Below are 57671 nucleotides of genomic sequence, written 5' to 3' on the forward strand. Positions count from 1 at the left end.
CGCGAAGCGACGCGACGACGAGGAACGAGGAGGAGCGCCCTTGACGGCCCGGACCGACACGGAAGGACAGTGGACTGACGGGACGCCCCCGGACGCTCTCTGATGCCGGGCGCGGGGCATCCCGAGCCCCGACGCCCCCGCCCCGCCCTCCGACGCCGCACGCGGGCTCCCGCCCCCGAAGCCCCCGCCCCGCCTTCCGATGCCGCATGGGGGCTCCCGCCCCCGAAGCCCCCGCCCCGCCTACCGCCCCCGCACGCGGGAATCCCCCCGCCTCGCGATCATGCGTCTGCGGGCGCCGGACCGTTGAGGGGCATCGTCACCGCGACGCGTACCGCCCCGGTGGTCGAGACCGCGACCTGTGCGACCGTGCGCTCTTCGGGGTGGCCGGCGACGACGGCCGGGGTGCCCTCAAGCGTCGGCACGTGGCGTACGTTCCATCCCGCGCTCCGGAAGTACTCCTGCGCACGCGCCAGGGCCCGTACCCTCTCGTCCTCGGGCAGCGGCTCGGTCGACCACGTGTGGTGGTCCGAGGCCCCGGACGCGTCCTGGACCGTGCTGAAGCCTTCCCCGGCTGCGTGGGCGCCGATCCGACCCGCAGGGCGTCGTAGATCCGGCTGAAGTGGTCGAGGGCCCGGCGCGTGGCGGGATCGTCGGCCTGCGGGGGCTTGAGCACGGCGGGGTCGGCTCCGGTCGCCGCCGCGGGCTTGCCCGGCGGGAGGAAGCACGGCGACCTCACCTTGAGGGTGGCGATGCCCTCGCCCTTGGTGCGGTCCAGGATCCCGGTGATGCCTTCCATCCAGAACCGGTGATGCCTTCCATCCAGAAGTCGTCGGGCTCCGTGCGCATGCTGACCCACGGGAAGGGGCCGGACATGTCCTTCTCGTCCGACGAGTTGTACTTGTAGCCCTGCTTCAGCCAGGCGTCCCGCGCCTGCAGCACGAGGTTCTTGGCCTCGGTCCCGGGGACCCCGGTCAGCTTGTAGAAGAGGGGTGACCTGCAGTCGGTCGTCCGGGCCGTGGTCGTCCCTGGCGATGCAGGGGCCGACGGTCTTGGGGCCCGTACTCAGGGCGCATGGGTACCCCGCTGCGGGGCGAGGTCGTACAGGGTGGAACCCCTACGGGCCCCGCCCCCTACGCCACCCGCCGCAGCAGCGCCAAGTACATCGCGTCCGTGCCGTGGAGGTGGGGCCACAGCTGGACGTCCGGGCCTTCGCCCAGGGCCGGGACACCCTCCATGTACGGGCGCGCGTCGAGGAGTTCGGCCGCCACCGGGTGGTTGCCCGCTCCGCGGCCCTTCAGGACGTCGTCCACCACGACCCGGGTCTCCGCCAGGTGCGGCGAGCACGTCGCGTAGCCCACCACACCGCCGACCCGGACCGCCGACAGCGCCTCCCGCAGCAGCGCCCGCTGCAACGGGGCGAAGCCCTCCAGGTCCTCCGGGCGGCGGCGCCAGCGTGCCTCGGGGCGGCGGCGCAGCGCGCCCAGGCCCGAGCAGGGGACGTCCATCAGCACCCGGTCGAAGGAGCCGGGCCGCCACGGCGGGCGGGTGCCGTCCGCCGCGATGACCTGGTAGGGGCCGGGGTTGCCGGCGAGGGCCCGCTCCACGAGCCTCGCGCGGTGCGGCTGCTTCTCGGAGGCCAGCAGGAACGCCCCGCGCTCCGCGGCCAGGGCCCCCAGCAGGGCCGCCTTGCCGCCCGGGCCCGCGCAGCCGTCCAGCCAGCGCTCGTCGCGGCCCTCCACCGGCACCGCCGCCAGGGCCATCGCCACCAGCTGGCTGCCCTCGTCCTGGACGCCGGCGCGCCCCTCGCGCACCGCCTCCAGGGCGCCCGGCTCGCCGCCTTCGGCCATCCGTACGGCGTACGGGGACCAGCGCCCGGGCAGCGCCGAGTCCTCGCCGACGGCCTCCAGCAGCTCCTGCGGCGTGGAGCGCCCCGGCCGCGCGACGAGCGTGACCTCGGGCCGCTCGTTGTCGGCCTCCAGCAGGTCCTCGATGCCGGCGCGGCCGCCGCCCAGGGCGTCCCACAGCGCGCTGACGACCCACCTCGGGTGCGAGTGGTACACCGCGAGGTGCTCCTCGGCATCCTCCTCGTAGGGCGGGGCCACCCGCTCCAGCCAGCCGTCCAGATCGTGCGCGGCGATCTTCCGCAGGACGGCGTTCACGAACTTCGCGCGCCCGTCGCCGAGCACCACGCGGGCCAGCTCCACGCTCGCCGACACGGCGGCATGGCTCGGGATCCGGGTGCCCAGCAGCTGGTGCGCGCCGAGCGAGAGCACGTCCAGGACCGGCGGGTCGACCTCGCGCAGCGGCCGGTCGATGCAGGCCGCAATGACCGCGTCGTACGTGCCCTGCCGGCGCAGTGTCCCGTACACCAGCTCGGTGGCCAGCGCCGCGTCCCTCGTCTGGAAGGTCTCGTCCTGGCGTGCCTTGCGCAGCAGGGGCGGCAGCACGAGGTTCGCGTACGCGTCGCGCTCGTCCACCGCCCGCAGCGCCTCGAAGGCCAGCATGCGGACGGGGTCCTTCTTGGGGCGGCGGTACGGCTTGGGCTGGTGCTTGCCGCCTGCGGCGGGTCGGCGACGGGGCTGTTCGCTCACGTGAAAGGTGCTCCGGTTTTACGAGTGACTACGGGGTACTGCAGGTTCTGGCGGCGGCGTCCGCGGAAAGGCACCGCCCACCAGCTCAGCCTACGTCCGCCCCGCCCAGCCGCTCGCCCGGAGCGATCCGCACCCCGCGCGCCCAGTCGGCGCCGGCCATCGGCTTCTTGCCCTGCGGCTGGACCCAGAGCAGCTCCACGGCGTGCGAGCCGGTGCCGACGTAGACGTTGTTCTTCGCGGGGGCCAGCACGCCCGGCTCCAGGTCCGTGCGGTCGGGCACCAGGCCGACGGAGATCAGCTTGAGGCGCTCTCCGCGGAAGACGGTCCAGGCTCCCGGCGCGGGCGTGCAGCCGCGGACCACGCGGTCGGCGCGCAGGGCCGGGGCCTTCCAGTCGATCCGGGCGTCTTCGACGGTGATCTTGGGCGCCAGCGAGATCCCGTCGCCGGGCTGCTCCACGGCGCGCAGGGAGCCGTCCTCGATGCCGTCCATGGTGGCGGCCAGCAGGCCGGCGCCGGCGAAGGCGAGGCGGGTCAGCAGGTCGCCGCTGGTGTCGGTGGGGCGGATCTCCTCGGTCAGGTGCCCGTAGACGGGACCCGAGTCGAGGCCTTCTTCGATGAGGAAGGTGGAGGCGCCGGTGACCTCGTCCCCCGCCATGATGGCGTGCTGTACGGGCGCGGCCCCGCGCCAGGCAGGCAGCAGGGAGAAGTGCAGGTTGACCCATCCGCGCCGGGGGATCTCCAGGGCGCTCTTGGGAAGCAGCGCGCCGTACGCGACGACCGGGCAGCAGTCGGGGTCGATCGCGCGCAGCCGGTCTTGGAACTCGGGGTCCCGCGGCTTGGCCGGCTTGAGCACCTCGATGCCGGCCTCCTCGGCGCGCTGGGCGACCGGGCTGGCGACGAGTCGGCGGCCCCGGCCGGCCGGGGCGTCGGGCCGGGTGACGACGGCGGCGACCTCGTGGCGCCCGGAGGCGATCAGGGCGTCCAGGGCGGGCACGGCGACCTCGGGGGTGCCTGCGAAGACGAGCTTCACGGGGGTCCTACCTCGCTATTGGGCTGTCAGCAGCATGTCAGCAGCACACCAGTCTATGGGGCGGCCCGTGCGGGCGGGCGCCGACGGGGTGCGCGGCCCGTACGGCCGGCCGCCCCAGCCGCCCCACGTGCCTCATCAGGGGGCGTACGCAGACCCATGCGCCTCTCGCATATGCCGACACGCCCTGGGTGCGTGACTTCATTGCCGTATGGCGCGTTGGTCAAGAGAGATTGACCGAAACCGGGCCGCGATGAGAACGGTGTCTGCGGCCCGATCCGCTCTTCAGCACCGGTTCGAGAGGCTTCTTCATGGCCGACCACGCCACCCACGACGCCCAAGCACGGGCCAGCCTGCATCTCCTGGTGCGGGACATCGAGCGGGTTCGCCGGCAGGTGGATGCTCTGCGTACGCTCACCGCCCAGCTCGGCAATGTGTACCGCCCGCGCCGCTCCGGGCCTTCCACGGGCTTCGTCGTCTACGGCCGGGCCCCCGCGCCCACCGTCCGCCTCGCGCAGGAGCTGCGGGACAGCGTCGAGACGCTGGTCACCGCCGCGGTGGACTTCGACCGCTCGCTCGGTTTCTCTTGGGACGCGGTGGGCTCGGCGCTCGGCGTCACGAAGCAGGCCGTGCACCGGCGCTACGGTGCCCGGCGGGCCCAGGCCGCAGAGCCGGCGGAGCCGCTGGCCGAGGGCAGCGCCACCCGGACGCTGGGGCCGCTCCCCACGGTCCCGGCGGCCCGGTCGGTTCCGCCGCAGCCGGTGCGCGAGGAGTCCCAGGCCCCGGCCGCGGCGCGCTCCGCGGCGTTCCCCGGACCGCGGGGCGGCTGACCCGTCGCCCGCCCGCCGCCGGGACGCCGACCCCCGACGGCCGGCCGGGCCGCCCGTACGAACGCCGCCCCCGGCGGAAGCGACCCCATCGGCCGCTCCCGCCGGGGGCGTTCGCCGTCCGCGGGACCGATCCGCCCCGGCGGACCGCGGGACCCGCCGGGCGCACCCGAGCTCCCTCAGCCGATGTCGGGCGGGTCGATCCGGATCCGGACCGCCTCCGCCGCCGGGACGCCCCGCGCCAGCCGGGCCGCCTGGGCGGTCTTGAGGGCGGTGGCCAGCGCGGCTCCGCTTCCCGGCGGTACCCGCACCAGCGCCCGCTCCCCCGGCGAGGGCTCCCCGCGCCGCCCCGGCAGCGGTACGGGTCCCAGGACCTCCGCGTCCGGCGGCAGTGCGGCGCCGGCGAGGAAGGCCTCCACCGCCTCCCCGCGCCCGGCGACCGCCGCCATCCGCGACACCGGGGGGAAGCCGAGCTGGGACCGCTCGGCGAGTTCGCGGACCGCGTGGCCCACGGGGTCCCACCGGACGAGCGCCTGTACGGGCCGCAGCGTCGGCTCCGCGACCACCACGACCTGCCCGTCGGCCCGCACCAGCGAGGCAGCCGCCAGCCAGCGCCGCAGCGCGTCCTCCCCGGCGCGCAGGTCGGGCCGGCTGAGCATGGCCCAGCCGTCGAGCAGCAGCGCGGCCGCGTACCCGGCGCCCGCGGCGACGGGCTCGGCGCCCGGCGTGCTCACCACCAGGGCGGGGCGGTCCGGCACCTCGTCGAGGACGTGGTCGCGCCCGGAGGTGCGCACGGGTACGGCGGGGAAGGCCCGGCCCAGCTCCTCGGCGGTCCGCCGCGCCCCCACCACCTGGGCCCGCAGCCGGAAGGAACCGCATTCCTCGCAGTGCCAGGAGGGTTCCGGCCGCCCGCACCATCCGCACTGCAGGTCCCGCTCGTCGGGGGCTTCCAGTGGCCCGGCGCAGACGGTGCAGCGGGCCGGGGTGCGGCAGCGCTCGCAGGCCAGGCGGGGTACGTAGCCGCGCCGGGGGACCTGGACGAGCACGGGCCCGGTCTTCAGCCCCTCCCGTACGGTCTCCCAGGCCAGGGTCGGCAGCCGGGCGGCGCGGGCCGCCTCGTCGCGGGCCAGCAGTTCGTCGCCGACGGTCCGGATCCGGGGGGCGGCGGCCCGTACCGTCTCGCGGTCGGCGGCCAGCGGTCGCGCCCAGCCGGACTCGACCAGCTGTGCGGCCTCCACGGTGCAGCTCGTGCTCCCGGCCAGGAAGGCGCAGCCCTCGCTGACGGCGCGCAGTTCCAGCACCTCCCGGACGTGCGGGAAGGGGGCGTTGTCGTCGCTGTGGCTGGAGTCCCCGTCGTCCCAGACGGCGACGAGCCCGAGGTCGCGCACGGGGGCGAACATGGCGGCCCGGGTGCCGATCACGGCCCGCACCGAGCCGCGGTGGACGGCGAGCCATTGGCGGTAGCGCTTCTCGGGGCCGGATTCGGCGGTCAGCAGCGCGTGCCGCCCCTCGCCGAGCAGGGCGGTGAGGGCCCTGTCCACGCGGGCGGCGGCCCGCCCATCGGGCAGGACGGCAAGGGCTCCGCGGCCGGAGGCGAGGGTGGCGGCCAGGGTGCGGGCCAGCTCGTCGGCCCAGCCGGGGCCGGGCAGCGCGGTCCAGACGGCGCGCGGCGCACCGCCGGTGGCCAGGGCCCGCAGGTAGGCGGGGCCGGCCCCGTACCGCGTCCAGCCGCCGGGGTCGGGGGCGGCGGGCGGGGGCAGCGGCTCCGGCGAGGGCTTGGCCTCGGCGCGGGCGTTGCGCGGGGGCAGGGCGAGCTGGAGCACGTCGGCCAGGCTTCCCGCGTACCGGTCGGCGACGGCGCGGGCGAGGGCCAGCAGCTGCGGGGTGAGGACCGCCTCGGGCGAGACGACGTGGGCGAGGGCCGCCAGGGCACCGTTGTAGTCGGACTCGGCGCGGCGCTCGACGATGAAACCGTCGATGAGCCCGCCGCCCTCACGGCGGCCGCCGTGCACCTGGTGGGAGCCGGCGCCGAAGCGGACGCGGACGCGGACCCCCGGCTGGGCGGCCTCGGACAGCTCCTCGGGGACGGCGTAGTCCCAGAGCTGGTCGAGGTGGAGCACCCCCTTGTTGACGAGGACCCGCGCGACCGGCAGTTCCTTGGCGAGGGCCGCGCCGCGCCAGGTGCGCGGCTTGGCCTTGGGGGCCTTGGCCTTGGCCTCGGCGACCATCTCCCGGATGAGCGCGAGCTGCTCCGGCGGGCCGCCGGGACCCCCGTCCCCGCCCCGCTGCCCGGACTCGTTCGCGCTGCTCACACCGCATTCTTACCCGATGGCACCGACAACGCCGAACGGCCCCGGACCAGAGGGTCCGGGGCCGTTCGCACGAGCGGCTGTTACAGGCCGGCGGCGGCGCGCAGGGCGTCGACGCGGTCGGTGCGCTCCCAGGTGAAGTCCGGCAGCTCGCGGCCGAAGTGGCCGTAGGCGGCGGTCTGGGCGTAGATCGGGCGCAGCAGGTCGAGGTCGCGGATGATCGCGGCCGGACGGAGGTCGAAGACCTCGCCGATCGCGTCCTCGATCTTCTGGACCTCCACCTTGGCGGTGCCGAAGGTCTCGACGAACAGGCCGACGGGCTCGGCCTTGCCGATGGCGTACGCGACCTGGACCTCGCAGCGCGAGGCGAGGCCGGCGGCGACCACGTTCTTGGCGACCCAGCGCATCGCGTAGGCGGCGGAGCGGTCGACCTTGGACGGGTCCTTGCCGGAGAAGGCGCCGCCGCCGTGGCGGGCCATGCCTCCGTACGTGTCGATGATGATCTTTCGGCCGGTCAGGCCGGCGTCGCCCATCGGGCCGCCGATCTCGAAGCGGCCGGTCGGGTTGACCAGCAGCCGGTAGCCGTCGGTGTCCAGCTTGATGCCGTCCTCGACGAGCTGACCGAGCACGTGCTCGACGACGAACTCGCGGATGTCGGGGGCGAGCAGCGAGTCCAGGTCGATGTCGGACGCGTGCTGGGTGGAGACGACGACCGTGTCGAGGCGGACGGCCTTGTCGCCGTCGTACTCGATGGTGACCTGCGTCTTGCCGTCGGGGCGCAGGTACGGGATGGTCCCGTTCTTGCGGACCTCGGACAGGCGGCGGGAGAGCCGGTGCGCGAGGTGGATCGGGAGCGGCATGAGCTCGGGCGTCTCGTCGCAGGCGTAGCCGAACATCAGGCCCTGGTCACCGGCGCCCTGCTTGTCGAGCTCGTCCTCGTCGCCCTCGACCCGCTTCTCGTACGCGGTGTCGACGCCCTGCGCGATGTCCGGGGACTGCGCACCGATGGACACCGACACGCCGCAGGAGGCGCCGTCGAAGCCCTTCTTCGAGGAGTCGTAGCCGATCTCAAGGATCTTGTCGCGCACGAGCTGCGCGATCGGGGCGTAGGCCTTCGTCGTCACCTCGCCCGCGATGTGCACGAGACCGGTGGTGATGAGGGTCTCCACGGCCACACGCGAGGTCGGGTCCTCGGTGAGGAGCGCGTCGAGGATCGTGTCGCTGATCTGGTCAGCGATCTTGTCGGGGTGGCCCTCGGTCACGGACTCCGAGGTGAACAGGCGGCGGGACACATCGCTCCCTGGGGTTGCAGCGGCTGCTGGCTGATCATTTGGCGGAACCACACCGGGGGCTGCGCCCGATCACGTTCCGAATGCAGTTTATCGGTCGCCACCGGGCGCCGGACCACCCGTCTCGCCCTATGGGAGGCGCGTGACCTGCGACACTCCATTCTGGCGTATGGAATTCGTTCCGAGAAGGGTCGCGACTCAGGCGCGTCGCGGGGCGAGCCGGGCGGCGACCTGGTCCCAAATGACGTCGGCCAGCGCTTCCTTCGGACCATAGGGAACGGGCGTCTCGGATCCGTCAGAGGACAGAATCACCGCTTCGTTCTCCTCGGAACCAAAGGTCTTGGAGGTGCCGACCTCGTTGACGACGAGAAGATCACACCGCTTGCGGGCGAGCTTGGCCCGTCCGTTGGCGAGGACGTCGTCCGTTTCCGCGGCGAACCCGACGACCACCTGCCCGTCCCGGGCTCGGTCGGCCGAGATCTCCGCGAGGACGTCGGGGTTGCGGACGAGGGTCAGCGGAGCGGGCTCCTGCCCGTCCTTCTTCTTGATCTTGCCGTCGGCGTACTGGGCCGGCCGGAAGTCGGCGACGGCGGCCGCCATCACCACGGCGTCGGCGTCGGCGGCGGCCTTGAGCACGGCCTCGCGCAGCTGGACGGCCGTCCCGACCCGTACGACGTCCGTCCCGGCCGGGTCGGCCAGCGCGGTGTTGGCCGCGACGAGGGTGACCCGGGCCCCGCGTGCGACGGCGGTACGGGCGAGCGCGTAGCCCTGCTTGCCGGAGGAGCGGTTGCCGAGGAAGCGGACCGGGTCCAGCGGCTCCCGGGTGCCGCCGGCGCTGATCACCACGTGCCGTCCGGCGAGATCGGGCTCGGCCGTGCCGCGGGCCAGGCTGTGCCTTCTCAAAACGTTGCGGCACACCTCGTAGATCTCCTCGGGGTCCGGGAGGCGGCCCTTGCCGGTGTCCTTGCCGGTGAGCCGGCCGACGGCGGGCTCGATGACGACGGCGCCGCGCCGGCGCAGCGTGGCCACGTTCTCCTGGGTGGCGGGGTGCTCCCACATCTCGGTGTGCATGGCGGGCGCGAAGACCACCGGGCAGCGGGCGGTGAGGAGCGTGTTGGTGAGGAGGTCGTCGGCCAGCCCGTGGGCGGCCTTGGCCAGCATGTCGGCGGTGGCCGGGGCGACGACGACGAGGTCGGCGCCCTGCCCGATCCGCACGTGGGGCACCTCGTCGACGCTCTCCCACACCTCGGTCCCGGCCGGGTTCCCGGACAGGGCGGCCCAGGTCGCCTCGCCCACGAAGTGCAGGGCCGCCGCCGTGGGCACCACCCGTACCTCGTGCCCGGACTCGGTCAGCCGGCGCAGCAGCTCGCACGCCTTGTAGGCGGCGATCCCGCCGCTGACTCCGAGCACGACCTTCGGCTTACCCACCACACACGCCCCTTCGGCTGTCGTCGTACGTGTCTATGACACACCACAGGCCCGGCAGATGTTCTGCCGGGCCTGTGGTGAAAGGAATCTCGGTGCCTTACTGGGCCGGGGCCTCGATGGCCTCGGAGGTCAGCAGACCCGCGTTGATCTCGCGCAGCGCGATCGAAAGCGGCTTCTCGTGGACGTGGGTGTCCACCAGCGGGCCGACGTACTCAAGCAGGCCCTCACCGAGCTGCGAGTAGTACGCGTTGATCTGACGCGCGCGCTTGGCCGCGTAGATCACGAGGCTGTACTTCGAGTCCGTGGCCTCAAGCAGCTCGTCGATCGGCGGGTTGATGATGCCCTCGGGCGCAGTGATGGAAGAGGACACGCTCTACCTTCCGAAGATGGGTGAAAGATCAGGCATTGACCGAGGGAACGACGGTCAACGATCAGACAACTTCCATCAAGGCTAGCAGCTCACGCGCCACGTCCTCGACGGAGGTGTTGACCAGGGTGGTGTCGAACTCGGACTCGGCCGCGAGCTCGACCTTGGCGGTTTCCAGGCGGCGCTCGATGACCTCGGCCGATTCGGTGCCCCGGCCGGTGAGCCGGCGGACCAGCTCCTCCCAGCTGGGCGGCGCGAGAAAGACCAGCTGCGCCTCGGGCATGGACTCACGGACGAGCCGCGCGCCCTGGAGGTCGATCTCCAGGAGGACGGGCTCGCCGTTCTCCAGGCGCTCGGCCACCGCGCCGCGCGGTGTGCCGTAGCGGTTGCCCGCGAACTCGGCCCACTCCAGCAGCTCGCCGTTGGCGATCAGCTTGTCGAACTCGTCGTCGCTGACGAAGAAGTACTGGACTCCGTGTCGCTCACCGGGCCGCGGCTTGCGGGTGGTGGCCGACACCGAGAGCCAGACCTCGGGGTGGACCTTGCGCATATGCGCGACGACCGTGCTCTTGCCGACACCCGAGGGGCCGGAGAGCACGGTCAGCCGCGGACGAACCTCTGCTGCCATAGAGCGATTATCCAGGTTCCAGGGACTGCCTGAGAACGCCGGGAGAACTTCAGGCGAAGCGTCAGCCGGCTGGGGTGCCGAACTCACGTTCCAGAGAGGCGATCTGGTTGGAGCCGAGACCTCGGACACGCCGGGACTCGGAGATGCCGAGGCGCTCCATGATCTGCTTGGCGCGCACCTTGCCCACGCCAGGCAGGGACTCCAGCAGGGCGGAGACCTTCATCTTGCCGATGACGTCGTTCTCCTGGCCCGTCTTGATGACCTCTTGGAGGGAGGCGCCGGAGTGCTTGAGTCGATTCTTCACCTCGGCCCGCTCCCGGCGAGCCGCGGCGGCCTTTTCGAGCGCGGCTGCGCGCTGTTCAGGGGTAAGGGGCGGAAGAGCCACGCCTACGTCACCTCGGATGTCGAACTGTCGGATACGGACCGGTGGGGAACCCTAGGGCGCCACACCAGGCGAATGCCCGAACAGCGGTGGAACTCGTTCGCTGCTCGTTCACTCTGCTCGGAGACTAGCGGCCATGGCCGCTCCAGTCAGCGAGAACGGACGAAAAGTCCTGGTCAGCCTCCACTGAAACGTACATCACGGACAAACTACCCCGGTTTTGTCCGGTGAAGGACGTCAGCGGGAGACCGCCTGGCGGATTTCGTCCGCGAACCGGGCCGCCGACGCGCGGAGCGCCGCCGCGTCCGGGCCGTGCTTCAGGACACCGCGGGACACGTTCGGCAGGACGTTGCGCACGGCGGCGCCGAAGACGGCCGGCAGATCCGCCGCCGTGGCGCCCTGGGCGCCGATGCCGGGGGCCAGCAGCGGGCCGTTGATGTCCAGGTCGAAGGAGGAGAGGTCGCCCAGGGTGGCGCCGACGACCGCGCCGAAGGAGCCGAGCGGTGCGGCGCCGGCGTTCTCGGCGGCGAGGTGGGCCAGCATCGTGGCGCCGATGGTCCTGCCGTCCTCGCGGACCGCGCGCTGGACCTCGGCGCCCTCCGGGTTCGAGGTGAGGGCGAGCACGAACAGGCCGGCGCCCGATGCACGGGCGAGGTCGAAGGCCGGGCGCAGGGAGCCGTAGCCCAGGTACGGCGAGACCGTCAGCGCGTCGGAGAACAGCGGCGAGTCCTTGCGCAGGAAGGTCTCGGCGTACGCGGCCATCGTCGAGCCGATGTCCCCGCGCTTGGCGTCCATCAGGACCAGGGTGCCGGCCGCGCGCGCGTCCGCCACGGTCTGCTCCAGCACGGCGATGCCGCGCGAGCCGAAGCGCTCGAAGAAGGCCGCCTGCGGCTTGAAGACCGCCACCTGGTCGGCCAGGGCCTCCACCACGGTCCGGGAGAAGCGCTCCAGGCCCGCGATGTCGTCGCCCAGGCCCCAGGAGGACAGCAGGGCGGCGTGCGGGTCGATGCCGACGCACAGGGGGCCGCGGGAGTCCATCACCTCGCGCAGGCGGGTGCCGAAGGGGGTTCCCAGGGTCTCGGTCGTCACAGGGCGGCCTTTCGGGTCTCGGCGCCCACCGCTTCGGCGAGGGTCGCGTACGGGCTGGCGGCCAGGCGCGCGGCCAGGCCCTTGTGGATCGAGCGGGCGTAGAACGGGCCCTCGTAGATGAAGGCGCTGTAGCCCTGGATCAGCGTGGCGCCGGCCAGGATCCGCTGCCAGGCGTCCTCGGCGTTCTCGATGCCGCCGACGCCCACCAGGACCAGCCGGTCGCCCACGCGTGCGTACAGGCGGCGCAGGACCTCCAGGGAGCGCTCCTTGACCGGGGCGCCGGAGAGCCCGCCCGTCTCCTTGACCAGCGACGGGGCGGACTTCAGGCCGAGGCCCTCGCGGGCGATGGTGGTGTTGGTGGCGATGATGCCGTCCAGGCCGAGCTCCAGCGCCAGGTCGGCCACCGCGTCCACGTCCTCGTCGGCGAGGTCGGGGGCGATCTTGACCAGCAGCGGGACGCGGCGGTCGGTCACCGTGCGGTCGGCCGCCTCGCGGACGGCCGTGAGCAGGGGGCGCAGCGACTCCGTCGCCTGGAGGTTGCGCAGGCCCGGGGTGTTCGGGGAGGAGACGTTCACGACGAGGTAGTCGGCGTGGCGGGCCAAGCGCTCGGTGGAGGCGACGTAGTCCCCCACCGCCTCCTCCTCGGGTACGACCTTGGTCTTGCCGATGTTGACGCCGACGACGGTGTTGAAGACCGGCCTGCGGGCCTCCAGGCGCGCCGCCACGGCCGCCGAGCCCTCGTTGTTGAAGCCCATGCGGTTGATCAGCGCGCGGTCCGCCACCAGCCGGAAGAGGCGCTTCTTGGGGTTGCCGGGCTGGGCCTGCGCCGTGACGGTGCCGATCTCGACGTGGTCGAAGCCGAGCATCGACATGCCGTCGATCGCGACGGCGTTCTTGTCGAAGCCCGCGGCGAGGCCGAAGGGGCCGTGCATGCGCAGGCCGAGGGCCTGCGTGCGCAGCTCCTTGTGGCGGGGGGCGAGGACGGCCGCGACGAAGGTGCGCAGCACGGGAGTGCGGGCCGCGAGGCGGATCCAGCGGAAGGCCAGGTAGTGGGCCTGCTCCGGGTCCATCCGCTTGAAGACCAGGTGGAAGAAGAGCTTGTACATCTCAGTCGGTTCCTCGTGCGCTCATGAGGAGGGGGACACCCGTCGTGAAACCGGTGTCCCCCTCTCCTGGTCTGGCTGCTAGTCGCGGGCCGCGGTCAGGTGCTCCGCGTGCTCCTGGAGCGAGCGGACGCCCACGTCGCCGTGGCCGAGCGCCTCGATGCCCTGGACGGCCGCGGCGAGCGCCTGGACCGTGGTCAGGCACGGGACGCCACGGGCCACGGCGGCGGTGCGGATCTCGTAGCCGTCGAGGCGGCCGCCGGTGCCGTAGGGGGTGTTGACGATCAGGTCGACCTGGCCGTCGTGGATCAGCTGGACGATCGTCTTCTCGCCGCCGGGGCCCTCGCCCTCGCTGAGCTTGCGCACGATGGTGGCGTTGATGCCGTTGCGGCGCAGGACCTCGGCGGTGCCGGAGGTGGCGAGCAGCTCGAAGCCGTGCGCGACGAGCTCGCGCGCCGGGAAGATCATCGAGCGCTTGTCGCGGTTGGCGACCGAGATGAAGGCGCGGCCCTTGGTGGGCAGCGGGCCGTAGGCGCCCGCCTGCGACTTGGCGTACGCCGTGCCGAAGACCGAGTCGATGCCCATGACCTCGCCGGTGGAGCGCATCTCCGGGCCGAGGACGGTGTCCACGCCGCGGCCGTGGATGTCGCGGAAGCGCGACCACGGCATGACGGCCTCCTTGACGGAGATCGGCGCGTCGAGCGGCAGGGTTCCGCCGTCGCCGGTCTTCGGGAGCATGCCCTCGGCGCGCAGCTCGGCGATGGTGGCGCCAAGCGAGATGCGGGCGGCGGCCTTGGCGAGCGGGACCGCGGTCGCCTTCGAGGTGAAGGGGACCGTGCGGGAGGCGCGCGGGTTGGCCTCCAGGACGTAGAGGATGTCACCCGCCATCGCGAACTGGATGTTGATCAGGCCGCGTACGCCGACGCCCTTGGCGATGGCCTCGGTGGAGACGCGCAGGCGCTTGATGTCGAAGCCGCCGAGGGTGATCGGGGGCAGGGCGCAGGCCGAGTCGCCGGAGTGGATGCCGGCCTCCTCGATGTGCTCCATGACGCCGCCGAGGTAGAGCTCGGTGCCGTCGTAGAGGGCGTCGACGTCGATCTCGATCGCGTCGTCGAGGAAGCGGTCGACCAGCACGGGGCGGGTCGGGGAGATCTCGGTGGACTCGGCGATGTACGCCTGGAGGCGGGCCTCGTCGTAGACGATCTCCATGCCGCGGCCGCCGAGCACGTACGACGGGCGCACCAGGACCGGGTAGCCGATCTCGTCCGCGATCGCCTTCGCACCCGCGAAGGTGGTGGCGGTGCCGTGTTTGGGGGCGGGCAGGCCGGCCTCGGCGAGGACCTGGCCGAAGGCGCCGCGGTCCTCGGCGGCGTGGATGGCCTCCGGGGAGGTGCCGACGACCGGCACGCCGTTGTCCTTGAGCGCCTGGGCGAGGCCGAGGGGGGTCTGGCCGCCGAGCTGGACGACGACGCCGGCGATGGGCCCGGCGAGGGACTCGGCGTGGACGATCTCCAGTACGTCTTCGAGGGTCAGCGGCTCGAAGTACAGGCGGTCGGAGGTGTCGTAGTCGGTGGAGACGGTCTCCGGGTTGCAGTTGACCATCACGGTCTCGTAGCCCGCGTCGCTGAGCGCGAAGGAGGCGTGGACGCAGGAGTAGTCGAACTCGATGCCCTGGCCGATGCGGTTCGGGCCGGAGCCCAGGATGATCACCGCGGGCTTCTCGCGGGGCGCGACCTCGGACTCCTCGTCGTAGGACGAGTAGAAGTACGGCGTCTTGGCGGCGAACTCGGCGGCGCAGGTGTCGACCGTCTTGTAGACCGGGCGGACGCCCAGCGCGTGGCGGACCTCGCGGACGACGTCCTCGCGCAGGCCGCGGATCTCGGCGATCTGGGAGTCGGAGAAGCCGTGGCGCTTGGCCTCGGCGAGCAGCTCGGGGTGGAGCTTCTCGGCGGCGGCCAGCTCGTCCGCGATCTCCTTGATCAGGAAGAGCTGGTCGACGAACCAGGGGTCGATCTTCGTGGACTCGAAGACCTCTTCCTGGGTGGCGCCGGCCCGGATGGCCTGCATGACGGTGTTGATGCGGCCGTCGGTCGGACGGACCGCGGTGCGCAGCAGCTCGTCCTTGTCGCCGGGCTCGCCGACGAAGGTGAACTGCGAGCCCTTCTTCTCCAGGGAACGCAGGGCCTTCTGCAGCGCCTCGGTGAAGTTGCGGCCGATGGCCATGGCCTCGCCCACCGACTTCATGGTGGTGGTGAGGGTGGCGTCGGCGGCCGGGAACTTCTCGAAAGCGAAGCGGGGGGCCTTGACGACGACGTAGTCGAGGGTCGGCTCGAAGGAGGCCGGCGTCTTCTCGGTGATGTCGTTGGGGACCTCGTCGAGCGTGTAGCCGATGGCCAGCTTGGCGGCGATCTTGGCGATCGGGAAGCCGGTGGCCTTCGAGGCGAGCGCCGAGGAGCGCGAGACGCGCGGGTTCATCTCGATGACGATGACGCGGCCGTCGTCGGGGTTGATCGCGAACTGGATGTTGCAGCCGCCGGTGTCGACGCCGACCTCGCGGATGATCGCGATGCCGATGTCGCGCAGGCGCTGGTACTCGCGGTCGGTCAGCGTCATCGCGGGGGCGACGGTGATCGAGTCGCCGGTGTGGACGCCCATCGGGTCGAAGTTCTCGATGGAGCAGACGACGACCACGTTGTCCTTGGTGTCGCGCATCAGCTCCAGCTCGTACTCCTTCCAGCCGAGGATGGACTCCTCCAGGAGCACCTCGGTGGTCGGGGACAGCGTGAGGCCCTGGCCGGCGATGCGGCGCAGCTCGTCCTCGTCGTGGGCGAAGCCGGAACCGGCGCCGCCCATGGTGAAGGAGGGGCGCACGACGACGGGGTAGCCGCCGAGGGTGTCGACGCCCTTGAGGACGTCGTCCATCGAGTGGCAGATGACCGAGCGGGCGGACTCGCCGTAGCCGATCTTGCCCTTGACGGCCTCGACGACGCCCTTGAAGAGGTCGCGGTCCTCGCCCTTGTTGATGGCCTCGACGTTGGCGCCGATGAGCTCGACGCCGTACTTCTCCAGCACACCCTGCTCGTGCATGGAGATGGCGGTGTTGAGCGCGGTCTGGCCGCCGAGGGTGGGCAGGAGCGCGTCGGGGCGCTCCTTGGCGATGATCTTCTCGACGAACTCGGGGGTGATCGGCTCGACGTACGTGGCGTCGGCGATCTCCGGGTCGGTCATGATCGTCGCGGGGTTGGAGTTCACCAGGATGACCCGCAGGCCCTCGGCCTTGAGGATGCGGCAGGCCTGGGTGCCGGAGTAGTCGAACTCGGCGGCCTGGCCGATGACGATCGGGCCGGAGCCGATGACCAGGACGGACTGGATATCGGTGCGCTTAGGCACGCTCGGCCTCCATCTGGGTGGTGCTCATCAAAGACGTGAAGCGGTCGAAGAGGTACGCGGCGTCGTGCGGGCCGGCGGCCGCTTCGGGGTGGTACTGGACGGAGAAGGCCGGCTGGTCGAGCAGCTGGAGGCCTTCCACGACGTTGTCGTTCAGGCAGACGTGGGAGACCTCGGCGCGGCCGTAGGGGGTCTCGGAGACCTGGTCGAGGGGCGCGTCGACGGCGAAGCCGTGGTTGTGCGCGGTGATCTCGACCTTGCCGGTGGTGCGGTCCTGCACGGGCTGGTTGATGCCTCGGTGGCCGTACTTCAGCTTGTAGGTGCCGAAGCCGAGGGCGCGGCCGAGGATCTGGTTGCCGAAGCAAATGCCGAAGAGCGGCGTCTTGCGCGCGAGGACGCCCTGCATGACGGAGACCGCGTGGTCGGCCGTGGCCGGGTCGCCGGGGCCGTTGGAGAAGAAGACGCCGTCCGGGGAGACCGCGTAGATGTCCTCGACGGTGGCGGTGGCGGGCAGCACGTGCACCTCGATGCCGCGCTCGGCCATCCGGTGCGGGGTCATGCCCTTGATGCCGAGGTCGACGGCGGCCACGGTGAAGCGCTTCTCGCCGATGGCGGGGACGACGTACGTCTCCTGGGTGGCGACCTCCGCGGAGAGGTTCGCGCCCTTCATCTGCGGGGACGCCTGGACCTTGGCGAGCAGGACCGCGTCCTGGTCGACGGCCTCGCCCGAGAAGATGCCGACGCGCATGGCGCCGCGCTCGCGCAGGTGGCGGGTCAGGGCGCGGGTGTCGATGCCGCTGATGCCGACGACGCCCTGCGCGACGAGCTCCTCGTCCAGCGAGCGCCGGGAGCGCCAGTTGGACGGGACGCGCGCGGGGTCGCGTACGACGTACCCGGACACCCAGATGCGGGAGGACTCGGGGTCCTCGTCGTTCACGCCCGTGTTGCCCACGTGGGGGGCGGTCATCACGACGACCTGCCGGTGGTAGGACGGGTCGGTCAGGGTCTCCTGGTAGCCGGTCATGCCGGTGGAGAACACGGCCTCGCCGAAGGTCTCCCCCACAGCGCCGTAGGCGCGGCCGCGGAAGATCCGGCCGTCCTCCAGGACGAGTACGGCGGGAGTTTTGGCTCCCCTGGTGGAGGTCGTCATCGTTCGGCGCCTTCCGTCGTGATGGATTGGTTCTGTGTGACGAGCGTGCTGATGCCCTCGACCCAGGCGGCGTGCTCGGCCGCGCGGTCGGAGCGGAATCCGGAGTCGATCAGCTTGTCGCCGTGCGCCCAGGTGACGACGAGCAGACCGCCCTCGGTGAGTACCTTGCCCGCGATTCCCTTGTCGAGGCGGGCGCCGCGCAGCTGCGCGGCCGGTACGAAGAAATCGGTGGCCCCCGGACGGACCACGTCGAGGCCCGAGTCGGTGAGCGTGAGCTCGACCCGGCTGCGGACGCCCAGACCGTGGGCGACGATCCGGTCGAGCCACTGTCCGGCGGTGGTGGAGCCGTGGTACCGGCCGGTGAGCGCCAGCCGGTGGGCGGGCAGACCGGCCGGGGCGGCGGGCAGCTCCGGCAGGTCGTTCTGCAGGGTTCCGCGCCATTTCCAGCCCTGCCGCATCAGCCAGTACACGAACGCGATGAAGACGACGAGACCGATCACCCACGCGATGCGGGCGCCCCAGTCCGTCACCTCCGCCGACTGTCGTTCGGCGGCCTCGGCGGCCAGTTGGATCACTGCAGGTGTCACGCCAGTTTCCCGTCCACGACCGTTGCGCGGCCCCGCAGGAAGGTGTGGGTGACGCGACCCGGCAGCTCACGGCCCTCGTAAGGCGTGTTGCGGCTGCGGGAGGCGAAGTGTGCGGGGTCCACGACACCACGGTACGAGGTATCGACCAAGGTCAGGTTCGCGGGTTCACCTGCCGAGACGGGGCGGCCGTGGCCCGCCAGGCTGCCGATGCGCGCCGGGGCGAAGGACATCCGCTCGGCGACGCCCGCCCAGTCGAGCAGGCCGGTCTCCACCATCGTCTGCTGGACGACGGACAGGGCGGTCTCCAGGCCGACCATGCCCATGGCGGCGGCGGCCCACTCGCAGTCCTTGTCCTCGTGCGGGTGCGGGGCGTGGTCGGTGGCGACGATGTCGATCGTGCCGTCGGCAAGCGCCTCGCGCAGGGCCGTGACGTCGCGCTCGGTGCGCAGCGGCGGGTTGACCTTGTAGACCGCGTTGTACGAGCGGACGAGCTCGTCGGTGAGGAGCAGGTGGTGCGGGGTGACCTCGGCGGTGACGTCGATGCCGCGGGACTTGGCCCAGCGGACGATCTCGACGGAGCCCGCCGTGGACAGGTGGCAGATGTGCACGCGGGAGCCGACGTGCTCGGCGAGGAGGACGTCGCGGGCGATGATCGACTCCTCGGCGACGGCGGGCCAGCCGCCCAGGCCGAGCTCGGCGGAGACGACGCCCTCGTTCATCTGGGCGCCCTCGGTGAGGCGGGGCTCCTGCGCGTGCTGGGCGACGACGCCGCCGAAGGCCTTCACGTACTCCAGGGCGCGGCGCATGATCACGGCGTCGTCGACGCACTTGCCGTCGTCGGAGAAGACGGTGACGCGGGCGGCGGAGTCGTGCATGGCGCCGAGCTCGGAGAGCTGCTTGCCCTCCAGTCCGACGGTGACGGCGCCGATGGGCTGCACGTCGCAGTAGCCGGACTCCTTGCCCAGGCGCCAGACCTGTTCGACGACGCCGGCGGTGTCGGCGACGGGGAAGGTGTTCGCCATGGCGAAGACGGCGGTGTAGCCGCCGGAGGCGGCGGCGCGGGTGCCGGTCAGGACCGTTTCGGAGTCCTCGCGGCCGGGCTCGCGCAGGTGGGTGTGCAGGTCGACGAGGCCCGGGAGGAGGACCTGGCCGGCGGCCTCGATGACGGTCGCGCCCTCGGCGGACAGGTTCTGACCCACCTCCGCGATGGTCTCGCCGTCGATCAGGACGTCCTGCGCCTCGCCGCCGAGGACCTTCGCGCCACGGATAAGGATCTTGCTCATGGTTACTTGCTCTCCTCGGTGCGCGCGGCGGGGGTGGTGGTGACGGCGGGCTCGGAGCCTCCGAGCAGCAGGTACAGGACGGCCATCCGGGTGGAGACGCCGTTGGCGACCTGCTCGACGGCCGTGCAGCGTTCGGAGTCGGCGACCTCGGCGGTGATCTCCATGCCGCGGTTCATCGGGCCGGGGTGCATCACGATGGCGTGCTCGGGCATCTTGGCCATGCGGTCGCCGTCGAGTCCGTACCGGCGGGAGTACTCGCGCTCGGTCGGGAAGAAGGCGGCGTTCATGCGTTCGCGCTGCACACGCAGCATCATGACCGCGTCCGACTTCGGCAGCACCTCGTCGAGGTTGTACGAGACCTCGCAGGGCCAGGTCTCGACGCCGATCGGGACCAGGGTGGGCGGGGCCACGAGCGTGACCTCGGCGCCGAGCGTGTGCAGCAGGTGGACGTTGGAGCGGGCGACCCGGCTGTGCAGGACGTCGCCGACGATGGTGATCCGGCGGCCGTTCAGGTCCTTGCCGAGACCGGCGTCGCGGCCGACCAGGCGGCGGCGCATGGTGAAGGCGTCCAGCAGGGCCTGGGTGGGGTGCTCGTGGGTGCCGTCGCCGGCGTTGACGACGGCCGAGTCGATCCAGCCGGAGGTGGCGAGCCGGTAGGGGGCGCCGGAGGCGTGGTGGCGGATGACGACGGCGTCCGCGCCCATGGCCTCCAGGGTCAGCGCGGTGTCCTTCAGGGACTCGCCCTTGGAGACCGAGGAGCCCTTGGCGGAGAAGTTGATGACGTCGGCGGAGAGCCGCTTGGCGGCCGCCTCGAAGGAGATCCGGGTGCGGGTCGAGTCCTCGAAGAAGAGGTTGACGACCGTCAGACCGCGCAGGGTGGGCAGCTTCTTGATCGGCCGGTCCGCGACGCGGGCCATCTCCTCGGCGGTGTCGAGGATGAGGACGGCGTCGTCGCGGGTGAGGTCGGCGGCCGAGATGAGGTGGCGCTTCATCTGGGTGGCTCCGTAAGTCGGGAGGGAGGGCAGGCAGGGTCGGGCAGGGCAGGCGTGGGCGCGGGCCCGCACGGGGACCCTCACTCGTACGGGCGTACGGGCTACTGCGCGGCTGCCTGGGCGGTCCGCTGGCCGAGCAGCACGGCGTCTCGGCCGTCCTCCTCCTGGAGCTGGACCTTGACGGCCTCCCGCAGCGACGTGGGGAGGTTCTTGCCGACGTAGTCGGCGCGGATGGGCAGCTCGCGGTGGCCGCGGTCGACGAGGACGGCGAGCTGGACGGCGCGGGGGCGGCCGAGGTCGCCGAGCGCGTCGAGGGCGGCCCGGATGGTGCGCCCGGAGAACAGCACGTCGTCGACGAGGACGACGAGGCGGCCGTCGATGTCGTCGCCGGGGATCTCGGTCCGGCCGATCGCCCGGGCGGGCTTCATCCGCAGGTCGTCGCGGTACATGGTGATGTCGAGAGAGCCGACCGGGATCTTCGCGCCGGTGATCTCTTCGAGTTTGGCGGCCAGCCGGCGGGCGAGGTACACACCGCGGGTGGGAATGCCGAGGAGCACCACGTCGTCGGCGCCCTTGGCGCGTTCGACGATCTCGTGGGCGATGCGGGTCAGGACCCGCGCGATGTCCTGCGCCTCCAGCACGGGGCGCACATCGCTCTGCTGAGCGTCCATGGAAAGGACCTCCTTCTCCGCCTCACGGGACGGTTCTTAAAGGACGTCTGATGTACGGCCTCCACGGTACCAGGGGCGGGGCCGTGCACTCGCACGGGGCGCGGCGGGCGCCCCTCGAAGGAGGGCGGGGAAGACCATTCGGCTTGACGCATCCAAGTAACGCTGCGTAACCTCACAGTGAGTTACCAGCCGCGCGGCGGAGCCGCACGTGGTCATGTCGTCACAGCATCCATGTCGTCACAGCGTCACAGCGTCCGGGAGCGTTATGTCCAGCGAATACGCCAAACAGCTCGGGGCCAAGCTCCGCGCCATCCGCACCCAGCAGGGCCTCTCCCTCCACGGTGTCGAGGAGAAGTCGCAGGGCCGGTGGAAGGCCGTGGTGGTCGGTTCCTACGAGCGCGGGGACCGCGCCGTGACCGTCCAGCGCCTGGCCGAGCTGGCGGACTTCTACGGGGTGCCGGTGCAGGAACTGCTGCCGGGCACCACTCCCGGCGGGGCGGCCGAGCCGCCGCCGAAGCTGCGCCTCGACCTGGAGCGCCTCGCGGGCGTGCCCGCCGAGAAGGCCGGCCCGCTCCAGCGCTACGCGGCGACCATCCAGAGCCAGCGCGGCGACTACAACGGCAAGGTGCTGTCGATCCGCCAGGACGACCTGCGCACGCTCGCCGTCATCTACGACCAGTCCCCCTCGGTGCTGACCGAGCAGCTGATCAGCTGGGGAGTGCTGGACGCGGACGCGCGCCGTGCGGTGGCCCACGAGGACATCTAGTCCTCGGCCCCACGACCAGCAGAAACGTTACCGGCGGGTGCCGGGAGCCTGAAGAGGCCCCGGCACCCGCCGGTTTTTTGCTCGACAAGGATCCGGAAGGACTCCGGAAAGGCCCCGGGAAGGTTCCGGGAGAGTTCCGGGAAGGACGGAGGGCCCGCAGCGCGCGTGTGCGCTGCGGGCCCTCCGTAGGGCCGAGGCGGCCGGGGCCGAGGCGGCCGAAGCGCCGGGGGCTACTCGCCCCGGCGCAGGCTCGGCTTGAGGTCCTTGAAGCGGGCCAGCAGCCCGTTCACGAACGAGGGCGACTCGTCCGTCGAGAACTCCTTGGCGAGCTGCACGGCCTCGTCGATGGCCACGGCGTCCGGGGTGTCGTCCACCCAGATCAGCTCGTACGCACCGAGCCGCACGATGTTCCGGTCCACGACCGGCATGCGGTCGAGCTCCCAGTCCACGGCGTAGGTGACGATCAGGTCGTCGATGCGGTTCACCTTGTCGGCGTACCCCTCGACGAGGTCCATCGTGAAGGCGCTGACCGGAGGCTGCCGGTCGTCCGACCTCGCGTGGCGGATCCAGTCCGCGAGGACCTCGCGCACGGGCACCCCGCGCTGGTCGGCCTCGAACAGGATCTGGAAGGCGCGCTTGCGCGCGTTGCTGCGGGCAGCCACGGTTAGCTGCTCACCCGGCCGAGGTAGTCGCTGGTACGGGTGTCGACCTTGACCTTCTCGCCCGTGGTGACGAACAGCGGGACCTGGATCTCGTAGCCGGTCTCCAGGCGGGCCGGCTTGGTGCCGCCGGTGGAGCGGTCGCCCTGGACGCCCGGGTCGGTGTGCTCGATGACGAGCTCGACGGCGGCCGGGAGCTCGACGTAGAGCACCTCGCCCTCGTGCTGGGCGACGGAGGCGGTGAAGCCCTCGATCAGGAAGTTGGCGGCGTCGCCGACGGCCTTGCGGTCGACCATCAGCTGGTCGTAGGTCTGCATGTCCATGAAGACGAAGTAGTCGCCGTCCATGTACGAGAACTGCATGTCGCGGCGGTCGATGGTGGCCGTCTCGACCTTCGTGCCGGCGTTGAAGGTCTTGTCGACGACCTTGCCGGAGAGCACGTGCTTGAGCTTGGTGCGCACGAAGGCCGGGCCCTTGCCGGGCTTGACGTGCTGGAACTCGACGACGGACCAGAGCTGGTCACCGTCGAGCTTGAGCACCATGCCGTTCTTGAGGTCGTTCGTGGAAGCCACGGTTGCGGAATCTCCTGCACTGGAAGACCACGGGTGCGCGCACAGCCCGCCGCGGCGGGCTAGAGCGCGAGCAGCTCCTTGGTCGTAATGGTGAGTAGCTCGGGACCGCCGTCCGCCTCGGGGCGTACGACGAGCGTGTCATCGATCCGGACTCCGCCCCGGCCCGGGAGGTGGACCCCCGGTTCGACGGTGACCGGCACGCAAGCGTCCAGTTTACCCATTGCCGTAGGTGCAAGCTGCGGGTCCTCGTCGATTTCGAGTCCGACGCCGTGTCCGGTCCACGGCGCGAGGTTCTCGCCGTGGCCCGCGGAGTCGAGGACGGAGCGCGCGGCATGATCGACGTCGCGGTACGCGGCTCCGGGCACCAGTGCTTCTCGCCCGGCCCTCTGGGCCGCGAAGACGAGGTCGTAGAGCTCGATCTGCCAGTCGGCGGGGCTGGTGCCGATCACGAAGGTCCGGCCGATCTCACAGCGGTAGCCGCGGTAGTTCGCGCCCAGGCAGACGGACAGGAAGTCGCCTTCCTCGACCCGGCGGTCGGAGGGGCGGTGCCGGGAGCGGCCGGAGTGCGGTCCGGTGCCCACGGAGGTCGGGAAGGCCGGCCCGTCCGCCCCGTGGTCCACGAGGCGGCGCTCCAGCTCCAGCGCGAGGTGGCGTTCGGTACGGCCGACGAGGATCGACTCCAGCAGCTCCCCGAGGGCCTGGTCGGTGATCTCGGCGGCGATCCGCAGGCAGGCGATCTCCTCCTCGTCCTTGACCAGGCGCTGCTGCTCCACGGCGGTGCCGAGGTCAGCGAGGCGCAGGCCGGGCGCCACGGAGCCCAGGGCCCGGTGCCGGGCGACGGTGAGGTGGTGCTCCTCGACGGCGAGTGCGTCCGCGCGTGCGGAGGCCGCCGTGTCCGCCGCGGCGACGGCGGGGTCGGCGCCCGGGGTGGGGAGCACGCTGACCTTCAGGTGCTCGTCGAGCCGGCCCTCGTCGATGTCGCCGGTGGGCGGGCCGAGGGTGAACAGCATGTCGCCGCCGTCGGGGCCGACGAGCAGGACCGCCCCCTTGGGTGAGGCGCCGCTGAGGTAGCGCACGTTTGCCGGACGCGTGATCAGTGCGGCGGCGTTTCCGGCGGCGGCGCAGCGGTCGCGCAGCAGGCCTCGGCGGGTCGCGTACACGTCTGACATGTTTTCGAGCGTACGAGCGTGTGCCGCATCCGTCCTGGCGAGCAGGTCCGTCCGGGCCTGGCGGGCCTGTCGGGATCAGTAGGCGGGAGCCGTGATGGCGCGGGCCAGGGCGTCGTCCAGGGCGCGGGACGTGGCCTCGACGTCGAGGTCGGAATTGTCGATGATCGGCAGGCCGGAGCCGTACCAGCCCGCCATCCGGCCGTGGATCCGGGCGACTTCCTCGTCCGAGAGGCGCCGGTTGCCGGATCGGGCGGCGTTGCGCTCCAGGACGATCTCCAGGCCCGGCAGCAGCACGACCGGCAGCAGGGCGGGGCCCACGTGCCGTTTCCAGCCGCCGAGGCCGACGACCGGCCGGTCCGGGAAGACGGCGTCGTCGAGGATGCAGGAGATCCCGTTCGCCAGGAAGTTGCGGGCGGCGAAGCCGCAGGTGCGGCGGGCCAGGCGGTACTGGGCCTCGGAGTGGTCGTTCCAGCCCGCCTGCGGGTCGGCGAAGCCCGAGCACACCCATTCCCGGACGTCGTCCAGGCTGACGTGCGCGGTCGGCACCGGCCGGGTGCTCGCCCAGTGCCGGGCCACCGTCGTCTTCCCGGCGCCCGCCGGGCCGATCAGCAGCACGGCCAGCGTGGCACCGCCGGTGCCGGCGGCCACCGCGGGCGGCAGCGGGATGTGTCCGGTGGCGGCGTCCGGCACCGGCGGTGCGACCGGCCACGCCTGTGCAGGGGGTATCGGCGGCTGCGCGGGCGCCGCCGGATGGTGCCCCGGCTGTCCCCAGCCCGCGCCGCCGCCTCCCACTCCTTGCTGCATCCGCTGCCACTCCGTCTCGTACTCGCACCGACTGATGCGAGAACGTTATATGACCCCGGCGGCCGCGGCGCCCACCAGCACCGTCAGAGCGTGACTTCGTCCGCCAGCGCGCGCAGCGCCAGCCGGTAGGAGCCGATGCCGAAGCCCGCCACCGTCCCCGTCGCCACCGAGGCGATGACCGAGGTGTGCCGGAACTCCTCGCGGGCGTACGGGTTCGAGATGTGCACCTCGATCAGCGGGGCGGTGCGCTGCGCGGCCGCGTCCCGCATCCCGTACGAGTAGTGCGTGAAGGCGCCGGGGTTGATGACCACGGGGATCTTCCCGTCCGCCGCCTCGTGCAGCCAGCGGATCAGCTCGCCCTCGTCGTTCGTCTCGCGGACCTCGACGTCGAAGCCGAGCTCCTCCCCGAGGGCACGGCAGCTCTCGACGAGTCCGGCGTACGAGGTGGCCCCGTACACGTCGGGCTCGCGCGAGCCGAGCCGGCCCAGGTTCGGGCCGTTCAGCACGAGTACCTTGCGGCTCATGCCGACACCTCGCCGTAGGCGGCGATGAGGTGCGCCGGGTCGGGGCCCTCCAGGACGGTGGGCTTGGCGAGGCCGTCCAGGACGATGAAGCGCAGCAGGTTGCCGCGGGACTTCTTGTCGACCTGCATGGTCTGGAGCAGCTTGGGCCACTGGTCGCCGCGGTAGGTGAGCGGCAGGCCCACGGCGGCGAGGATCTCCCGGTGCCGGTCGGCCGTCGCGTCGTCGAGCCGGCCCGCGAGCCGGCCCAGTTCGGCGGCGAAGACCATGCCGACCGAAACGGCCGCGCCGTGGCGCCACTTGTAGCGCTCGTTCTTCTCGATGGCGTGCGCGAGGGTGTGCCCGTAGTTGAGGATCTCGCGCAGACCCGATTCCTTCAGGTCGCTGGAGACGACGTCCGCCTTGACCTGGATGGAGCGGCAGATCAGCTCGGCGGTGTGCGGGCCGTCGGGGGTGCGGGCCGCCGCCGGGTCCGCCTCGATCAGGTCGAGGATCGCCGGGTCGGCGATGAAGCCGGCCTTGATGATCTCGGCGAGGCCGCTGACGTAGTCGTTGACCGGCAGGGAGTCCAGCGCCGCCAGGTCGCACAGCACCCCGGCGGGCGGGTGGAAGGAGCCCACCAGGTTCTTGCCCTCGGCGGTGTTGATGCCGGTCTTGCCGCCGACGGCCGCGTCGACCATGGCGAGCACGGTGGTGGGGACGGCGATCCACCGCACCCCGCGCAGCCAGGTGGCCGCGACGAAGCCCGCCAGGTCGGTGGTGGCGCCTCCGCCGACGCCGACGATCACGTCGGTGCGGGTGAACCCGGACTGGCCGAGCGCCTTCCAGCAGTACGCCGCGACCTCGGCCGTCTTGGCCTCCTCGGCGTTCGGCACCTGGATGGCGACGGCCTCGTAGCCCTGCTCGGCCAGGTCGTCGCGCAGTGCCTCACCGGTCGAGGCGAGTGCCTCGGGGTGGATGACGGCGACCCGCTGGGCCTTCGTACCGATCAGGCTGCCGAGCTCGCCGAGCAGCTGCCGGCCGACCAGCACGTCGTACGGGTCGTGGCCGGCGCTGCCGCCGACGTGGATCCGCGTCACCTGGTCCTGGTCTGTCATACGTCCTTCAACTCCAGAGCGTCGAGGACCGCCTGGGCGACCTCTTCGGGGGTGCGGTCGTCGGTGGCCACGACGACGCGCGCGACTTCGGTGTACAGGGGCCGGCGGGCCTCCATCAGCTCGCGCCACTGGCGGCGCGGGTTGACGGTGAGCAGCGGACGCGCGGCGCCGAGGCCGACGCGCCGGACGGCTTCGTCGACGTCCATCGACAGGTAGGCGACGGGCAGTCCGGCCAGCAGGGCGCGGCTGCCCGCGTCGAGGACGGCGCCGCCGCCGAGGGCGAGGACTCCGGTGTGCTCGGCGACGGCGGTGGCGACCGCCTGCCGTTCCAGCTCACGGAAGTACGGCTCGCCCTCGTCGACGAAGATGTCCGAGATCGTGCGGCCCTGGGCCGCGACGATGTCGGCGTCGGTGTCTCGGTAGGGGACACCGAGCCGCTCGGCCAGCAGCGCCCCCACCGTGGACTTGCCGGATCCCATGGGTCCGACGAGGACGACCAGTGGTCCGCCGGTCACCGGATCTGGAGGTTGTCGAGGTAGGAGCGGACGTTGCGGCGGGTTTCGGGGACCGAGTCGCCGCCGAACTTCTCCACCACCGCGTCGGCCAGGACCAGCGCCACCATCGCCTCCGCCACGATGCCCGCGGCCGGCACGGCGCAGACGTCGGAGCGCTGGTGGTGCGCAGCGGCGGCCTCGCCCGTGGCGACGTCCACCGTGGCCAGGGCCTTCGGCACCGTCGCGATCGGCTTCATCGCGGCCCGTACGCGCAGCAGCTCGCCCGTGGTCAGGCCGCCCTCCGTGCCGCCGGAGCGGCCCGAGGTGCGCTTGATGCCCTCCGGGGTCGAGACGATCTCGTCGTGCGCCTGGGAGCCCGGCACCCGCGCCAGGTCGAAGCCGTCGCCGACCTCCACGCCCTTGATGGCCTGGATGCCCATCAGCGCAGCCGCAAGACGCGCATCGAGCCGGCGGTCCCAGTGCACGTGCGAGCCGAGGCCCACCGGCACCCCGTACGCCAGCACCTCGACCACACCGCCCAGGGTGTCGCCGTCCTTGTGGGCCTGGTCGATCTCCGCCACCATCGCCTTCGACGCGTCCGCGTCCAGGCAGCGCACCGGATCGGCGTCCAGCTTCTCCACGTCCGCCGGGGTCGGGTACACCCCGTACGGGGCCTTCGCCGACGCCAGCTCCACCACGTGCGAGACGATCTCGATGCCCGCGACGTCCTTGAGGAAGGAACGGGCGATGGCGCCGAGCGCCACACGGGCGGCCGTCTCCCGGGCGCTCGCCCGCTCAAGGATCGGGCGGGCCTCGTCGAAGCCGTACTTCTGCATGCCGGCGAGGTCCGCGTGGCCCGGGCGCGGGCGCGTCAGGGGGGCGTTGCGGCCCGTCTCCTTCAGCTCCGAGGGGTCCACGGGGTCGGCCGACATGACCTTCTCCCACTTCGGCCACTCCGTGTTCCCCACCATCACGGCGATCGGGGAACCCAGCGACAGGCCGTGCCGGACCCCGCCGAGGAACGTGACCTCGTCCTGCTCGAACTTCATCCGCGCACCACGCCCGTAGCCGAGGCGGCGCCGCGCCAGATGGTCGGCCACCAGCTCAGTGGTGACCGGGACGCCGGCGGGAAGCCCCTCCAGCGTCGCCACCAGCGCCGGGCCGTGCGACTCCCCGGCGGTCAGCCAACGCAACCTGCTCAACGATGCTCCTCATGCTCGCGCCTGGTACAGCGGCGGTGCGGCCGGGTGCGTGGCCCGGACCCGCCAATACCCGATCCTCCCACGTCCGGGCCGGTACGCCGCGCTCGTTCCAGCTATCGGACGGCGGATCTGTCAGGTCCCAAGCCGCATATTCGCATTGACGGGTCCTTGACATACTGACAAGATCACTTTGATTGCATGCAAGCGATTTCGTTCACCACAAGGGGGGATTTTGCGCAAGATAACAAGGGCGCTGATCACGGCTGGCGCCGCCATCACCGTCACGATCGGCATGACCACGTCCGCGTCGGCAGCAGCGAACCCGGTCTCGGTATGCGGCTCGGGATATTACGTCCAGGAGTCGCACGACCTCGGCTATTACCAGGGAACCGGCGGTCCGCAGGCCAGGGCCTACCTGCTGTACAACGCCTCCTCGGGATACAACTGCGCCGTCACCGTAGTGGTCGGCGGCCAGAACCAAGGTCGCGTGCAGGCCGAGCTGCGAGTCGCAGGCGACGAGGTAATGACGTCGGACGAGGGGTACTACAACTCCTACGCCGGGCCCGTGAAGATCAGGGCCAACGGCCAGTGTGTGGAGTACGGCGGCGGGACGGACTACTGGTCCAGCGGCAGCCGGCACTGGGACGGGTGGGACAGCGGTCTGATCCACTGCGGCTGACGTGACTACACGAACAAAGCCCGCCGGTCATCCGGCGGGCTTTGCTTTGATCCGGCCGCTGTGGAGCCCTCAGGTCACGGGCGAAAGCTGAGCGGCGCCTGGCTGCCGGCATGCCTTATGGCGGCAACGCCGTTCAGTCAGGGCTCACAGAGCATGAATCCGCTGTCTCGATCCGTGGCGGGGAGTGGTGACGCCTTCGCTTCTACGAGGTGACGGGGCACCCAGAGTGGTATGTCGGCGATCCACGAACTGGATGCCGGGTTTATCGCGTCGAGAAGTTGGCGGATGCCGCGGACGCACCTGTTGATCGCCTCGGGGCAGACGCGCAGCCTGACGGCGGTCTGGAGCAGGGAAACATATCTTCATCCGCAAACCGTCCGAATAGTGTCGGGACTGATTTGGTGGCGGATGCCCCGCTTCCAGCCCCGACCCTACTTCACATCGTCAGGTCAAGCCGAACGCTGCACGCGCGCCAAATGGTCAGCGCGACCGCGGCGGGATGGGGCCAGGACATCCACGGCCACACCCGCGCCTTCGCCGGGGGTCGCGGCCCAGCCGCGTAGTTTGTCGGCGAGTTTGCGCACACCGTCGTCGTCGGGGCCGGTGGCAATGTAGAACAGCGACTCGTCCACATGAGCATCGTCGCCACCCCACCGCACGACGCCCTCGCATTCTGCCAGAATGTCGCGCAACACCAACTCCTGAAGTGGGAAGAGTCCGCCCTTCGCGCTAGCGCCCGGCCGGATCCGCACTGCCGTCCCGGATGCCAGGTTCGATTCCGGCAGTTCCTTGCGCAGCCCGCCGTTCTTGCACCAGCCGAGCAGGTCGGCCTCCCGCTGGATCTGCTCGACCTCATAGTGGAAGCGGCGGATCACGTGAACCAGGATCGCCTCCACGTCACCGATCCGGACATCGAACCGGAGCCCAGTACCGGCGACGGGACGCGTCCACACGGTCGACACATGGTTCGCCTCGTTCTCGATCGTCCAGCCGTTGGCAGACGTCGGGAGCTTCGCCGCTTTCGCCTGCGGCTTCTGGGGCACGGCCGCAGCCGTGTCCTGAATGAGGGAGCCCATGGCCGTCACGGCACCGATCACGGCGGCGCTTTTGACCGCGGCTCGCCTCGTTATCGCATTCTGCACGCCTTCATACCTTCCTCATAGAACGATCATCAGCGTGTACGAGGGCACAAGGGTCACCAGCACGCTCACCGGCCAGTACAGCCGGGGAGTCAGCGCGGTCCTACGCAGCACGGCGCGGTTGGTGAACCACCACACCAGAGCGAGCAGCACCACCACGGGTCCCCCAACGAGCAGCCACGGCAGCATGCCGTCGTTCTCCGTCGGCTCCGGGTCGGACCAGCCGATCGCAGCGAGTGGCCAGTTCACCAGGAAGTACCACAGCAGCCACACCGGCACGACGGCAGGAACCCCACTCAATAGATTCATACCGACCAGCGCAGACCACGATTTCCACATGCGTCCATTGTTCACGCTTACGCCTCGGTCACTTGCTGCGGGACAGCTTGTTGTAGTTCTCCAGCACGTTGTACAGACCGAGCAATTCGCGCCCGTACTGCGCGGCCGCGTCGCCGGTCCCGTTGTACCGGGCCAGCAGGGCCTGCGTCTCCGCAGGGCTGGTGGTCAGGCTCGGCCTGGCGGCACCGAGCTGGCGTGCGTTGTAGAGGGTGAGGTACGCGACGGAACGGATGTTGTACGTCGGGTCCTGCAGGTCGTCCCATACCGCCCGCACATCAGTGCTTTTGCTCAGCGGTGTTCCGTTGATGATGCCCTGCTGGAGGCAGTAGTTACGTGCATCGATGGTCACCCACGCGAAGATCTGGCCCCAACCAGTGCTGCAATCGTCCTTCAGCCCCGCCTTGACGGCCTCGTCGGCCGCGACGTCGAGAGGATTGAGCTTGCGCAGCTCCCACATCACCGGCGCCTGGATCAGAGCCTTGCGGAGCTTGAGCTGCCTCGCGAGCGAGGTGAACAGCCAGTCCGCGCTCAGCACGAGGTCGTAAGCCTTGGTGGTGGAGATGCCCCCTAGCGTGGCCCAATCCTTGTCCGTCCAACCGTCGCCGCCCGTTTCGGGAACGCCGATCGACGTCAGGTACTTCTGGACATCCGTCAGCATCGAGTTGCGGTACGCGGTCTTGTTCAGGTCGACATCCAGGTCGTTGGTGTAGGACCCGGCATTGAAGTCATTCTGGCCGGTGTCACGACCCGAGGCGACATTCTTGTCGATCTCGATCGCGCCGCTGGTGCCCGAGCCGACGGTCACGGTCGCGATCTGGTCGAACGCCCAGTTCGTCGGCATGGGGTATCCGAGGTTCCCCGAGAACCCGCTCGACATGTCCGACACCATGCTGGTCGCCGAGTACCCGGCGTCCGCGATGCGCTGGCACACGTTGCGCGGCCCGTAGACGCCCACGCCGTAGCTGGAGTTCTCGCCGACCGTCCGCATAACGCCGCGGAAGTGCGGAACGATGTACTGCGTGACCTCACCGTCCATCGCGTCATAGTCCACCGCAAAGTAGATGATCGTGCCGGGCTTGAAGCCGTGGTATTGAGCCCATTCGATCGCCTTGAACGCGTCGCTGGTGCCCTGGTTGTAGCTGAAGTAGTCGGCTGACCGACTCCACGTCTGGAAGATCGGGAAGCAACGCAGCCCGGCCTCCTTGATGGTGACGAGCTCGCCGGGCTGAATCTGCTTCTCGGGCAAGCTCGTGCTGGACGGGTTAAAGAGGTACCGGCCGATGTACTGGTAGCCGGCGGCCTTGAGGGCCTGCGCACGCGCCGGCGTGATCATCGTGACGCCGTCGCACGCCGTACCCCCGCGGCTCTGGTCGCCATAGGAGACGAGTAGCGAAGCCCAAGTCGGGAAGTCCCCTGCTCCCGTAACCGGGAGCTTGACGAACGACTGGAAGGACTCCACGCCCGCCTTCACCTCCGCGGTGAAGCTCCCAAAGGGAACATTCCGCTTGTTGAGGATCATCGCCGCGGTAAACAGCTGTGCCCACGTACCCGTAGTTCCAGCCGAGACCGTGTGGGACTTCAAGCCAGTCTGCGTGCCGGGTCCGAATACGCCGTTCGCCGTGCCGTCGGCCATGCCCAGTTCGTACTGGATCGCGAACAGCATCGACTTGGCCACATCCCTGGAGTGATGACCATCGCAGGGGATGACATAGAAGTCTTTGCGGAGGATGTACCGGCCGTTCAGCCACTGCTGAATGGAACGGATGCTGTCCGAGCCGCCGCTGACGGTGACGTAAGCGTCCATATTGAGCAGGCCCTTGACGACCTTCGGCCACAGTGAACTGCCCGGATACGTGACACTGAGGCCCATATTCTGGTTCAACTTCTCGACGGCGGCCTTGACCCGGGAGTTGTACGTGCCGTCGATGTCACCGCCGTCGTAGCCCTTGCAGTACAGGGCGGACTGGATGACTCGGCAGAAGTTCGCCGAGGGAATGGTCGTCTCGTCCAACTTGCCGTACTTCGCGGCGATCGCAGACAGCGTGGTCGGGCCGAAGGAGTCCGAGAGGGAGGTGATGCCCATCTCATACTGGAGCGCCCGGGTCAGGGCGTACATAGTGGTCCAGCCGGTGATGCCGTTCTCGTCCAGCTTGGATATACCGAGCGTTGCACCGTTGGCGTAAGTCGTGTTCACGAATCGCTGGGCGCGACGAACCATCTCGTCAGCCATGGGCAGTCTCCTGACGTGTAGATGTGAAGGGAACGGGAGCAGATCTCGAAGCTCAGACGTCGATTGGCGAAGTCAGCACCGCAGCGCCTCGGCGACGTCACCCGATAGGCCCCCCAGGCGGAGTGGAGGGCTTGCTCCTACTTCGCGGTCAAGCCGAGGACGGGGTCACGGCCAGGATGAGCGGTGCGATAACGGGCATCCGCTGCCTTAGTGCCGGACGCCGACGACAACGGGCGTACCGGACGATGTGCTTGCAGTGCCGCGGAAGAGCCCGGACGTGGTCGCTTCAGCTGCGCACCAACCGGCGTGGTTGTTGCCGATAGCGAGGGCCCCAAGAACCGAGCGGGCCACCACTGGCAGGAGGAAGCGCTGACCCGAGCGGCCCGCTGCTGCCATCGTGCGGACGCACTCGGGACGGTTGGCGCCGCGAGGCCAGCTTGCGGAAGGTGCGGGCGGGCAGCATCGCGTCGAGATGAGCAGTGGGTGCGCTTGCCCCACGGCCGCCGCGGCTCCGCTCGACTCCATTGGGCGCGGAATCATGACCGGCAGCGGCATATCAGGTTTGCCTTGGACGTCATCGATCACGCAAACCGCGGCGAACGGGGCCTCGCCGACGAAGAGCTGCTGCAGTTATCAGCGTCCGAGCCTCCCGAAAAAGCCGGGCCCACCTTACGGTCGGAAATCATTGCAGGCATTGCAGCAACGACCCTGGAGCACATTATTCCCCCGTCTTTACTTCAGTACACGACGACTCATACGTCAACCATCGAAATCGCTTGGATTTCAATTCCGGAATGCGGGCGGGCGGAGTGAATGTCGATCGGACTCTCAGTAAACACGTACAACTGAGGCAGTGCAAGTTCATTAATGGACAACGCCGAGGACCCCTCGGCACCGTATCGCCACCACCTGTCGCGGTGGCGGGTATCCACGAAGCCGCAATCCAATCCATAGGTGGTCGACAGAAGGGACGATCTGCTCAATTATCCCTATTGCGGACATTGGAGGTGGTTGGAGGCCTACCCTTCACGGTCGAGCCGACGCGGCATGCTTCCAGGCGGCCTCCCAAAAAGGCCGCGGCTGAGTAATCGCAACGGAGCCTGTACCGAGAATCCTCTGCACAGCTCATGAGGACAGTAGGAGGCGACGCACGATTCGATCCGGTCAAAAAGCGACTCTCTCCGGCCCCGGAACCGCCCACTCCATCGTGATGAAACGGTGCATAATTTGGATTCGCGCCTACTGCCCGATTCCGCCCACCTGACAACGCGACGGTACGTGGCCGCCTTGTCGGCCACGTGGCGACCTCGGTCGACGGCATACGTGACTGACCTGTGCGGACAGCGGGAATTCCGTGACCTGCGATTACAAAACGTCAACGCATCCGCTGAACGACCTCAAACGCGCCTTCGGGCGGAGGAAGAGAGGGCAGCGGCGCCTGCCTGCCGCATCACCTCAAGCGGCGCAGGAAAGCGGCCCGTAATCTGCTCCACTTGGAGGACGGCCTGGTGGACCAGCAGGTCCAGGCCGCCTAGGAGGGCGCCGCTCCTCTGCGACCAGGACGCGGCAAGGGCGGTCGGCCAGGGGTCGTACAAGACGTCGAAGAGGATCCCAGGAGCGGCTGGCACAAAGGGGGCGAGGGCGTCCGTGGCGCGCGCCGGGGTGGTGGCGATCACGAGCGGCGCGGTCAGCGCCTCGGCCGCGTCGGACCAGTCGGCCGTACGGACGGCCACGCCGAGCCGCTCCCCCCACTGGCGCATCTCTGCGGCGCGGACGTCCGAGCGGACGTACACGGTGACCTCGCCGGTGCAGACCCGCGCGAGCGCGGCCAGGCCCGAGGAGGCGGTGGCTCCGGCACCGAGGATGGCCGCGGTCTCCACCTTCTCGACGCCCCGTTCGCGCAGGGCGGCGACGATCCCGGGGATGTCGGTGTTGTCGCCGAGGCGCCGGCCGTCCTCGGTGAGCACGACCGTGTTGACAGCCTCGACTGCGGCGGCGGTGTCGCTGATGCCGTCGAGCAGCGGGATGATCGCCCGCTTGAGCGGCATCGTCAGGGACAGCCCGGCCCATTCGGGGCCCAGGCCGGCGATGAACTCCGGGAGCGCGGCCTCGTCGATCTCGAAGCGGTCGTACGACCACTCGTCGAGGCCGAGCTCCCGGTAGGCGGCACGGTGCAGCACCGGTGAAAGGGAGTGCTCGATGGGCGAACCCAGCACCGCGGCCCGTATGCGTGACATGTGTTGCTTACCCGCCGTTCTTCTGCGTCTGTCGCTCGTTGAATTCCGCGACCAGTTTGACGTGTTCAGCGAAGGTCTTGGTGAAGGTCGTCGTCTTTCCGTCGACCGACACGAAGAACATCCAGCCGCCCTTGTCGGGGTCGAGGGTGGCGGTCAAGGCGTCGTTGCCCGGGTTGCTGATGGGGCCGGGGGTGAGGCCCTTGTAGAGGTACGTGTTGTAGGCGTCGTCGAGCCTGCGCGTCTCCTCACGGGAGACGTTGATGTTGCTCGTGCCCTTGAGGTAATTGATCGTCGAGTCGAACTCGAGCTTCTGGTTCGTGACGTCGTTGGTCTTCTTCAGACGGTTGTAGATGACCTCGGACATCTTGCGGTAGTCGTCGTGGCTCGTGCCCTCGGCCTGGACCAGGCTCGCGACCGTGACGACTTGGAGCGGGTTATCGAGGCCGAGCTCCTTGGCCTTGGACTCGAGGCCGAACGCCGCGTACTTCTCGTTCGCGTTCTTGACCATCTGCTTGAGCAGGGACTCGGGGGTGCTGTCCTTGGCGAGGTCGTAGCGCGCCGGGTACAGGAACCCTTCGAGCGGGTCCTTGATCTTCGGGTTGTTCGCGGCCCAGGCGGGCAGGCCCAGGTTCTTGGCCTCGCGCTTGGCAATGTCGGCCGTGGTTCCCGCGGGCTTGCCGAGCTTCGCGTCGATCGCCTTGTAGACGTCGGCGTTGCGGGTGCCTTCGGGGATGGTGAGCACGTGGAGCTTCGAGGGGTCCGTCATGACCGCGACGCACGCCTTGGCCGACATCTTCTTCTTGAGCGGGTAGATGCCCGCCTGGATGCTCGCGCCCTTGGGGTCCGCCTGCGCGGCGGCCGTGAACGCGTCCACGCTGGCGACCACACCGGCCTTCTTGAGGATGCGGCCCATCGCGCCGAGGGTCGCGTTCTTGGGGATCTCCACCTCGACCGTCTCGTCGGTGCCCTCGCCCGCGTAGTCCGCGGCCGTGCTGAACCGGTCCTTCAGGTAGGTGTAGCCGTAGTAGCCGCCACCGCCGACGCCGCCCACGATCACGATCGCGACGATCAGGCAGGCCGTGCCGCTGCGTCGTTTCTGCTTGCCCTTCGAACGGCCCGAGCGGCGGCCGCCGCCGGACGGCTCGCCGGGGTCGTTCTCCGCTCCGGACGGCGACGAGGAGGTGTCCTCCGCCGGGTCGTCCGTCTCCGGGTCCTGCTCGGGCATCAGGTGGCGCCGGCCCGGGGGCACCGGCGGCGGGTAGGCCTCGTCGGTGCCGTACAGGTCGGGGGCCTCGCCCGGGTAGCCGCCGACGGGCTGCTGGGCGTACGGGTCCGCGCCCGCGTACGGGTCCACGGCCTGTGCGACGCCGGCGTACTCGCCCTGGGCCTGGGCCTGGGTGTCCCAGGCCTGGCCGTCGTACGCGGGCTGCTGCTGGAACTGCTGCGGGGCGTAGGCCTGCTGCGGCTCCTGGTACTGCTGCTGCTCGTACTGCGGGTACTGCTGTGGCTGCTGCGGGTACTGCGGCTCCTGGTACTGCGGCTCCTGCGGGTACTGCTGCTGCGGGGCGCCGCCGTAGGGCATCTGAACCTGCTGGGCCTCATGGCCGTTCCACCCCTGGTCCCCGTGCAGGGGGTCCTCCGGGTGCCACGGTTCGGGGCCTCGGCCCCGGCCATACTCAGTCATCGATCCCCTAGAGCCGCGAGACGGAGGCAGCGGCTACGTCCGCCGCGGCACCCGGTTTCCGCCTCTGAAGTGGTGGGCGACGACTGTTCGAATGCCGTCGCATCGCGCGGAACGTTACCGTATCGCGATCAGACAACCACTTCGACGCACTCACCGGGCGGATTACCTGATACCCGTTCGGTCTCAAGAGCGTTCTGCAGGATCACCACGGCGGCCGCCTGGTCGATCACCGAGCGGCCCTTCTTGGCGTTCTTCCCGGAGGCCCGCAGCCCCTGGGCAGCGGTGACCGTGGTCATCCGCTCGTCCACCAGACGGACCGTCACCGGCTTGATGCCCTTGGCCAGTTCCGTGGCGAAGGCGCGCACCTTGGCCGCGGCCGGCCCCTCCCGCCCGCTGAGCGAGCGGGGCAGGCCGACCACGACCTCCAGCGGCTCGTACTCCTCGACGAGCTGCCGCAGCCGCCGGTGGGCGAAGGGGACGTCCCGGCCCGGAACGGTTTCCACCGGTGTGGCGAGCACCCCGTCGGGGTCGCACGAGGCGACCCCGATCCGGGCGTCCCCGACGTCGATGGCGAGACGACGGCCGCGGCGCAGGGTCATCGTCAGACCGTCTCGACGACGAGGCGCTCGACCGCGGCGATGGCCTCGGGGACGGCGGCCGGGTTCTGGCCGCCGCCCTGGGCGACGTCCGGCTTGCCGCCACCGCCGCCACCGAGGGTCTTGGCGGCCGTGCGGACCAGGTCGCCGGCCTTGAGGCCGCGCTCGCGGGCGGCCTCGTTGGTGGCGATGACGGTCAGCGGGCGGTCGTTCGCCACGGCGAACAGGGCCACGACGGCCGCGCGGTCGCCCTGGATGCGGCCGCGGACGTCGAGGACCAGCTTGCGCAGGTCGTCGGCGCCCGTGCCGTCCGGCACCGACCCCACGACGAGGGCGACCCCGCGGATGTCCTGGGCGCCCGCGGCGAGACCGGCGGCGGCCTGGAGCACCTTCTCCGCGCGGAACTTCTCGATCTCCTTCTCGGCGTCCTTCAGCTTGCCGAGCATGGAGGCGATCTTCTCCGGCAGCTCCTCCGGACGGCCCTTGACCAGCTCCTGGAGCTGGGCGACGACCGTGTGCTCCTTGGCCAGGAAGTTGTACGCGTCGACGCCGACCAGGGCCTCGACGCGGCGCACGCCGGAGCCGATGGAGGACTCGCCGAGCAGCTTCACCAGGCCGAGCTGGCTGGTGTTGCCGACGTGGGTGCCGCCGCACAGCTCCTTGGAGAAGTCGCCGATGGTGACGACGCGCACGCGCTCGCCGTACTTCTCGCCGAACTCGGCGATGGCGCCCTGCTTCTTCGCCTCGTCGATGCTCATGATCTCGGCGGTGACGTCGAGCTCGCGGGCGAGCACGTCGTTGATCTTTTGCTCGACGTCGGTGAGGACCGTGCCGGGGACGGCGTTCGGCGAGCCGAAGTCGAAGCGGAAGCGGCCGGGCGAGTTCTCGGAGCCGGCCTGGGCGGCCGTCGGGCCGAGGGCGTCGCGCAGCGCCTGGTGGGTCAGGTGGGTGGCCGAGTGGGCGCGGGCGATGGCCCGGCGGCGGTGCACGTCGATGGCGGCGTAGGCGGAGGCGCCCACCGTCACCTCGCCGACCTGCACGGAGCCCTTGTGCACGGAGACGCCGGGGACCGGCTGCTGCACGTCGCGGACGACGATGACGGCGCCGGAGTCGAGCTTGATCCGGCCCTGGTCGGCGAGCTGGCCGCCGCCCTCGGCGTAGAAGGGCGTGCGGTCGAGGACGACCTCGACGTCGTCGCCCTCGGAGGCGGCGGGCGCGGAGACGCCGTTGACCAGCAGGCCGACGATGGTGGACTCGCCCTGGTTGGTGGCGTAGCCGGTGAACTCGGTGGCGCCGGCGCTGTCGGCGATCTCGCGGTACGCGGAGACGTCGGCGTGGCCGGTCTTCTTGGCCTTGGCGTCGGCCTTGGCTCGGTCGCGCTGCTCCTGCATCAGGCGGCGGAAGCCGGGCTCGTCCACCGACAGGCCCTGCTCGGCGGCCATCTCCAGGGTCAGGTCGATCGGGAAGCCCCAGGTGTCGTGGAGCAGGAACGCCTTGTCGCCGGAGAGGACGGTGCCGCCGGCGGCCTTGGTCTCCGTCACGGCGGTGTCGAGGATGTTGGTGCCGCCCTTGAGGGCCTTGAGGAAGGCGGCCTCCTCGGCCAGCGCGACGGTCTCGATGCGCTTGCGGTCGGTGATCAGCTCCGGGTACTGCTGCCCCATCGTGTTGATCACGACGTCGACGAGGTCCTGCACGACCGGGCCGGTGGCGCCCATGAGGCGCATGTTGCGGATGGCACGGCGCATGATGCGGCGCAGCACGTATCCGCGGCCCTCGTTGCCGGGGGTCACGCCGTCGCCGATGAGCATCACGGAGGTGCGGATGTGGTCGGCCACCACGCGCATGGAGACGTCGCTGTCCTTGGCGGCGCCGTACTGCACGCCGGTCAGCTCGGTGGCCTTGTCCATGACCACGCGCAGGGTGTCGGTCTCGTACATGTTCTGCACGCCCTGCAGGATCATGGCGAGACGTTCGAGGCCGAGGCCGGTGTCGATGTTCTTCGACGGCAGGTCGCCGAGGATCGGGAAGTCTTCCTTCCCGTCGCCGGCGCCGCGCTCGTACTGCATGAAGACGAGGTTCCAGATCTCCACGTAGCGCTCGTCGTTGACGGCGGGGCCGCCCTCGACGCCGAACTCCGGGCCGCGGTCGTAGTTGATCTCGGAGCAGGGGCCGCAGGGGCCGGGGACGCCCATGGACCAGAAGTTGTCCTTCTTGCCCAGGCGCTGGATGCGCTCGGCGGGGACGCCGATCTTCTCGCGCCAGATCTGCTCGGCCTCGTCGTCGTCGAGGTAGACGGTGATCCAGAGCTTCTCGGGCTCCAGGCCGTAGCCACCCTGGTCCTGGGGCGTGGTGAGCAGCTCCCAGGCGTAGCGGATGGCTCCTTCCTTGAAGTAGTCCCCGAAGGAGAAGTTGCCGCACATCTGGAAGAACGTGCCGTGGCGGGTGGTCTTGCCGACCTCTTCGATGTCCGGGGTACGGACGCACTTCTGCACACTGGTGGCCCGCGGGGCGGGGGGCTTGGTCTCACCGAGGAAGTACGGCTTGAACGGGACCATGCCCGCATTGACCAGCAGCAGAGTCGGGTCGTCCGCGATGAGCGACGCCGAAGGGACGACGGTGTGACCGCGCTCCTCGAAGAAGCTCAGCCAGCGGCGGCGAATCTCAGCCGACTCCATCAGTGGTCCTCATTCCGGTTGTACGAAGGGTTCGGTCGGGGGGTGGTCTTGCCGTTCGGGATGGCCTGCAGGCGGCGCGGTCCGGGGAGGGCCGTGACGTTGTCGGGCCGGTCCGGATCGTGCTGCAGTCCCAGTGCGTCTTTCAGCTCGTCCTCGCGCTGCGACATTCCCGCCTTGACGTCGAGGGCGAAGTCCTTGAGGCGGTGGCCCGCCTCCAGCGCCTTGTCGGCGGCCTGCGCGGCGAGGCTCTCCGGTGTCAGCTTCTTCAGCTGCCGGTTGACTTTGGTGGTGGCCCACACGCCGGCGGCTGCGCCTGCGGTGAACCAGAAGGCTCGGCGGAACATCGGCGGTCTCAGCCCTTCTGCTTCCGGCGCCGGGCTGCCGGCACCGTACGGCCCACGAACACGGTGCGTCGGGACGCTCCGCGCGGTTCGTCCTCCGGCGTCCGGCCCAGCGCCCTGCGGACGCCGTAGCCGAAGGCGGCCACCTTGACCAGCGGGCCGCCGAAGGTGGAGGCCACGGTGGAGGACAGCGCGGAGGCGTTCGAGGTCACTTCCTGCACGTCGCTCGCGATGGCGTCGACCCGGTCGAGCTGGGTGCGCGCGGAACGGACGGTCGTGGAGGCGTCCGCGAGCAGCGGAACGGCCTGCTCGGTCACGTCGGCCACGAGCTTGGTGGTCGCCTTGAGCACCTGCGCCAGCCTCGCCAGCGCCACGGCCAGGAACGAGACGAGGATGGCCCAGAAGACGGCCACCAGGATCCCGGCCACCTCTCCACCGGACACGTTGCACCGCTTTCTGCCTGTTGGTCAGCACGTAGAAAAGTCGTTCTCCGACCCTATCGCGCCCGAGATCCACCGCCGTACCGGAATTCAAGGTCTCGCCGGACCGCCTTGTACGCAGCGCATCCGGAGCAGTACCCTCCGTGCCCCATGCGAGAGAGGCCGATTCGACAGGGGACGCCCGGCAATCTTCCCTCGGAGCTCAGCGGCTTCGTCGGCCGGGGTGCCGAGCTCGCCGAGGTGGCGCCGCTGCTGGACTCCTCCCGGCCGCCCCGGACGGTCCTGGCCGAGCACGTGGCGGGGCGGCGGCTGTTGCTGGTGCTGGACGGCTTCGAGCACCTGGTCGACGAGACGGCCGAGCTGGTGCGGGAGCTGCTGCGCCACTCCCCCGGCCTGCGGGTCCTGGCGGCGGGCCGGCGACCGCTCGCCCTCGACGGGGTGCTGGCCCTCCCGCTGGCCCCGCCCGTGCCCGAGGAGGCGATGGCGCTGCCGGCGCAGCGGGCGGCGGCCGCGGTCCCGGGTTTTGCCGTGACCGTGGCCACCGGGCGGTGCTGGCCGAGCTGTGCGCCCGGCTCGACGGGATCCCGCTCGCCCTGGAACTGGCGGCGGGCCGGCTGCGGGCACTGTCCCCCGCGCAGGTGCCGGCCCGGTTGGAGGACCGGTTCGCGCTGCTGACGGGCGGGGCGCGCAGCGTGCTGCCGCGGCACCGCGCGCTGCGTACGGCGATCGGCTGGAGCCATGAGCTGTGCACGGCCCGGGAGCGGCTGCCGTGGGCGCGGCTGTCGGTGTTCGCAGGGCCGTTCGACCTGGACGCCGCCGAGTACGTGTGCGCGGGTCCGGACCTGCCGGTGGACTGCGTCCTCGACGTGGTGGACGAGCTGCTCGCGCAGTCGCTGCTGGTCCGCGAGGAGACGGCGGCCGGGGTGCGCTACCGGATGCTGGAGACCGTACGGATGTACGGGGCGGGCTGGCTGGACTCGCTGGGCGACGCGGGGCGGCTGCGGCGGCGGCACCGGGACTGGTACCTGGGCCCGGCGACCTGGTGCGAGCTGGACTGGTTCAGCCCGCGTCAGGAGGAGGTGGCCGCGCTGGTGGAGGCGGCGCTACCGAATCTGCGGCTGGCGCTGGAGTGCTGCCTGGACGAGCCGGAGGAGGCCCACCTGGGCCAGTACCGGGCGGGCACGCTCTGGTTCTACTGGGCGGGCTGCGGCCGGCTCGCCGAGGGCCGGCAGTGGCTGGACCGGACGCTGGAGAACGCCCCGGCGCGGCCGGAGCACGCGGGCGCACGGCTGAAGACGCTGTGGGTGCTGGGCTACGTGGCGGCCCTCCAGGGCGACTCGGTGGCCGCGATGAGCGCCCTGTACGAGTGCCGGGACGGGGCGGCGCAGATCGGCGATGCGGTGGCGACGGCCTATGCGGTGCACCGGCTGGGGTGCCTGGCGCTGGTCTCGGACGGCATGCCGCGGGCGGCCGAACTGCTGGGGGCGGTTCTGGAGCGGTACCGCACGGCCGGGGAGCGCAACAGCAACGTGCTGATGTGCCAGGTGCAGCTGGCGATGGCGCTGGCCTTCCAGGGGGAGGCGGCGGGCGCGCTCTCGCTGTGCGAGGAGGTCCGCGCCATCTGCGAGGGCCGCGGCGAGCGCTGGACGAAGGCGTACGCGCTCTACGTGTTGGCGTACGCCGCCCTGGAGGCGGGCGGCACGGCCGAGGCGCGGCGGCTGCTCACCGAGTGCGTGACGATCAACCACGTCTTCCGGGACCTGGTCGGGCTGGTGCTGGCGCTGGAGCCGATGTGGGACGGGGTGGGGCTGCAGCTGTTCGGCCCGGGGTACTTCAACGCCCCGCGGCTGAGGTGCCGGGAGCGGGCGGGCGAGCTGCTGGGCGCCGAGCGGTACGCCTCCTGCGCGGAGCACGGGCGGACGCTGCCGGCACAGGCGCTGGTGGAGCGGGCCCTGAGGGGGCCGCAGGAAACGGGAAACCCGCCGGCTCCCCCGAGGGGGAGCCGGCGGGCAGACCAGCCTGTGAGCCTACGGCCGCTGGATCAGCGGGCGTAGTACTCGACGACGAGCTGCTCGTCGCAGATGACCGGGATTTCCTTGCGGTTCGGCTCGCGGTCCAGGCGGAAGGCCAGGGCCTTCAGGTTGACCTGCAGGTAGCGCGGGGTCTCGCCCTCACCTGCGTAGCCACCCTCACGGGCAACCTGGAACGGGACCTTCTCGCGGCTGCGCTCGCGCACGGTGATGACGTCGTCCGGGCGGACACGGAACGACGGCTTGTCGACCTTGGCGCCGTTGACCTCGATGTGGCCGTGAACGACCATCTGGCGGGCCTGGTAGATGGTGCGGGCGATGCCCGAACGCAGGACCAGGGCGTCGAGACGACGCTCAAGCTCGACGACCAGCGCCTCGCCCGTCTTGCCCTCGGCCTTCTTGGCGCGGTCGTACGCGCGGGCCATCTGGCGCTCGGAGATGTCGTACTGAGCGCGCAGACGCTGCTTCTCCAGCAGACGGACCTTGTAGTCCGAGTTCTGCTTGCGGCCACGGCCGTGCTCGCCCGGCGGGTAGGGGCGGGCCTCGAAGTACTTGACGGCCTTCGGCGTCAGGGCGATGCCGAGGGCACGAGACTTCTTGACCTTGGGTCGCTTCTGGTTCACGGGGAACCTACCTCCATGTAAGTTAGGTGAGGCTTACCTTAGCGAGGAGGACGTAATGTCTCGACCACATGGGATCCCCCTGCCCAGTGCGCATCGCAGTTCGGATTCAAACGCAACAGAATCCGCTGACGACGACGATAAGCAAGGTCAGCCGCGTCCCAGGGAAGGCGTTCGGCAGCTCACCGGAGCCGAACGCGTACGAACCCTCGTAGAGTCCAACGCCTCAGTATCCCTCACTCTGCCGGATGCTCGTGACCAGGTGCGGTCCCTTGACCAGGGAGAGTGGGGGGCAGGGATGCCGGCCGCTCGGACCGTCACCCCGGACGGGGACGTGATTCTCCTGGTGTCAGGGGAATCCGCGGCTGCCAGGGCAGCCGCTCACGCCCAGGACGCCGACCTCCCCGCCGTGATCGAGATCACGGATGTGGCGCCGGTGTCCGTGCCCCATCGTATCCGAGGCCGCGCGTGGCTCACCGGGTGGCTGACGCGGGTGCGCGGGGCCGACCGCGCGGTGTACGGGGCGCTGCTCGGGGAGCGCCCAGGCGGGACGCTGCTGCGCCTGGAGGTCGGGGAGATCTCGGTGGACGACCTGTGGGGCGCGGAACAGGTGGATCCGGAGGCGCTGGCCTCCGCGGAGGCGGACCCGCTGGTGCACCACGAGACGGAGGTGCTCCAGCACCTCGCGGCGGCGCACGCCGGCCGGGTAGCGGACCTGACGGCCCTGCTGGGCGGCCGCGGGAGCGCCGGCCTGACCGCGGTCCCCCTGGCACTGGACCGCCTGGGCCTGCGGATCCGCTGCACCGCGGCGGGCTCCGCCCCGTTCGACGCCCGCTTCGACTTCCCCACGCCCGTGCGCGACGTCTGCGACCTCCGCCGGGCGATACGCACCCTGTTGGCGGCGGCGCACTAGGGGGCGGTCCAGGGGCGGCCTGCGGACTCCCGGGGAGGCTCCGGAAACCGTGATCGCCGGACACGGATGATCTCCCTGTGCCACCGTGATGTCGTCTGGTGACGTCACCGCTACACGGAGGAGCACGATGGCTGTCCCGACCCCTGAGCAGAGCGCGGCCGTCGACTCCTTCAGGCGCGGGGACCACCTCGTCCTCCAAGCGGGCGCCGGGACGGGCAAGACCACGACCCTGGCCATGCTCGCGAAGGGCACTACCGCCCGCGGCCGGTACCTCGCCTTCAACAAGTCCATCGCGGTCGACGCGGCCCGCAGGTTCCCCGGCAACGTGGAGTGCAGGACCGCCCACTCCCTCGCCTTCGGCGCGGTGGGCCGGCGCTACGCCTCCCGGCTGAACGCCCCGAGGGTGCCCGGCTGGAAGACCGGCGCGTTACTCGGCATCGCGGGGAACATGCGCGTGCGGATCGGCGAGCGGAACGTCACCAACAAGGCGCTGTCGTACACGGCGCTGCGGACCGTCACCCGCTTCTGCCAGTCCGCGGACAGCACCCTCGCACGCCACCACGTCCCGCGGCTGCGCGGCATCGAGGCCGAGCACCTGCACGCCCAGCTGGTCGACGTCGTGCTGCCGTATGCGGCCAAGGCCTGGGAGGACCTGCAGAACCCGGAGGAAGGCGTGGTCCGCTTCGACCACGACCACTACCTGAAGATCTGGGCCCTGACGGACCCGGTCATCCCGGCCGACTTCCTGCTGCTGGACGAGGCGCAGGACACCAATCCCGTGGTGGAGAAGATCTTCACCGCGCAACGCGACCACGCCCAGCTGGTGATGGTCGGCGACTCGGCCCAGGCCATCTACGGATGGCGCGGTGCCAGGGACGTGATGAGCGGCTTCGACGGGACGCAGCTGGCCCTGTCCCGGTCCTTCCGCTTCGGCTCCGCGCTCGCCGAGGAGGCCAACCGCTGGCTGCACCTCGCCGCATCACCGATCCGGCTGTCCGGCACCCCGGCCATCGACACCCGCCTGGAGCCCGTGGACAGGCCGGAGGCCATCCTGTGCCGGTCCAACGTCGGCGCCATGCTCGCCGTCATGCGGCTGCTGGAGCAAGGCCGCAAGGTGGCCCTGGTGGGCGGCGGCGAGGCACTGAGCGCGCTCGCCCGGGCCGCCCGCGACCTCAAGGCCGGCAAGCGCAGTACGCACCCGGAGCTGATCCTCTTCGATTCCTGGGGCGAGCTCCAGGAGTACGCCGAGTACGACCCCTCGGGCCGGGACCTGCTGCCGCTCGTCGACCTGGTGGACGAGCACGGCGTCGACGTCGTCCTGGGCGCCGTGGAGCGGCTCTCCGCCGAGCATGGCGCCGAGGTCGTGGTCTCCACCGCCCACAAGGCCAAGGGCCGCGAATGGGCCTCGGTCCGCATCGGCGAGGACTTCACCGAACCGGTGGACGCCGAGGAGACCGACGAGAACGGAGACCCGCTGCCCGGCGAGATCGACGATGCGGAGGCGCGCCTCGCCTATGTCGCGGTCACCCGCGCACGCCTGCGGCTCGACATCGGCGGCCTCGGCTGGATCAACCGGCGCCCCGAGGCGCGTCCGGGCGCCGCCCCCGTCCGCCCGTCCCCCGGGCCCGGCGATCCCTGGAGCGCGCTGGGGCCTGCTCCGCGGTGACGCCGCCGGGTCGCGACGGCGCCCGGCGGTGCCGTCAGGATCCGCGGAGGCGTTCTCGGATCTTCTCCACCACGTCCGCGTACCGCGCCTCCGCCCCGTACCGGGTCGGTTCGTAGTACCGCTTGCCCTGGACCTCGTCCGGGGCGTACTGCTGCGCGGCGATGCCGCCCGGCACGTCGTGCGGATACACGTATCCCACGGCGTGGCCCAGCTTCGCCGCCCCCTTGTAGTGGCCGTCCCGCAGGTGGGCCGGAACCGCCCCGGCCAGGCCCGCGCGGACGTCCGCCAGGGCCGCGCCGATCGCGGTCGTCGCGGTGTTGGACTTGGGTGCCAGAGCCAGAGCGATCGTCGCGTGCGACAGGGTCAGGGCCGCCTCCGGGAAGCCGATCATCGCCACCGCCTGGGCCGCGGCCACGGCGATCGGCAGGGCGGTCGGGTCCGCCAGGCCGATGTCCTCGCTGGCCGAGATCATCAGGCGCCGGGCGATGAACCGCGGGTCCTCGCCCGCCTCGATCATCCGGGCCAGGTAGTGCAGCGCCGCGTCCACGTCCGAGCCCCGGATCGACTTGATCAGGGCGCTCGCCACGTCGTAGTGCTGGTCGCCGTCGCGGTCGTACTTCACCGCCGCGCGGTCGACCGTCTCCTCCAGGGTCTGGAGGGTGATCTCCGGGTCCCCCTTGGAGATCGCGGCTCCGGCAGCGGCTTCCAGCGCGGTCAGGGCGCGCCGCGCGTCGCCGCCGGCGATCCGCAGCAGATGCGCCTCCGCGTCCGCGGGCAGGGAGACGGCCCCGCCGAGCCCCCGCTCCTCCGTCAGGGCCCGCCGCAGCAGCCGGCTGAGGTCCTCGTCGGTCAGGGGCTCCAGGGTCAGCAGCAGCGACCGCGACAGCAGGGGGGAGATGATCGAGAAGTACGGGTTCTCGGTGGTGGCCGCGATCAGCGTCACCCAGCGGTTCTCCACCGCGGGGAGCAGGGAGTCCTGCTGGGCCTTGCTGAAGCGGTGGATCTCGTCCAGGAAGAGGACGGTCTCCTTGCCGTAGCCGCCGGCCGCGCGCTTGGCGCCCTCGATGACGGCTCGTACCTCCTTGACGCCCGCCGTGATGGCGGACAGCTCCACGAACCGCTTCTGCGTCGCCTGGCTCACCACGTACGCCAGGGTGGTCTTGCCGATGCCCGGCGGCCCCCACAGGATCACCGACGAGGCGCCTGCCGGGCCGCCCGCCCCCTCCCCCACCAGCCGTCGCAGCGGTGAGCCGGGCTTCAGCAGGTGCTGCTGGCCGACGACCTCGTCCAGGGTGCGCGGGCGCATGCGGACGGCGAGCGGGGAGCTCGTCGGATCCTTCTCCCTGCGGTCTTCGGCAGCGGCGGTGAACAGGTCTGGTTCCACACAGGAAGCCTATGCGAGCCCACTGACAGCGCCCCGCGCGTCAGCGGGTCCGCGCGTCAGCAGGTCCGCGGTCGCGCTCGCGGTCAGGAGCTCCCGGTCAGGAGGTCCAGAAGTCCCACCAGCGGGTCAGGATCAGCATGCCGATGATCCCGACGTGCAGGACGGGCAGCACCCACGGGAACTCGTCGAGGAAGCCGCGCAGCCAGCCCGGGGCGGGCAGCAGGCCCTCCCGCACGTTGTGCGCGGTGACGTACCAGAACAGGAAGATGGTGGCCACCCAGGCCAGGCAGCACCACAGGCACAGGGAGTTGATGGTGTAGAGCGACTGGTACGTCAGCCAGGCGCAGAAGACGACGCCGAACAGGGCTCCGGCGTTGAAGGTCAGCCAGTACCAGCGCCGGAAGCGGGCCCCGGCCAGCAGGCTCATGCCGACGCAGATCACGATCCCGTACGCGACGAGCCCCATCATCGGGTTCGGGAAGCCGAAGACGGCCGCCTGGTCGCTCTTCATGATGTTGCCGCAGGAGACGATCGGGTTGAGGCTGCAGCCCGGCGTGAAGTTGGGGTCTTCCAGCAGCTTGAACTTGTCGATCGTGATCACCCAGGCCGCCAGCAGACCGGCGGCGCCCGTGATCACCAGCAGCAGCGCCAGCGCCCTGCTGCCCCCGACCGTCCGCGGGGCGGTGTCTGCGTCCGTACCTCGTGTCGTCATACCGCCCGCTCCACATCTGCAAGGTCATCAAGCACCGGCCATTGTGCCGTACGAAGCCGTCCGTCCACCGTTCGACGGACATAAGGACCACCTGATGCAGCCGCGGATCCCGCCCCGCCGGGGCCCGGGTAGCGGAAGCGGGGCCGGGGCGCGTGCCCCGGCCCCGCCGTGAGGTCGTACGGCTCAGGCCAGCCTGGCCAGGAGGACCTCGACGACCTCCGACAGGGCCACCGCCGCCTGCTCGCCCGACTCCATGTCCTTCAGCTGGACGACGCCCTCCGCCAGGTCCCGGTCCCCCGCGACCAGCGCGAAGCGCGCCCCACTGCGGTTCGCGTCCTTCATCGCACCCTTGAGGCCCTTGCCCCCGTACGCGATGTCCGCCGCGATCCCGACCCGCCGCAGCTCCGTGACGAGGGAGAACAGCTTCGGCTTCGCCTCGCCGAGCGCCACCGCGAACACCGACGTCGTCGGCGGGATGTCCAGGTCGACGCCCTCCGCCTCCAGCGCCAGCACGGTGCGGTCCACGCCGAGCGCCCAGCCCACCGACGGGAGCGCCGGTCCGCCGATCATCTCGGACAGGCCGTCGTAGCGGCCGCCGCCGCCGACCGCCGACTGCGAACCGAGGCCGTCGTGGACGAACTCGAAGGTGGTGCGGGTGTAGTAGTCGAGCCCGCGCACCAGCTTCTCGTCGTCCTCGAAAGCGACCCCGGCCGCCGTGATCAGCGCCCGCACCTCCTCGTGGTACGCCTTGCACGCGTCGCACAGGTAGTCGCGCAGCACAGGGGCGCCGACGAGGTGCTTCTGGACGTCGTCCCGCTTGTCGTCGAGGACGCGCAGCGGGTTGATCTCGGCCCGGCGGACGGTCTCCGCGTCGAGGTCGAGGCCGCGCAGGAAGGACTGCAGCGCCTCCCGGTACACCGGGCGGCACTCCTTGTCGCCGAGCGAGTTCAGCAGGATCCGGAAGTTGCGCAGGCCGAGCGAGCGGTAGGCCTGGTCGGCCAGGATGATCAGCTCGGCGTCCAGGGCCGGGTCCTCGGCGCCGATCGCCTCGGCGCCGACCTGCGAGAAGTGCCTGTACCGGCCCTTCTGCGGGCGCTCGTAGCGGTAGTACGAGCCCGAGTACCAGAGCTTCACCGGCAGGCCGCCGGCCTTGTGCAGGTTCGCCTCCAGCGCCGCGCGCAGCACGGAGGCGGTGCCCTCGGGACGCAGGGCGAGGTTGGCGCCGCCCTTCGTGGTGAGGGTGTACATCTCCTTGGTCACGATGTCGGTGGACTCGCCGACACCGCGGGCGAACAGGTCGACGTCCTCGAAGCCGGGGGTCTCGACGTACCCGTAGCCGGACAGGCGCAGCGGCCCGGAGATGGCGTCGCGGACGGCCAGGTACTTCGCCGAGTACGGCGGGATCAGGTCGTACGTGCCCTTGGGGGCCTTGAAGGTGCTCACGGAAGTCTCGTCACATTCCTCGTCGTGGAGCGGGCGCGGCACCCCTGGGGTCCGCTCCCAGGCCGGCGGCGACCTCCCGCAGGTACGGGTTGCCCGCGCGCTCGCGGCCGATGGTGGTCTGGGGGCCGTGGCCGGACAGCACCACGGTCGAGTCGTCGAGCGGCAGGCACACGCGGGCCAGCGATTCGAGCATCTCGGCGTGGGAGCCGCCGGGCAGGTCGGTGCGTCCGATGGAGCCGGCGAAGAGCAGGTCGCCGGAGAAGAAGACGGACGGGATGTCCGCGGCCTCCGGCGTCCGGAAGGTCACCGACCCCTTGGTATGGCCGGGCGCGTGCGCGACCGTGAAGTCCAGACCGGCGAGCCTCAGCCCCGCGCCGTCCGTCAGCTCGCGGACGTCGTCCGGCTCGCCGACGGTCAGTTCGCCCATCAGCGGCATCCCGATCGAGCGGCCGAGGGCCTTCTCCGGGTCGCTCATCATGTAGCGGTCCTCGGGGTGGATCCAGGCCGGTACGTCGTGCGCTCCGCACACCGGGACCACCGAGGCCACATGGTCGATGTGGCCGTGGGTGAGGACGACCGCGACGGGCTTGAGCCGGTGCTTCTTCAGCGTCTCCTCGACACCCTGGGTGGCCTGGTGGCCCGGGTCGATGATGACGCACTCCTCGCCGGCGGCGGGGGCGACCACGTAGCAGTTGGTCCCCCAGGCTCCGGCGGGGAATCCGGCAATCAGCACGTTCGTCCTCAATCGTCGTCCGGCGGGAGCTGCTGCAGCGGTCCCGGATCGGAATGCTGCTGCTCAGAGCCTACCGGCGCGGCTCGTTACACAGCGAACCCATATACGGTACGGCCTATCCGAGCCCGGACAGCGGTGCCAGACACGTACAAGGAGACGACCCGGTGGTCACGAGCGATCAGCGGCGGCGACAGCTCGCCAGGGAGAAGTACGAGCGTCAGCAGAAGCGCAGGGCGGAAGCCCGGCGCAAGGCGCGGCAGCGGGCGGCGGTGATCGGCGCGGCGGTGGCCGTGGCGGTCGCGACGCTGGTGGGCCTGGTCGTGGGCGGCGTCTTCGACAAGGACAAGAAGGACGAGGCGGCGGACCCGTCGGCGAACCCGTCGGCCTCGCCGACACCCCAGCAGTCCCCCGCCCCGGCGATGGCGATCGACCGGAAGGCGAAGTACACCTTCGACCTGAAGACCAGCGCGGGCGAGGTCAAGGTCGAGATGGACGCGGCGAAGACGCCGGAGACCGTGAACTCGTTCAAGGCGCTTGCGGACAAGGGCTTCTTCGACAAGACGAAGTGCCACCGCCTGACCACCTCGGGGATCTTCGTGCTCCAGTGCGGCGACCCCCAGGGCACCGGCATGGGCGGCCCCGGCTACACCATCGCGGACGAGAACCTCGACTCGCTGGGCAAGCCGAACGAGCAGGGTCAGGTCGTCTACCCGGCAGGCACGGTGGCGATGGCCAACACGGGCCAGCCGCACAGCGGCGGCAGCCAGTTCTTCCTGGTCTACAAGGACAGCCCGCTGGCCCCGTCCTACACGCCCTTCGGCAAGATCGACGCGGCGGGCCTGAAGGCGCTGGAGGAGGTCGCGAAGGCGGGGACGGCTGACGGCGGCCAGGACGGGGCCCCGAAGACCCCCGTGACCATCGAGAAGGCCACCGTCACGCAGAACTGACGGTTCCGGTGGCCGGGCCCGGCCGGCGTCCCTCCCGTACGGCGATATTCCGTCGTGCGGGATGCGGACAGCCGGCCCGGCGGTCGCCTATGTTGGCGTTGTGCAGGGCGGGCGCTGCCCGCCCCAGGAAACTGTGGACGATGCCCAGGGGGTGAACCCCTCGCAGGCATCAGGTGGAGGAGGCGCTGTGAGCAGCGACCCGTGGGGCCGCGTCGACGAGACGGGCACCGTGTACGTGCGTACTGCCGAGGGCGAGAAGGTCGTCGGCTCTTGGCAGGCGGGCACCCCTGAGGAGGCCCTGGCCTACTTCGAGCGCAAGTACGAGGGCCTGGTGGTCGAGATCGGCCTCCTCGAACGGCGGGTGCGGACCACCGACCTGTCCGCCAAGGACGCGCAGACGGCGATCGACCACCTGCGCGCCCAGGTGGAGGAGCACCACGCCGTGGGCGACCTCGACGCCCTGCGCGTGCGGCTGGACAAGCTCGTCGCGACCGTGGAGTCGCGGCGCGAGGAGCGCAAGGTCCAGAAGGCCAAGCAGACGGACGAGGCCCGTGCGGCCAAGGACGCGCTGGTCGTCGAGGCCGAGCAGCTGGCGCAGAGCGACCAGTGGCGCAGCGCCGGCGAGCGGCTGCGCGCCCTGGTGGACATCTGGAAGGGGCTGCCGCGGCTCGACCGCAAGTCGGACGACGAGCTGTGGCACCGCTTCTCGCACGCCCGCTCCGCCTTCTCCAAGCGCCGCAAGGCGCACTTCGCCTCGCTGGACGCGCAGCGCGAGGAGGCCCGCAAGGTCAAGGAGAAGCTGGTCGCGGAGGCCGAGTCGCTGTCGAAGTCGACGGACTGGGGTCCGACGGCCGCGCGCTACCGCGAGCTGATGGCGGACTGGAAGGCGGCGGGCCGGGCGCAGCGCGAGGCCGAGGACGACCTGTGGAACCGCTTCCGCGGGGCGCAGGACGTCTTCTTCGCGGCGCGCGGCGAGGTGTTCGCGGAGCGCGACGCCGAGCAGGTGGAGAACCTGAAGCTGAAGGAGGAGCTGGCCGAGGAGGCCGAGAAGCTCGTCCCGGTGACGGACCTGAAGGCGGCCCGGGCCGCGTTCCGTTCCATCAACGAGCGCTGGGAGGCCATCGGCCACGTACCGCGTGACGCCCGCCCGAAGGTCGAGGGCCGGATGCACGCGGTGGAGCGGGCCATCCAGGAGGCCGAGGAGGGCGAGTGGCGCCGTACGAACCCGGAGGCGCGGGCCCGTGCGGCCGGTCTGACGGGTCAGCTGCAGGCGGCGGTCGACAAGCTGCGTGAGCAGATCGACGCGGCCCGTGCGGCGGGCAACAACGCGAAGGCCGACAAGCTGGCCCGCGAGCTGGAGGGCCGCCAGGCGCTCCTGGACCAGGCGCTGAAGGGCCTGGAGGAGTTCGGCGGCTGATCACCCGGCCCCCGCCAGGGCGCGGAGGACGACGGCCCCGGTACGGATGTCCGTACCGGGGCCGTTCGCGTCGGCGGGGCCGTTCGCGCCTGCGGAGCCGTTCGCGGCTGCGGAGCCGTTCGCGGCTGCCGGGCGGATCGCCTCGGCGGGCCGCTCACAGCGCGCGGCTGCCGTCCTCCAGGAGGTCCAGGGCGTGTTCGAGTACCGCGCAGGCCTCCACGTGGTTCCCGGACTCCTGCAGCAGGGCGGCCAGGCGGCGGCACACCTGCACGGCCTCCGGTCCGTAGAAGCGGTGCGCCTGCTGGAACGCCTCCTCCAGCACCTCGATGGCCTCCCGGGTCTGTCCGGTCTCCTGGAGGATGTCGGACAGTTCCAGCTGCACGGCCAGCAGGTCGCCTTCCCCGTCGGGCATCCGCTCCTGCAGGGCGAGGCGCAGGACGGGCAACGCGTCGCCGCTGCGGCCGGCCGCCCGCAGGGAGCGGGCCAGCCCGATCCCCGCGACGACCATGGCGGAGCGCACGTCCGCGGCCAGGACCGGGCCGGCGGGGGCGCCGCTCACGGCCCGGGCCCGGTTGCGCACGAGCCGGAGCCGGCCCATGCCCCGTTCCTGGGCGCTCTGCGGGAGCGGCCTGTTCTTGCTGCGCAGCCTGGACTCCATGGTGCGGCACAGGGTGTCCAGATCGATCAGCTCGGGCCCGTCGTGGATCCCGTCGCGCAGGATCCTGAGCAGCTCTCCGGTGAACGCGGTGTGCCGCTCGCCGTCCGGGGCGAGGGCGACGCGGTCGCGCGGCGAGGCGGTGAGGACGTACGCGCCCTCGACGGCCGCCTGCGCGGCGAGCGCCTCCGGGGGGCCGGCGAGCGTACGGGCGGCCCGGCCGCTGAAGCAGCAGTCGAGTACGACCACCTTGCGCCGGGCCCCGGAGTCGCGCAGAGCGGAGCGCAGGTGCTGGTAGGCGACGGCGGTGTACCCGACGTGCTCGCGGGAGCCCTGGAGGGCCAGGTAGAGGTCGGCGGTCTCCGCGTCCCGCATGCCGTGTCCGGCGAAGTAGACCAGGAGCGTGTCGGCGGCCTCCTCCCCCGCCCGGTTGACCGGGTCGAGGAGCTCGGCGGGGTGCTGCGGGTCCAGCACGGTGGTGCAGTGCTGCTCGGGCAGTCCCCAGACGGTCGCGTCGCACAGTTCGGCGGCCAGGTCCTTGACGTTGGCCTCGACCGCCGGGAGCGCGGCGAGGTGGCGGTATCCGGCGGTGCCGATGAGGACGGCGCGCGAGGCCCCGGGGTCAGGAAGCCCCGTCATCGTCCCCGTCCTGCGGCCGTACGGGCTCCAGCGCGGCGACGATCCGGCGCAGCACCTCGGGGTCCTCGGCCGCTTCACCGGTGAGCCGGACCTCGTAGCCCGCGCGGCTGACGGTGAGGGAAGGCGCCCGGCGGCGGGAGGCCTGCCACTGGAGCACCGAGAAGACCAGCGAGGCGGCGGACAGGCCGGATCCGACGGCGAGTTGGAGCACGTCGAAGCCCGGGCTGCCCATGGGCGTCGCGGGCGGGGTCGTGTCCGGCGCGGAGGGCGGCGGCGGGCTGTCGCTCCCGATCACGGCGCGCAGGTCGCGGCCGAGGGCCTCGTCCTCCTTCAGCCAGCGCAGCAGTGACCGCAGCTCGGCCTCCGGCCCGTCTCCCGGTCTGACGGGGTCCACCCGTAACGCGTACTCAGGCATCCGATCCGTTCCTCTCCTGTCCCGTTCCGATGTGCGTGCTCACCCGGGCGAACAGCTCCAGCGCCGCGGCGGGCTCCCCGAGCCGGGCCTGGCACACGGCCTGCCAATACTGGCAGGCGAGGGTGGTCGGATGGCTCGCGCCCAGCGATTCATGGCAGTACGGCGTGACTCCGGCCAGGAGTTGGGCCGCCTGCCGGAACTCCCCGCGCTGGACCAGGACGACGGCCTCCCGCTGCCGGGACAGCGCGGTGCGCTCGGTCATCCGGCTGTGCACGAGGCGGCGGGTCAGATCGCTGAGGCTGAGCTGGCTCGGCGCCTCGGCGGCCTCGCTGTCCGCGACGTCGACGTCCTGCCAGTCGAAGGCGGGAACGGGCTCGGGGGCCACGGCTGCCCACCCGCCGGATTCCTCCACCGTGCGGCGGCCGGGATACCGCGCGCGCTGCGCTTCCCGGGGCGGCTCCTCCAGGTGGTGCCGGAGGAGCTCGACGACCTGCTGTTCTCCTCCGGCCGCCCAGGGCCTCAGCGTCGCGGCCGCCTCGGCCGCGTTCAAAGGCCGGCCCCGGGGGTCGACGGCGCAGAGGGAGTCCACCGCCCACAGCAGGCCGTCGGGCAGCGGGAGCCGGTGCTCCCTGAGCGAGGGGACTCCCTTGGCGGCCTTGAGCACCAGGACGCCGAAGTCCATGGGCCGGCTGCCGAACGGCGGACTTCCGGTCAGCATGAAGTGGAGGCAGGCGCCGACGCTGTAGAGGTCGGTGGCTCCCGAGGGCGCCACCCCCTGGATCCGTTCCGGAGCCATGTACTGGGCCGTGCCGACCAGTTTGCCGCCGGCCGTGGTGATCCGGGGCTCCTCCGCCACCACGGCGAGGCCGAAGTCGTAGAGCACCACCCGGCCGTCCCGGCTGATGCGCACGTTGCCGGGTTTCACGTCGCGGTGCAGGACCCCGCTCCTGTGCGCCGCTTCCAGGGCCCCGAGCATCTCGACGGCGATCCGGCATGCCGCCGCCACGGGCAGCGGGCTCCCTGCGGCCATGGTCGAGAGGTCGATGCCGTCGAGCAGCTCCATCACCAGGTACGGCGTTCCGCTGTCCCGGTCGACCCCGGAGTCGTAGATCCCCACGACGCCGGGGTGGCGGATCCGCGCCAGCGCGATGGCTTCGGACACGAACCGCCGCAGTGTCTCCTGCGAGGGGCTCGTCCCGAAGGCCGAGAGGATCTTGACCGCGACGGGGCGCCGCAGTCGGGTGTCCTCCGCGGCGAACACCACGCCCATGCCGCCGCGGCCCAGGACGTTCAACGGGCGGTAGCGCTCGGCGAGTTTCGCGGGGAACACGTCGGTACCTGCCACGTGCTCCCCCCGGGGTGGCGTCGGCGTGGGCGTAGGCCGGTCAGGGCCTCCTTGCTGAGGTCACACGGTAGACGTCGTAGACGCCCTCCACACCCCGAACGGCCTTCAGGACGTGGCCGAGGTGCTTGGGGTCGCCCATCTCGAAGGTGAAGCGGGAGGTGGCGACCCGGTCGCGGGAGGTCTGGACGGCCGCCGAGAGGATGTTCACGTGCTGGTCCGACAGGACCCGGGTGACGTCCGACAGCAGGCGGGACCGGTCCAGGGCCTCGACCTGGATGGCGACCAGGAAGACCGAGGACTGGGTGGGCGCCCATTCCACTTCGAGCATCCGCTCCGGCTGCTGCGAGAGGGAGTCCACGTTGACGCAGTCGGCGCGGTGAACCGATACGCCGCTACCGCGCGTGACGAAGCCGATGATCGGGTCGCCCGGTACCGGGGTGCAGCAACGGGCCAGCTTGACCCAGACGTCGTCGACGCCCTTGACGACCACGCCGGGGTCGGCGCTGCCGCGCCGCTTGGTGCGGGCGCGCGAGGGCGGGACGCTCTCCTCGATGTCCTCGTTGGCCGCCTCCTCGCCGCCGAGGGCCTGCACCAGCTTCTGCACGACGCCCTGCGCGGCCACGTGGCCCTCGCCGATCGCCGCGTACAGGGAGGAGATGTCGGGGTAGCGCATCTCGTGGGCGAGGGTGACGAGCGAGTCGCCGGTCAGGATGCGCTGGATCGGCAGGTTCTGCTTGCGCATGGCCCGCGCGATGGCGTCCTTGCCGTGCTCGATGGCCTCGTCGCGGCGCTCCTTGGAGAACCAGCCGCGGATCTTGTTGCGGGCCCGCGGGGACTTGACGAAGCCGAGCCAGTCGCGGGACGGCCCCGCGCCCTCGGCCTTGGACGTGAAGACCTCGACGAGGTCGCCGTTGTCGAGGGTCGATTCGAGCGGGACGAGCCGCCCGTTGACCCGGGCCCCTATGGTGCGGTGGCCGACCTCGGTGTGGACGGCGTACGCGAAGTCCACCGGAGTGGCCCCGGCCGGCAGCGCTATGACGTCGCCCTTGGGGGTGAAGACGAACACCTCGTTGCGGGAGAGGTCGAAGCGCAGCGAGTCGAGGAACTCGCCCGGGTCCTCGGTCTCCTTCTGCCAGTCCAGCAGCTGGCGCAGCCAGGCCATGTCGTTGACCGTGTCCTGGCCGGCGCTGCCCTTGGCGGCCTGCGGGACGTCGGTGCGGACCTTGGAGGTGCCGGCGACGGTCTGCTGCTTGTACTTCCAGTGCGCCGCGATGCCGTACTCGGCGCGGCGGTGCATGTCGAAGGTGCGGATCTGCAGCTCGACCGGCTTGCCGCTGGGCCCGATGACCGTCGTGTGGAGCGACTGGTACATGTTGAACTTGGGCATCGCGATGTAGTCCTTGAACCGGCCGGGGACCGGGTTCCACCGCGCGTGGACCGTGCCGAGCGCCGCGTAGCAGTCGCGGACCGTGTCGACGAGGACGCGGATGCCCACCAGGTCGTAGATCTCCGCGAAGTCACGGCCGCGGACGATCATCTTCTGGTAGACGCTGTAGTAGTGCTTGGGGCGGCCGGTGACGGTGGCCTTGATGCGGGCGGCCCGCAGGTCGCTCTGCACCTCGTCGGTGACGACGGCGAGGTACTCGTCGCGCTTGGGCGCCCGCTCGGCGACGAGGCGGACGATCTCGTCGTACATCTTGGGGTAGAGGATCGCGAAGGCGAGGTCCTCCAGCTCCCACTTGATGGTGTTCATGCCCAGCCGGTGCGCCAGCGGGGCGTAGATCTCCAGGGTCTCGCGAGCCTTCTTCTCCTGCTTCTCCCGCTTGAGGTAGCGCATCGTGCGCATGTTGTGCAGGCGGTCGGCGAGCTTGATGACCAGGACGCGGGGGTCCTTGGCCATGGCCACGACCATCTTGCGGACGGTCTCGGCCTGCGCGGCCTCGCCGAACTTGACCCGGTCCAGCTTGGTGACGCCGTCGACGAGCAGGGCCACGGCGT

Annotated in this window: 51 protein-coding genes and 1 pseudogene (1 of these 52 running past the window's edge); 9 read left to right on the forward strand and 43 right to left on the reverse strand. The window is 71.0% G+C overall.

Features of this window, described 5'->3' with window-relative positions; translation table 11 throughout:
- Positions 1-278 precede the first annotated feature (278 nt).
- From AC0666_RS21950 to fmt, 3 genes are all read right to left on the reverse strand, one after another.
- Positions 279-422 (reverse strand): hypothetical protein, encoded by a 144-nt coding sequence (locus AC0666_RS21950; RefSeq protein WP_468970886.1) that lies wholly within the window; start codon positions 420-422, stop codon positions 279-281.
- Positions 423-1130: 708 nt separating this feature from the next.
- Positions 1131-2591 (reverse strand): RsmB/NOP family class I SAM-dependent RNA methyltransferase, encoded by a 1461-nt coding sequence (locus tag AC0666_RS21955; protein ID WP_478708152.1) that lies wholly within the window; start codon positions 2589-2591, stop codon positions 1131-1133.
- A gap of 85 nt (positions 2592-2676) precedes the next feature.
- Positions 2677-3621, reverse strand: a complete 945-nt coding sequence (gene fmt / locus AC0666_RS21960; protein WP_361725243.1) for a methionyl-tRNA formyltransferase — start codon at positions 3619-3621, stop codon at positions 2677-2679.
- Between the two features lie 308 nt (positions 3622-3929).
- Here fmt and AC0666_RS21965 point away from each other — a divergent pair, with 308 nt between their 5' ends.
- Positions 3930-4448, forward strand: a complete 519-nt coding sequence (locus AC0666_RS21965) for a hypothetical protein (RefSeq protein ID WP_468970880.1) — start codon at positions 3930-3932, stop codon at positions 4446-4448.
- A 176-nt stretch (positions 4449-4624) separates the two neighbouring features.
- Here the strand turns inward: AC0666_RS21965 and AC0666_RS21970 are convergent, their stop codons facing one another.
- The 14 genes from AC0666_RS21970 to pyrR all read right to left on the reverse strand — a co-directional run bounded on the left by AC0666_RS21970 (position 4625) and on the right by pyrR (position 21110).
- Positions 4625-6757 (reverse strand): primosomal protein N', encoded by a 2133-nt coding sequence (locus tag AC0666_RS21970; protein ID WP_478708153.1) that lies wholly within the window; start codon positions 6755-6757, stop codon positions 4625-4627.
- Between the two features lie 80 nt (positions 6758-6837).
- Positions 6838-8046, reverse strand: a complete 1209-nt coding sequence (gene metK / locus AC0666_RS21975) for a methionine adenosyltransferase (protein WP_468583664.1) — start codon at positions 8044-8046, stop codon at positions 6838-6840.
- A gap of 195 nt (positions 8047-8241) precedes the next feature.
- Positions 8242-9471: a bifunctional phosphopantothenoylcysteine decarboxylase/phosphopantothenate--cysteine ligase CoaBC gene (gene coaBC / locus AC0666_RS21980; RefSeq protein ID WP_478708154.1), complete on the reverse strand. Its 1230-nt coding sequence runs from the start codon at positions 9469-9471 to the stop codon at positions 8242-8244.
- A gap of 97 nt (positions 9472-9568) precedes the next feature.
- Positions 9569-9841, reverse strand: coding sequence for a DNA-directed RNA polymerase subunit omega (gene rpoZ, locus AC0666_RS21985; protein ID WP_004948662.1), 273 nt, complete (start codon positions 9839-9841; stop codon positions 9569-9571).
- A 61-nt stretch (positions 9842-9902) separates the two neighbouring features.
- Positions 9903-10466 (reverse strand): guanylate kinase, encoded by a 564-nt coding sequence (gene gmk / locus AC0666_RS21990; protein ID WP_361725231.1) that lies wholly within the window; start codon positions 10464-10466, stop codon positions 9903-9905.
- Positions 10467-10527: 61 nt separating this feature from the next.
- Entirely contained in the window at positions 10528-10851 is a 324-nt protein-coding gene (locus AC0666_RS21995) for an integration host factor (RefSeq protein ID WP_008740406.1), read from the reverse strand.
- A gap of 234 nt (positions 10852-11085) precedes the next feature.
- Positions 11086-11922 carry an orotidine-5'-phosphate decarboxylase gene (pyrF, locus tag AC0666_RS22000; RefSeq protein ID WP_478708194.1) on the reverse strand — a complete coding sequence of 279 codons (837 nt, stop codon included), beginning with the start codon at positions 11920-11922 and terminating at the stop codon, positions 11086-11088.
- An 11-nt stretch (positions 11923-11933) separates the two neighbouring features.
- Positions 11934-13043: a quinone-dependent dihydroorotate dehydrogenase gene (locus AC0666_RS22005; RefSeq protein ID WP_478708155.1), complete on the reverse strand. Its 1110-nt coding sequence runs from the start codon at positions 13041-13043 to the stop codon at positions 11934-11936.
- A 78-nt stretch (positions 13044-13121) separates the two neighbouring features.
- Entirely contained in the window at positions 13122-16430 is a 3309-nt protein-coding gene (gene carB / locus AC0666_RS22010) for a carbamoyl-phosphate synthase large subunit (protein ID WP_468583668.1), read from the reverse strand.
- On the reverse strand, positions 16423-17577 hold the full coding sequence (gene carA, locus AC0666_RS22015) for a glutamine-hydrolyzing carbamoyl-phosphate synthase small subunit (protein WP_361725221.1): 1155 nt from the start codon (positions 17575-17577) through the stop codon (positions 16423-16425). Before carA ends, carB begins: the two co-directional genes overlap by 8 nt.
- Positions 17574-18164 (reverse strand): PH-like domain-containing protein, encoded by a 591-nt coding sequence (locus AC0666_RS22020; protein ID WP_478708156.1) that lies wholly within the window; start codon positions 18162-18164, stop codon positions 17574-17576. The genes carA and AC0666_RS22020 overlap by 4 nt, the downstream gene beginning before the upstream one ends.
- The gene (locus tag AC0666_RS22025) at positions 18161-19447 is read right to left on the reverse strand and encodes a dihydroorotase (RefSeq protein WP_361725215.1); all 1287 of its coding nucleotides are present in this window, start codon (positions 19445-19447) and stop codon (positions 18161-18163) included. Before AC0666_RS22025 ends, AC0666_RS22020 begins: the two co-directional genes overlap by 4 nt.
- Positions 19448-19449: 2 nt before the next feature.
- A complete protein-coding gene (locus AC0666_RS22030; protein ID WP_478708157.1) occupies positions 19450-20439 on the reverse strand; it encodes an aspartate carbamoyltransferase catalytic subunit in 990 nt (329 codons plus the stop codon).
- 101 nt (positions 20440-20540) lie between these two features.
- Positions 20541-21110: a bifunctional pyr operon transcriptional regulator/uracil phosphoribosyltransferase PyrR gene (pyrR, locus tag AC0666_RS22035; protein ID WP_356848410.1), complete on the reverse strand. Its 570-nt coding sequence runs from the start codon at positions 21108-21110 to the stop codon at positions 20541-20543.
- Between the two features lie 265 nt (positions 21111-21375).
- Between pyrR and bldD the strand changes: the two genes are divergently transcribed.
- On the forward strand, positions 21376-21876 hold the full coding sequence (gene bldD / locus AC0666_RS22040) for a transcriptional regulator BldD (protein WP_007263032.1): 501 nt from the start codon (positions 21376-21378) through the stop codon (positions 21874-21876).
- 230 nt (positions 21877-22106) lie between these two features.
- On the opposite strand, the gene nusB is transcribed toward bldD, so the two are convergent.
- The 8 genes from nusB to aroC all read right to left on the reverse strand — a co-directional run bounded on the left by nusB (position 22107) and on the right by aroC (position 28394).
- Entirely contained in the window at positions 22107-22538 is a 432-nt protein-coding gene (nusB, locus tag AC0666_RS22045) for a transcription antitermination factor NusB (protein WP_356848408.1), read from the reverse strand.
- A gap of 2 nt (positions 22539-22540) precedes the next feature.
- Positions 22541-23107, reverse strand: a complete 567-nt coding sequence (gene efp / locus AC0666_RS22050) for an elongation factor P (protein ID WP_356848407.1) — start codon at positions 23105-23107, stop codon at positions 22541-22543.
- A gap of 59 nt (positions 23108-23166) precedes the next feature.
- Positions 23167-24276: a M24 family metallopeptidase gene (locus AC0666_RS22055; RefSeq protein WP_478708158.1), complete on the reverse strand. Its 1110-nt coding sequence runs from the start codon at positions 24274-24276 to the stop codon at positions 23167-23169.
- A gap of 75 nt (positions 24277-24351) precedes the next feature.
- Entirely contained in the window at positions 24352-25080 is a 729-nt protein-coding gene (locus AC0666_RS22060; protein ID WP_468970853.1) for an AAA family ATPase, read from the reverse strand.
- An 83-nt stretch (positions 25081-25163) separates the two neighbouring features.
- A complete protein-coding gene (aroQ, locus tag AC0666_RS22065; protein WP_468970850.1) occupies positions 25164-25604 on the reverse strand; it encodes a type II 3-dehydroquinate dehydratase in 441 nt (146 codons plus the stop codon).
- Positions 25601-26698 carry a 3-dehydroquinate synthase gene (aroB, locus tag AC0666_RS22070; RefSeq protein ID WP_468583678.1) on the reverse strand — a complete coding sequence of 366 codons (1098 nt, stop codon included), beginning with the start codon at positions 26696-26698 and terminating at the stop codon, positions 25601-25603. The genes aroQ and aroB overlap by 4 nt, the downstream gene beginning before the upstream one ends.
- The gene (locus AC0666_RS22075) at positions 26695-27213 is read right to left on the reverse strand and encodes a shikimate kinase (protein ID WP_361719129.1); all 519 of its coding nucleotides are present in this window, start codon (positions 27211-27213) and stop codon (positions 26695-26697) included. Before AC0666_RS22075 ends, aroB begins: the two co-directional genes overlap by 4 nt.
- The gene (gene aroC / locus AC0666_RS22080) at positions 27210-28394 is read right to left on the reverse strand and encodes a chorismate synthase (RefSeq protein ID WP_468970847.1); all 1185 of its coding nucleotides are present in this window, start codon (positions 28392-28394) and stop codon (positions 27210-27212) included. The genes AC0666_RS22075 and aroC overlap by 4 nt, the downstream gene beginning before the upstream one ends.
- Before the next feature lie 232 nt (positions 28395-28626).
- On the opposite strand from aroC, the gene AC0666_RS22085 reads away from it, so the two are divergent.
- Positions 28627-29073 (forward strand): acetyltransferase, encoded by a 447-nt coding sequence (locus tag AC0666_RS22085; protein WP_468970845.1) that lies wholly within the window; start codon positions 28627-28629, stop codon positions 29071-29073.
- Between the two features lie 449 nt (positions 29074-29522).
- Here AC0666_RS22085 and AC0666_RS22090 read toward each other — a convergent pair whose 3' ends face one another.
- From AC0666_RS22090 to AC0666_RS22100, 3 genes are read right to left on the reverse strand one after another with little or no spacing between them, the layout of a single operon-like run.
- Positions 29523-30215 carry a hypothetical protein gene (locus AC0666_RS22090; RefSeq protein WP_468970842.1) on the reverse strand — a complete coding sequence of 231 codons (693 nt, stop codon included), beginning with the start codon at positions 30213-30215 and terminating at the stop codon, positions 29523-29525.
- A gap of 15 nt (positions 30216-30230) precedes the next feature.
- The gene (locus AC0666_RS22095; protein ID WP_478708159.1) at positions 30231-30521 is read right to left on the reverse strand and encodes a hypothetical protein; all 291 of its coding nucleotides are present in this window, start codon (positions 30519-30521) and stop codon (positions 30231-30233) included.
- 58 nt (positions 30522-30579) lie between these two features.
- Entirely contained in the window at positions 30580-32781 is a 2202-nt protein-coding gene (locus AC0666_RS22100) for a glycoside hydrolase domain-containing protein (RefSeq protein ID WP_468970837.1), read from the reverse strand.
- Positions 32782-33348: 567 nt separating this feature from the next.
- Between AC0666_RS22100 and AC0666_RS22105 the strand changes: the two genes are divergently transcribed.
- A complete protein-coding gene (locus AC0666_RS22105) occupies positions 33349-33594 on the forward strand; it encodes a hypothetical protein (RefSeq protein ID WP_468970834.1) in 246 nt (81 codons plus the stop codon).
- A gap of 584 nt (positions 33595-34178) precedes the next feature.
- Here the strand turns inward: AC0666_RS22105 and AC0666_RS22110 are convergent.
- The 6 genes from AC0666_RS22110 to AC0666_RS22135 form a co-directional block, all read right to left on the reverse strand.
- Positions 34179-35018, reverse strand: a complete 840-nt coding sequence (locus AC0666_RS22110) for a shikimate dehydrogenase (RefSeq protein WP_478708160.1) — start codon at positions 35016-35018, stop codon at positions 34179-34181.
- Between the two features lie 7 nt (positions 35019-35025).
- Positions 35026-36702: an endolytic transglycosylase MltG gene (gene mltG, locus AC0666_RS22115; protein WP_478708161.1), complete on the reverse strand. Its 1677-nt coding sequence runs from the start codon at positions 36700-36702 to the stop codon at positions 35026-35028.
- Positions 36703-36830: 128 nt separating this feature from the next.
- Positions 36831-37301, reverse strand: a complete 471-nt coding sequence (gene ruvX, locus AC0666_RS22120; RefSeq protein ID WP_361719141.1) for a Holliday junction resolvase RuvX — start codon at positions 37299-37301, stop codon at positions 36831-36833.
- Positions 37302-37303: 2 nt separating this feature from the next.
- Positions 37304-39973 (reverse strand): alanine--tRNA ligase, encoded by a 2670-nt coding sequence (alaS, locus tag AC0666_RS22125; protein WP_478708162.1) that lies wholly within the window; start codon positions 39971-39973, stop codon positions 37304-37306.
- Positions 39973-40317, reverse strand: a complete 345-nt coding sequence (locus tag AC0666_RS22130) for a DUF6167 family protein (RefSeq protein ID WP_361719146.1) — start codon at positions 40315-40317, stop codon at positions 39973-39975. Before AC0666_RS22130 ends, alaS begins: the two co-directional genes overlap by 1 nt.
- A gap of 8 nt (positions 40318-40325) precedes the next feature.
- Positions 40326-40757 (reverse strand): DUF948 domain-containing protein, encoded by a 432-nt coding sequence (locus AC0666_RS22135; RefSeq protein ID WP_468970823.1) that lies wholly within the window; start codon positions 40755-40757, stop codon positions 40326-40328.
- A gap of 147 nt (positions 40758-40904) precedes the next feature.
- Between AC0666_RS22135 and AC0666_RS22140 the strand changes: the two are divergent.
- Positions 40905-42808 (forward strand): annotated as a pseudogene (locus tag AC0666_RS22140) (ATP-binding protein).
- On the opposite strand, the gene rpsD reads toward AC0666_RS22140, so the two are convergent.
- Positions 42796-43407, reverse strand: a complete 612-nt coding sequence (rpsD, locus tag AC0666_RS22145; protein ID WP_356848389.1) for a 30S ribosomal protein S4 — start codon at positions 43405-43407, stop codon at positions 42796-42798. The pseudogene AC0666_RS22140 and the gene rpsD overlap by 13 nt on opposite strands.
- A gap of 295 nt (positions 43408-43702) precedes the next feature.
- Here rpsD and AC0666_RS22150 point away from each other — a divergent pair, with 295 nt between their 5' ends.
- A complete protein-coding gene (locus AC0666_RS22150) occupies positions 43703-44317 on the forward strand; it encodes a DUF2470 domain-containing protein (RefSeq protein WP_478708163.1) in 615 nt (204 codons plus the stop codon).
- A gap of 127 nt (positions 44318-44444) precedes the next feature.
- A complete protein-coding gene (locus tag AC0666_RS22155) occupies positions 44445-45983 on the forward strand; it encodes a UvrD-helicase domain-containing protein (protein ID WP_468970816.1) in 1539 nt (512 codons plus the stop codon).
- 34 nt (positions 45984-46017) lie between these two features.
- Here AC0666_RS22155 and AC0666_RS22160 read toward each other — a convergent pair whose 3' ends face one another.
- From AC0666_RS22160 to AC0666_RS22175, 4 genes are all read right to left on the reverse strand, one after another.
- Complete coding sequence (locus tag AC0666_RS22160) at positions 46018-47367, reverse strand: replication-associated recombination protein A (protein WP_478708164.1); 1350 nt, start codon at positions 47365-47367, stop codon at positions 46018-46020.
- Between the two features lie 97 nt (positions 47368-47464).
- Positions 47465-48079 (reverse strand): vitamin K epoxide reductase family protein, encoded by a 615-nt coding sequence (locus AC0666_RS22165; RefSeq protein WP_361719160.1) that lies wholly within the window; start codon positions 48077-48079, stop codon positions 47465-47467.
- Positions 48080-48262: 183 nt separating this feature from the next.
- A complete protein-coding gene (hisS, locus tag AC0666_RS22170; RefSeq protein ID WP_478708165.1) occupies positions 48263-49522 on the reverse strand; it encodes a histidine--tRNA ligase in 1260 nt (419 codons plus the stop codon).
- A 10-nt stretch (positions 49523-49532) separates the two neighbouring features.
- Positions 49533-50255: an MBL fold metallo-hydrolase gene (locus AC0666_RS22175; protein ID WP_468970807.1), complete on the reverse strand. Its 723-nt coding sequence runs from the start codon at positions 50253-50255 to the stop codon at positions 49533-49535.
- 164 nt (positions 50256-50419) lie between these two features.
- Here AC0666_RS22175 and AC0666_RS22180 point away from each other — a divergent pair, with 164 nt between their 5' ends.
- Positions 50420-51202, forward strand: coding sequence for a peptidylprolyl isomerase (locus AC0666_RS22180; protein WP_468970804.1), 783 nt, complete (start codon positions 50420-50422; stop codon positions 51200-51202).
- A 187-nt stretch (positions 51203-51389) separates the two neighbouring features.
- Entirely contained in the window at positions 51390-52619 is a 1230-nt protein-coding gene (locus tag AC0666_RS22185; protein WP_468970801.1) for a DUF349 domain-containing protein, read from the forward strand.
- A 154-nt stretch (positions 52620-52773) separates the two neighbouring features.
- On the opposite strand, the gene AC0666_RS22190 is transcribed toward AC0666_RS22185, so the two are convergent.
- The 4 genes in view from AC0666_RS22190 to AC0666_RS22205 are tightly spaced (at most 40 nt apart) and all read right to left on the reverse strand, a layout consistent with a single transcriptional unit that may run on beyond the window.
- Positions 52774-53913: a caspase, EACC1-associated type gene (locus AC0666_RS22190; RefSeq protein ID WP_361719174.1), complete on the reverse strand. Its 1140-nt coding sequence runs from the start codon at positions 53911-53913 to the stop codon at positions 52774-52776.
- Positions 53897-54328, reverse strand: coding sequence for an effector-associated constant component EACC1 (locus AC0666_RS22195; protein WP_468970798.1), 432 nt, complete (start codon positions 54326-54328; stop codon positions 53897-53899). The genes AC0666_RS22190 and AC0666_RS22195 overlap by 17 nt, the downstream gene beginning before the upstream one ends.
- Positions 54321-55673: a serine/threonine-protein kinase gene (locus tag AC0666_RS22200; protein WP_468970795.1), complete on the reverse strand. Its 1353-nt coding sequence runs from the start codon at positions 55671-55673 to the stop codon at positions 54321-54323. The genes AC0666_RS22195 and AC0666_RS22200 overlap by 8 nt, the downstream gene beginning before the upstream one ends.
- A gap of 40 nt (positions 55674-55713) precedes the next feature.
- Positions 55714-57671: the 3' portion of a RelA/SpoT family protein gene (locus tag AC0666_RS22205; RefSeq protein WP_361719183.1), read on the reverse strand. The gene runs 481 nt beyond the window's last position; 1958 of the gene's 2439 nt are visible here — the last part of the coding sequence; the start codon falls outside the window, past its right edge — the gene reads right to left on this strand; its stop codon occupies positions 55714-55716.

Source organism: Streptomyces sp. NPDC043680, from assembly GCF_056436685.1.

What these genes read in the sequence shown, in the direction of transcription:
- AC0666_RS22005 (WP_478708155.1), bottom strand. Translation starts at nt 13,043, where the DNA reads ATGTACAAGCTCTTCTTCCACCTGGTCTTCAAGCGGATGGACCCGGAG.
- AC0666_RS22130 (WP_361719146.1), bottom strand. Translation starts at nt 40,317, where the DNA reads ATGTTCCGCCGAGCCTTCTGGTTCACCGCAGGCGCAGCCGCCGGCGTG.
- AC0666_RS22030 (WP_478708157.1), bottom strand. Translation starts at nt 20,439, where the DNA reads ATGAAGCGCCACCTCATCTCGGCCGCCGACCTCACCCGCGACGACGCC.
- aroB (WP_468583678.1), bottom strand. Translation starts at nt 26,698, where the DNA reads ATGACAGACCAGGACCAGGTGACGCGGATCCACGTCGGCGGCAGCGCC.
- AC0666_RS22195 (WP_468970798.1), bottom strand. Translation starts at nt 54,328, where the DNA reads ATGCCTGAGTACGCGTTACGGGTGGACCCCGTCAGACCGGGAGACGGG.
- ruvX (WP_361719141.1), bottom strand. Translation starts at nt 37,301, where the DNA reads ATGACCCTGCGCCGCGGCCGTCGTCTCGCCATCGACGTCGGGGACGCC.
- alaS (WP_478708162.1), bottom strand. Translation starts at nt 39,973, where the DNA reads ATGGAGTCGGCTGAGATTCGCCGCCGCTGGCTGAGCTTCTTCGAGGAG.
- aroQ (WP_468970850.1), bottom strand. Translation starts at nt 25,604, where the DNA reads ATGAGCCGCAAGGTACTCGTGCTGAACGGCCCGAACCTGGGCCGGCTC.
- pyrR (WP_356848410.1), bottom strand. Translation starts at nt 21,110, where the DNA reads ATGGACGCTCAGCAGAGCGATGTGCGCCCCGTGCTGGAGGCGCAGGAC.
- AC0666_RS22110 (WP_478708160.1), bottom strand. Translation starts at nt 35,018, where the DNA reads ATGTCACGCATACGGGCCGCGGTGCTGGGTTCGCCCATCGAGCACTCC.
- AC0666_RS22055 (WP_478708158.1), bottom strand. Translation starts at nt 24,276, where the DNA reads ATGTCAGACGTGTACGCGACCCGCCGAGGCCTGCTGCGCGACCGCTGC.
- AC0666_RS22155 (WP_468970816.1), top strand. Translation starts at nt 44,445, where the DNA reads ATGGCTGTCCCGACCCCTGAGCAGAGCGCGGCCGTCGACTCCTTCAGG.
- bldD (WP_007263032.1), top strand. Translation starts at nt 21,376, where the DNA reads ATGTCCAGCGAATACGCCAAACAGCTCGGGGCCAAGCTCCGCGCCATC.
- gmk (WP_361725231.1), bottom strand. Translation starts at nt 10,466, where the DNA reads ATGGCAGCAGAGGTTCGTCCGCGGCTGACCGTGCTCTCCGGCCCCTCG.
- AC0666_RS21965 (WP_468970880.1), top strand. Translation starts at nt 3,930, where the DNA reads ATGGCCGACCACGCCACCCACGACGCCCAAGCACGGGCCAGCCTGCAT.
- AC0666_RS22150 (WP_478708163.1), top strand. Translation starts at nt 43,703, where the DNA reads ATGCCGGCCGCTCGGACCGTCACCCCGGACGGGGACGTGATTCTCCTG.
- AC0666_RS22190 (WP_361719174.1), bottom strand. Translation starts at nt 53,913, where the DNA reads ATGACGGGGCTTCCTGACCCCGGGGCCTCGCGCGCCGTCCTCATCGGC.
- carA (WP_361725221.1), bottom strand. Translation starts at nt 17,577, where the DNA reads ATGACGACCTCCACCAGGGGAGCCAAAACTCCCGCCGTACTCGTCCTG.
- AC0666_RS22060 (WP_468970853.1), bottom strand. Translation starts at nt 25,080, where the DNA reads ATGCAGCAAGGAGTGGGAGGCGGCGGCGCGGGCTGGGGACAGCCGGGG.
- AC0666_RS22095 (WP_478708159.1), bottom strand. Translation starts at nt 30,521, where the DNA reads ATGAATCTATTGAGTGGGGTTCCTGCCGTCGTGCCGGTGTGGCTGCTG.
- AC0666_RS22165 (WP_361719160.1), bottom strand. Translation starts at nt 48,079, where the DNA reads ATGACGACACGAGGTACGGACGCAGACACCGCCCCGCGGACGGTCGGG.
- mltG (WP_478708161.1), bottom strand. Translation starts at nt 36,702, where the DNA reads ATGACTGAGTATGGCCGGGGCCGAGGCCCCGAACCGTGGCACCCGGAG.
- AC0666_RS22100 (WP_468970837.1), bottom strand. Translation starts at nt 32,781, where the DNA reads ATGGCTGACGAGATGGTTCGTCGCGCCCAGCGATTCGTGAACACGACT.
- AC0666_RS22025 (WP_361725215.1), bottom strand. Translation starts at nt 19,447, where the DNA reads ATGAGCAAGATCCTTATCCGTGGCGCGAAGGTCCTCGGCGGCGAGGCG.